Origin of the sequence: Amnibacterium endophyticum, assembly GCF_042680685.1 — a bacterium.
GTDB lineage: Bacteria > Actinomycetota > Actinomycetes > Actinomycetales > Microbacteriaceae > Amnibacterium > Amnibacterium endophyticum.
Genome location: NZ_JBHUEA010000021.1, coordinates 1 through 55936, shown reverse-complemented (window position 1 = coordinate 55936; position 55936 = coordinate 1). Strand labels below are relative to the sequence as shown.

The window sequence follows — 55936 nt, the reverse complement described above, 5'->3', positions numbered from 1 at the left end:
GAGGGCGGCACGGAGGCGCTGCTCGTCGGCACCGGGCAGGCCGCGGTCACCGTGGCGGCCCTGTCGCTGCTGCAGGCGGGCGACCACGTCGTCAGCGCGAACAGCATCTACGAGGGCACGCGCAACCTGTTCCAGCACAACTTCGCCCGCCTCGGCATCACCGTCGACTTCGTGCTCGACGCCGCCGACCCGGCGGCGTGGGCGCGCGCGATCACCCCGAGCACGCGGTTCCTGTTCGGCGAGGGCATCCCGAACCCGAAGAACGACCTGCTCGACATCCCGCTGGTCGCCGAGGTGGCGCACGCCCACGGCCTGCCGCTCATGATCGACAGCACGCTCGCCACCCCGTACCTGCAGCGGCCGCTCGAGCTCGGCGCGGACGTGGTCGTGCACTCCGCCAGCAAGTTCCTCGCCGGCCACGGCACCGCGCTCGGCGGCGCGATCGTGACCGGCGGCGGGTTCGACTGGGCCGCGTCCTCCTCCGCGCAGCTGATCGAGCCCGACCCGTTCCTCGCCGGGGCGAGCTTCGCGGAGCGCCACGGCCGTCGCGCCTTCATCGCCTACGCCCGCGACGTCGTCGCCGCACGGCTCGGCCCCGCGCCCGCGCCGTTCAACGCGCACCTGATCGGGCAGGGGATCGAGACCCTGTCACTCCGCGTCGAGCGGCAGTCCGCCACGGCGCTCGCGGTCGCGCGCTGGCTCGAGACCCGCGACGAGGTCGAGTCGGTCGACCACGCCGGCCTCGCCTCCAGCCCCTCCCACGCGCTCGCGCGGCGGCTGCTGCCGCGCGGCCAGGGCTCCGTCTTCGCGTTCACGCTGCGCGGCGGGCTCGAGGCGGCGCGCCGCTGCTCCGACGCGCTCGTGCTGTTCAGCCGGATGACGCACCTCGGCGACGTGCGCTCCCTCGTCCTGCACCCGGCGACGACGACCCATGCGCACCGCTCGCCCGAGCAGCTGCACGAGGCCGGCATCGGGCCCGGCCTGCTGCGCCTCTCCATCGGCGTGGAGGACCCCGACGACCTGCTCGCCGACCTCGAGCAGGCGCTCGCCACGATCCCGGCGCGGGGCGCGGCGGTGACGCCGTGAGCCGGCCGCAGCACTTCGGCTGGTTCTTCTCCCGCGGCTTCGGACCGCAGGGCTGGGCGCGGCCGTACTGGGAGTGGGACTGGGCCTGGACCGAGCCGCAGCTGTACCAGCAGTCGGCGCGCGAGCTCGAGCAGGCGGGCTTCGAGCTGCTGATCATCGAGGACGCCCTGTCGCTCGGGAACCCGGAGACGCTCGACCTCCGCACCCGGAAGGCGTACGGCGGCCCGAAGCACGACCCGCTGATGCTCGTGCCGTACCTGTTCGACGTCACCCGCCACCTCGGCATCACCCCGACGATCAACGCCGGGGCCACGCCGCCCTACCTCGCGGCGCGGCAGGCCGCGACGCTGCAGGGGCTGTCCCGGGGCCGCTTCGGGCTGAACGTCGTGACCGACACCGGCAGCGCCCGCCACTTCGGCGCCGAGCAGATCGGCCACGACGCCGCCTACGACCGCGCCGACGAGTGGACGCACCTGCTGCACGACCTCTGGCACGGCTGGGACGACGACGTGCTCGTCGAGGACGCGGCCACCGGGCACTACGCGCGCGGCGACCGGCTGCGCACCCTTCAGCACGAGGGGGAGTGGTTCCGCGTGACCGGGCCGCTGAACGCCGTGCCGACGCGGTGGGGCGACCCGGTGATCGTGTCGCCGGGCGGCAGCCCGCCCGGGCTCGCCTTCGCGGGCACGCACTCCGACGTGCAGCTGGCGCTCGCGCCGCTCGACGTGGCCAGCGTGCGCGACTACCGCGCGAAGGTCCTCGGCGCGCCCGGCGTCACCCGGCGCGCGCCCGGCGACATCCGCATCCTCTTCGTCATCAAGCCGGAGCTGGTGTCGAGCCCGGAGGAGGCGGATCGGGTCGTCGCCGCGTCGCAGCACCCGGACGACGCGGCGCTGCGCGAGGTCGCCGAGGCCTGGTCGAGCGACCTCGAGACCGACCTCACGACCCAGGACCTCGACCGGCCGCTGGACCGCAGGATCTTCGCCGAGCACGTCTCCGCCGGCACGATCCGCGGCCTGTACGGCAAGGCGGCGGACGCCGAGGAGGTGCCGCTGCGCGAGCTGCTCGCCAGGAAGGCGCGCAAGGGCCGCATCCTCGACCGCACCGGTCTCGTCGGCACCGCGGACGAGTTCGCGGACCTGATCGAGGAGTTCGGGGACGACGCCGACAACGACGGCTTCATCCTCTCCGGCGACCTGCACCCGGTGACGCTGCACCGCATGCTCGACGACCTCGTGCCGATCCTCCGGCGCCGCGGCATCCTGCGCCGCGGCTTCGGCGACGGCGGCCTCCGCGACCACCTGCTCGAGTTCTAGACGCGGATCCGCGGGGCCCGCACGTCCGCACGAGCGCGCGGAGGACGTGCGCCGTTCACCCGCCGGCCACCCGCGCGGTCCAAGGTCCGCGGGTGCTCGCGCGCCCCGCCTCCCGGCCGCGCGGCGCCGCGCTGCCCGTGGCGGTCGTGCTGCTGACCGCGGCCTTCCGGCTCGCCGTCGACCTGCGGTCAGGAGGGCTGCTCGGCGCGGGCAGCATCGACGACGGCGTGCACTACGCCGCCTCCGCGGCGCTGCTCGCGGGCCGGGCGCCCTACCGCGACCTCCTCTTCCTGCATCCGCCCGGCGTGCTGCTCGCGCTGCTGCCGTTCACCGCCGCGGCCCGCGTCGTCGGCGACCCGGCCGCGTTCGCGGCGGCGCGGCTCGCCGGCATCCTGCTCGGCGCGGTGAACGCCGGGTTCGTCGCGGTCGTCCTGCGCCGCCGGGGCGCCGCCGCGCAGCTCGCCGGCGCGGCCGTGTACGCCTGCTCCTGGCCGGTGGTCTTCGCGGAGCGCACCGCGCTGCTCGAGCCGGTCGGCTGCGCGCTGCTGCTCGCCGCCCTGGCGCTGGTCGTCGACCCGCCGTCGCGGCGCCGGGCGGCCGTCGCCGGCGCGCTGCTCGGCGCCGCGTGCGCCGTGAAGCTCACCTTCGTGCTCCCGGCGCTCGTGGTCGTGCTCGCGCTGCGTCGGCGGGCGCCCGTCGCGGCCCTGGCGGCGACGGCGGTCGCCGCGGCCGTCTGCCTGCCCTTCCTGCTCGCGGCGCCGGAGGCGATGCCGCGGATGCTCGTCGCCGACCAGCTCGGCCGCCGCCGCATCGTCCCGCTGCTCGGGGTGCGGCTCGCCGCGATCACGGTCCCGCCCCCGATTCCCGGCGTCCCGCAGCGTGCCGTGCTCGGCGCCGTGCTGCTGCTCGCGACGGCCGCCGTGATCGTGGGCCTCGCGACGCCCGGCGCGCGCCGATTCGCGGTGATGGCCGTCGCCGAGATCGCCGCCCTGCTGGCGGCGCCGTCCTTCTACGGGCACTACGCCGTGCTCGCGCTGCTGCCCCTGTCGGTGCTGGTCGGCACCGCGGTCGGCCGGACGCGCCGCGGGCTGCCCCGCGCCGCACCGAGGGCCGTCGCGACCACCTGGGTCGCGGTCCTGGTCGCGGCGGTCGTGCTCGGCGCCTGGACGCCCGCACGTCTGGCGAAGCTGTCCGATCCGCCGCTCGAGGCGGGCATCGCCGACGCCCTCCGCGCAACGGACGGGTGCGCGACCGCCGACGCCGCCACGACGCTCGTGCTCGCCGACGTGCTCACGCGGGACCTGCAGCGCGGGTGCGCGGTGCGGCCCGACGTCACCGGCTGGCAGTACGACCCGGCCGGCCGCACGCCGGGCGACCCGCCGCTCTGGCCCGTGGACGACCCGGTCTACCAGCGCGTGACCGCGGACTGGCTCCGGTCGGGTTCCGTGCTCGCGCTCACGCACGACTCCGACGGGCTCTCCGCCGCGACCCGGGAGCGCCTGCTCAGCGGCCCCGTGCTCCACCGCGGCGAGCAGGTCGTGGTCGCGCGGACCCCCTGAGCGGACGGACTCAGGCCGAGGTCGGGCAGAGCCGGTCCGCCTCGCCCGCCTGCTCCCGCACCGCTCGTGCCGCCTCGTCCCAGAACGACCAGGGCCGCTTCACACCCCCGATGTCGCGGTACTCCGTGCGCCCCGTCCCCGCCCAGAGGACGGTGCCGCCGACGCCCGCCGCATGGATCGCGACCCGTACGGCCTCCGCCGGGTCCGGGACGTCGTGCACGACCGCGCCCGCACCACGGGCGCCGCCGACCACCATCGCCCGGATCAGGTCCGGGTCCTCGAAGCGGCTGTGGTGGTCGTGCACGACCACCACGTCGGCGAGCGCCGCCGCGACCGCGCCCATCGGGGCCCGCTTCGACGGGTCCCGGTCGCCGTCCGCGCCGAACACCGCGACCAGCGCACCGGTCGTCAGCGGCCGCAGCGCGCGCAGCGACTTCTCGATGGCGTCGGGGGTGTGGCCCACGTCGATGAAGACGGCGGGGTCGACGGAGCCCGGCACGCGCTCCATGCGGCCCGGCACCGCCGCCCGAAGCGGGCCGCGCCGGAGCACGGCCTCGATCCGGGCCGGAGCGACGCCCGCCTCCACGAGCATCGCGATCGCGAGCCCGGCGTCGACCGCCTGGTGCGCGCCGAGGGCGTCGAGCGCGGCCGGCATCCGCAGCCCGTCGGGACCCTCCAGGGAGAACGAGGTACCGACCGCGGTCACCTCCACGTCGGCCACGGTCCAATCCGCTCGCGGGCCGGGGTCGGACGCGAGGGTCCGCACGGGGATCGCCGCGGCGTCCGCGAGCCGCCGCCCGGGCTCGGTGTCGACGCACACGACGCCGCGGCCGCTGACGCCCGGCTCGAACAGACGCGCCTTCGCGGCGAGGTACGCCTCCATCGTCCCGAAGTCGTCGAGGTGGTCGTGCGTCAGGTTTGTGAAGCCCGCGACGTCGAAGCGGAGACCGCTGACGCGGGCGCGGACGAGCGCCTGCGCGCTGACCTCGAGCGCCGCGGCGCGCACGCCCCGCTCCGCCATCCGGGCCAGCATCGCGTGCAGCTCGTCGGCCTCGGGGGTCGTCAGGCGGCTCGGCACGTGCTCGTCGCCGGAGCCGCGCTCCGCCGTGCTGCTGACGCCGGCGGGGGTCCCGAGCCGCTCCAGGAGGTGCTCGAGCAGGTGGACCGTCGTGGTCTTCCCGTTGGTGCCGGTCACGCCGAGCAGCAGCGGCATGCGCTCGCGGGTGCGGTGCACCCACGCCGCGACCTCGCCGAGCACGGCGCGGGCGTCGTCCGCCACGAGCAGCGGCAGGCCGGCGCCGGCGGCGAGCTCCGCACCGCGCTCGTCGGTGAGCACGGCGACCGCGCCGACGTCCCGAGCACGCTGCACGAAGTCGGCGCCGTGCGCCGCCCCGCCGGGCAGCGCGGCGAAGAGGTCGCCGGGTCGCAGGTCCTGGGTCCGCGCGGCGAGACCGGTCACGGCGACCCCGGCGAGCACGCCGCACGCCGCCAGGCCGAGGGCATCGGCCAGCTCGCCGAGCGGGCGCGGGACGGGGCGCTCCGGTCTCAGCAGCCCCGGGGCGATGCTCACGGCTCCGGGGTCTCCGGCTCGGTGACGAAGCCGATCAGCTTGTGGGTGCCGTCGCACCAGGGCTTGATCGTCGACCTGCCGCAGCGGCACAGGGCGACCGTGCGCCGGTGCCGCTGCAGCGGTCCGCCGTCCGGGGTCTGCACCTGCACGTCGCCGCGGACGAGCAGGGGGCCGTTCGGGCAGGCGGTGATCAGCACGGGCTGCGACCGCTCAGGCACGGGCCGCCTCCTCGGCGCGCAGCGACGACTCGCCGGCGGCCCAGCACGCCAGCATGTGCTCGCCGGGCAGGCCGTCGACCAGCAGGCAGGCGGCCGCGCCGAAGAGCACGTCGTCGAGCAGCTCCGGCTCCGCCTCGACCAGGCCGCCGGCCAGGTCCCGCGCGGCGATCTGCTCGTGCACCGCGTCGGCCTCCACGTGCTCGTCGAAGTAGGCGGTCGCGTCCTCGCCGAACCCGAGGCGGCGGAAGGCGTTGGCGGTGAAGCGGTTGGGGATCGACGAGGTCATCTCGAACGCCGCGAGGTGCCCGACGATCGCGCCCCGCAGGCGGCGGTTCAGCCCGAAGAGCGACATGGCGTTCAGGGAGGCGAGCACGACCGCCGGCACGCGGTCGACGTAGGCGCCGTAGGCGTCGTCGAGGCCCGCTGCCCGCATCGTCGCCGCGAAGATCGCGGAGTGCATGCGGCCGGGGCGGCCCGCGCCGTACTCGTCGGACTGGATCTCGACGAGCGCCGCCTTCGCGCGGCCGTTCAGGCGGGGGATCGCCCAGCTGTGCGGGTCCGCCTCCTTCAGCGTGTAGATCGAGCGGTGCACGAGGAACTCGCGCAGCTGCTCCTCCGTCGCCTTCCGGGCGAGGTGCCGCGCGAGGCTCGGGCCGCCGTCCTCGGCGGTGAGGGCGAACAGGGCCTCCGCGACCGCCTCGGCCGTCGGTTCGGGCCGCTCGGGAGGGGCGACGGCCGCGCGCAGCGCCGCTTCGAAGGCGGCCTCGAGACGCCTCCGAGCCCGGTTGAGGTCCGCATCCCACTCCAGGTCGTCGTCGACCCCGGCGAGCCCGCCGTAGTGCGGCTCGTAGAGGCAGAAGAGGGCGAGCTGCAGGTCCTCGTCGCGGAGCGGATCCGCCCCGCGCCGCAGCGCGGCGTCGACGAGGGGATCGAGAGGGGCGGGAGCGCCGGTGAGGACGGCGAGCACGCCCGCGCTCAGCGGGCCTCGAGGGTGCGGCGGGGACATGGGGCGCTGGGTGACGCCGGCGTCCCCGAGCAGAGCGGCGGGCACCGCGCGACCCTATGTCGTGGACCGTGCTCCATCATGTGCGGGGGCCGACGTCTGCGCGCTACCGGCCGGATTCGCGGCGGACGGGGGCGCCGTGGACGCGCGGTGGCGCATCGCGACCCTCGTCGCCCTCCGCGCGGTCCGCCGAGCGGACGTCGCGCGCGAGTGCCGCAGCGGGCGACTCGGCGAACGCGTCCCGGTAGTGGGTCGAGAAGCGGGCGGCGTTCGCGTAGCCGAAGCCGTTCGCGATCTCCGCCACCGTCGTGCCCGGGCTCGTGCGGCGGCGCAGCTCCTCCCGCGCCGCCTCCAGCCGCAGCTGCCGGAGGTGCAGCAGCGGGGTGGTCCCGAGCTGACGCTGGAAGACGAGCTGCAGGCCGCGCACCGAGACGCCCGCCGCCTCCGCGATGTCCGGCACCGACACGGGGGCGCGCAGATGGTGCCGCATGCAGGCGACGGCGCGTCGGATCACGACGTGGTCGCGGTCCGTCGGCTGCTCCGACCGGTTCACCAGCTCGAAGGCCTCGATCACCGTGGCCGCGACGAGCTCGACGGCGGACGCGCGGATGAGGTCGCGCTGGTACACCTCCGCGACGCCGAACGCGTCCTCCCCGAGCAGGTGCACGGTCCGGTCGAGCCAGGCCGCGAGCTCCGCGCTCCTCGGCTCGAGCAGCGGTGCCCGCAGGCGGATCTCGGCGTCGCGGACGCCGAGCAGGCGCGCGAGCGGTGCCGGCGGCAGCGCCACGAGCTCCGCGCTGAGGTCGTGCGCGGTCAGCCGTGTCGTCGCGCCGAGCGGGATCAGCCCCGTCCCGCCCGGCCCGAGCCGGACCGTGCGGCCGCGCTCGACGAGTTCGAGCGCCCCGTGGCGCACGAGGACGACCACCAGCTCGGGGCAGCGCTGCATCGTGATCCCGACCGCTCCGGTCGTGACGAGCCGGGCGAGGGTGATCCCGTCGTCGACGACCGCGTCGAGGCGCCAGGCCGCGTCCCGCTCCGGGAATCGGACGGTGCCGCAGCCGAGCACGGCGTTCAGCGAGGCGCTCGCGCCGGCGCCGTCGCGCTCCTCGAAGCGCCGGCGGAGGAGGCCGTCGGGCATCGTGCTCCCTGCAGGGGGACGCGGGGGCCCGTTCGAGCCCCCGCGTCCGATCCGGATCAGCGGTCGCGGCCGGTCCGCGTCGCGCCCGTGTCGGCGCCGTCGACGTCGACCTCCTCGTGGCGGACGTCGTCGGTGACCTGCTGCTCCTCGGTGACCGTCTCGGTGCCGAGCCGGACCCGCTCGACCGGAACCGTCTCCTTCTGCACGACGGGACGCTCCTCGGTCAGGACCACCTCGTGCTCCTCGTCGCTCAGGTCCGGCCCGTCGGTCGCGCGCTCCGCGTTCTCGTCCGTGATCGGCTCGCGCTCGAGCCGGACCTCCTCGTGGCTCACCGGCACGGTCACGGTGCGCTGCTCCGTCACGACGTGCTTCCGGAGGCGGGCGCGCCCCGCCTCCCGCCGCTCCACGCCCGCGTGCAGGCGCTCCTCGGAGATCGTCATCGCGTCGTCCGTGTCCGGCCCGCTCGCGTCGTGACCGGCCGTCCTGCGGCCGCGGTCCCCGCCGAGGTCGACGCCGGCGCGGTCGTCGTCCGTCCCGGCAGCCGCGTACCCGGCGTCGGCGCCGGCCGCGGCGTCGTACCCCGCGGCGGCCTGCGTGCGGTCCTGCCGGCGGTCGTCCGCGAGGTCCCCGCGGTCGTACCCGACGTCGGTCCGGTCGTCGGTCGCACCCGTGCGGTCGCGATCGGCGGAGGTGCCGCTGCCGCGGTCGTAGTAGTCGAAGAGCGTCTGCTGCTCGGCCTCCGAGAGCGCCTCGTCCGCGTCCACCCGCGGGGCGTCCTTGATGCGGGCCTTGTCGTACCGCACGTGCAGGCCGCCGCTCTCCATGTCGGCGCCGTCGAGCGGCACGAAGGTCTGCTTGGACCCGAAGAACCCGGTCTTGACGGTGACGAAGAGGGGCTCGCCCCCCTCCTCCGCCAGGTAGACCTCGATGACGTCCCCGACCCGGTCGCCGTCGTCGTCGAGCACGGTGGTGCCCGGCAGGCTGTTGATCTGCTCGCTCGTGATCACGTTCGATTCCAATCGTCGTGGGTGGTGCGGGAGCCTCCGGCCGAAGCCGTCGCCCGCCTTCCGAGGGGCGACGCTCGTCCGGTCACCGGGGAGCCGCGCGGGCGTCCCCCCGGTGACCGCTGGGAGGTGCGCGATCGGTCCATCGGCCCTCGGCGTGTCAGCGCCGGAGGACGCCCGTCACCCGGCGGCCGGCGCTCTGCAGCCGTCCCGCCGCCGGGCGCTGCTGCTCGCCCTGCTGGGCGCCGAGCACGAGCAGGACCCCGGTGAGCAGCGGGATCGCCCACTGCGCGACCTTCTCCACGCGCTGCGCGGTCGCGAGCTCGTCGGACTGCCCGCCGGAGGGCTCGGTCACCCCGCTCGAGCCCTCCTCCGCGTGGCGGCCGATCACGCCGCCGGCCAGCCCGGCGACGACGCTCGCCGCCCCCGCTGCGACGGTCAGGACGGTCTTCACCGCCGTGTTGCTCCTCGCCTCGCCCTGGACGGCGAGACGGCCCGTGTTCGCGCGGATCAGGCCGATCCCGCCGACGCCGTGCACCGCGATCGCGGCCAGCTGCACCGGGGTCCACCGGCCCCAGCCGATGGTGGAGATGCGGAGGCGCTCGCTCGGGTCCTTCGCCTTCGCCGCCCCGCCGTTCAACCCGACGACGCCCATCAGGCTGCCACCGAACCAGGCGGCGAGGCCGACGTCGTGCATGCTGCGGGTGAGGGTGCTGCGTCCGGACATGGGTTCCTCCCGTTCGTCGGCCGCCGTGATGCGGCGGCCACGGCATCAGGCAACGCCCGGCGCATCCGAGCGGCATGGGCGGGACCCGCGGCCCGGATGCGAGCCGGATCGGGGAGACCTGGGAGCGCCCGGAATCAATCCCTTGCGGATCCGCGCAGGGCGTGCGATCGCGCGGGAGGGACCTGCGGCGCGGGGCCGGGCGCGCCGGGCCTCCTCGCCACTAGGCTTCGGCGCGCGAAGGGGAGTATCCCGCCACCGCACGCCTCGTCAGCACGATCCGCACCGTGAGCGGATCCGGGGGTGCGGCGCCCGTGTCCTGGGCGAGGGAGAGACGTTCGAGGCCCAGTCCTGCCCGCGAGGAGCCCCGTGCCCGAAGTGCCCGTCCTGTTCCAGATCGTCTCGCTGTCGGTGATCGTCCTGATCCTGATCGGCGACATCGTGCTCGCGTACCGGCGGCCGCACGTGCCGTCGACCCGCGAGTCGACGCTCTGGGTGGTCTTCTACGTCGTGCTCGCGCTGATCTTCGCGGGCGTCATGTTCTTCGTCGCCGGCGGGACCGCCGCGACCGAGTTCGTCGCCGGCTGGCTCACCGAGTACTCGCTGTCGATCGACAACCTGTTCGTCTTCATCGTGATCATGACCGGGTTCGCCGTGCCGAAGACGCGGCAGCAGGAGGTCCTGATGATCGGGATCATCCTCGCGCTGGTCTTCCGCGGGATCTTCATCCTGGTCGGCGCCTCGCTGATCGAGAACTTCAGCTGGATCTTCTACCTCTTCGGCGCCTTCCTCATCTACACCGCGATCACGCAGGCGTTCGGGTCGGAGCACGGCGACGCGACCGACACGGCGCTCGTGCGCTTCGCCCGCCGGCACCTGTCGGTCACCGACGAGTACGACGGCGGCAAGCTGCGCACCGTCGTGGACGGCAGGAAGATGTTCACGCCGATCCTGATCGTGCTGATCGCGATCGGGGCGACGGACGTGCTCTTCGCGCTCGACTCGATCCCGGCGATCTTCGGCATCACGAACAGCCCGTTCATCGTCTACACCGCGAACATCTTCGCCCTGATGGGCCTCCGGCAGCTCTACTTCCTGCTCGGCGACCTGGTGGAGCGCCTGAAGTACCTGAAGTACGGGATCGCCTTCATCCTCGCCTTCATCGGCGTGAAGCTGATCCTCCACGCCCTGCACGAGAACGAGCTGCCCTTCATCAACGGCGGCGAGCACCTCGACGTCTTCGAGATCGGCACCGGCCTGTCGCTCGCGGTGATCGTCGTCTCGATGGCGGTGGCGACGATCGCGAGCCTGATCAGCATCCGCCGCGACCCGGACGCCTCGATCAAGGACGCGGTCGCGCCCCACGGCCCGGTCGACGAGACCCCGGACGGCCGGGAGGTCCCCGCGGACGAGGCGGCGGCCGCGGTCGCCGAGGGCGGCAAGCCCCCGCGCGGCGCCGACGACCGCTGACCCCGGTCGCCCGCGAGCAGGCACCGCGAGCCCTTGAGCAGGAACTGCGAGCGTCGGCAGGAACGAGACGGCCGCTGGTTCCTGCCGATGCTCTCCGTTCCTGCTGACGCGCTCGGGACTTCCTGCTGACGGACTCCTGCGCGGGCATTCCGCCCGGACGCGGCGACGCATACCATCGACCCGTGCTGCGGCGCATCGTGGGCCGGATCGTGCGGTCCTCCGGGCTCTGGCGCGACCGACACGACGAGCACCACGTGATCGGGCGCGGTCGTCCGGTGCGCCCGGCGGCCGTGAAGCTGCCCCGGCACCCGGAGCTGCTCCTCGGCAGCGATTCGTGGCGACGGCTGTCGCAGCTGGCCGACCAGCGGATCCGCGCCCACCGCGGCGAGCACCTCTCGATCGGCGAGATGGTCGAGACGGTGAGCCACGAGGTGGAGGACGCGGTCACGGCGCAGCCGATGTCCGCCTCGCTCGACCAGTGGCGCGCCTGGGCGGCGGCGACCGAGACGCCGTGGCCCCCGGGCTTCCACGAGCACCTGGTCGGTGCGAAGCACGCCGGCGCCGACGACGTCGAGATCGCGCTCCACGTGCAGACCGACCTGGTCGCGCTCGTGCCGCAGCTCGTCGCCGCGCGGATGAGCGAGAACCGCGGCTGACCGCCGCGGAGTCCGGGCCGCGCCGGCGCCTCCGGGCCGTTCCGACCGGTCGGAACGGCCCGGCTCCGCCGATCAGGCCCGGATCGCCGCGGAGGACGGCAGGCCTGCGGCGCGCAGCTGTGCGGCGAGCGCACCGCGCTGCCGGAGCGTCGCCCAGATCCACCTGATGCAGCGGTTCCCGGTCGATCGGAGGCGGTCCTCCCGGATCTTCTCGTCGACGAGGGCGTCGGCAGGCGTGCGCCCCCGGAGCATCGACAGGTCCGAGTACTTGACGAGCCCGTCGAACTCCCCGATGAGGGAGAAGTCGGGCCAGAAGAAGTCGACGAAGCCGATCAGGCCCCGGTGGTCGTCGAACCGCTGCTGCAGCACGGGCACCGGGAAGCCGTGCTCGGCCATGAGGGCCCGGCTGTACGACTCGCCGACCGACCCCGAGCGCCCGTCGCCGAAGGCGAGGACGCGCTCGGCCTTCGCCCGCCCGCGCATCGGGTCGAGCTCCTCGAGCGCTCGATGGAGCGCGTCCTCCGACGTGTGCTCACGGAGGGCCCAGTCGAGGGCGACGACGGCGTCGACGAACGGCTCGGTCATGGCGAGGTCGAGGACGGTCCGCTCGATCGACGTGCACGGGATGCCGTGGACCAGGACCCGGTGCAGGTCGAGATCGGCGACCGCGTGCTTCCGCAGCCCGTTCTCGGTGCGGGTGCCGTCCGCCGCGGAGGTGAGCGTGTGCACGAGCCCGTCGGGAGCGCCGATGCGAGGCACCTCCCAGAGCGCGGCAGCGGAGGCGTGGGAGGCGATGAAGCGGACACGGCCCGAGTCGTGCACGGCGGCGGCCTCCAGCCGCATCCGCTGCTGCGGGTCGAGCGACTCCCAGACCGCCGTGTCGACGAAGGCGCCGCAGCGCAGCTTGGTCATCTCGCCACGCAGCGCCTGGCGTCGCAGCGTGCGGGCGTCGACCCCGTAGCGGTTCCTGTGCCCGCTGTAGCGGACGTGCTCCCTGCCGGCGATGCGCTGCATGACCCCGAGGGAAGCCTGAGGCGTCCACCGGTGGCGGCCTGATCGCGATCCGATCCGAGATCGGCGCGGAAGTCGACCTGGGGAGGAGCGGAGCGGCGCTGGCCGAGCGATCCTCTCCCGGGTTCCGCCGCGGATCGCGACGGGCAGGAACGGCGCCCGCGGGCCGTTCCGACCAGTCGTTCCGGCCCGTGAACGCCGTTCCAGCCCGAGCGCCGTCAGCGGTAGACGCGGTCGACCTTCTCGAAGGCGCCGAGCGCGTGGTCCGCGCGGTAGGCCTCGTGGTCGCGGCGGTTGCGCTCGGCGGCCTCGTGGCAGAAGCGCACGAGGTCGTCGACGAAGAGCTCCTCCCGCCCCATCGCCTCGAGCACCTCGGGCTCGATGTCGACGTCGACCACGCCGAGGTCGTCCGACAGGGCGTGCGCGTGCGCGACGACGCCGCCGCAGATCCGCGCGTACTCGCACCAGTCGTCGAAGTCGAGGTCGTCGAGGTCGATGTCGTCCCGGAACGACGACCGCTCGCGCACGAGGTAGCTGACGCCCTCGTGCTTGAGGCTGCCGTAGAAGACGTCGCCGCTGACCGTCTGCACGCGCTGGCCGTAGGCGACCCGATCCGCGGCGCCCTCGACGTCGTACGGCGAGGGCGGCACCACGCCCTCGAGCGCGGACCGCCGCGCCTGCTTCAGCTCGAGCAGCACGTCGTCCGTCGCGTCGTGGCTCGCGCCCTCGAGCATCACGTAGTAGCGCGTGAGGCCGAGGGAGGCGGTGCCCTGCCCGTGCCGCTCGGCGACGTCCTTCACCCGCATGCCGTCGACCCGGTCGGGGACGTCGAGACCGCGGTGCTCGACGTACTCGTCGATCAGGCGCTGGAACTCGGCCTTCCGGCTGCTGACCGGCGTCAGCTTCCTGCTCGCCCTGAACCCGCGCTTGTGCTCGTCGAAGTACTTCTTCTCGAGCCACCTCGCGCGACCGTCCTCCGTGGCCGAGTCGATCAGGTCCGCGATCAGCTTCGGCGCGTTGTGCCGCTGCAGGTCGCCGGCCTTCTCGTTCTGGTGCTCCTGGTAGCCGCGCATGTGCTCGATGTAGCCGCGGACGAAGGAGCGGACGACCTCCAGCCGCTGCTTCCGCTTCAGCCCGCCGATCTCGTCGGCCGCGATGACGAAGCCGGTGCCGCCGCGCTTCAGGTCCCAGGTGAAGGGCGCGTAGAAGACCTCGTCGTAGTCGTTGATGCCGAAGGTCGGCACGTTGTCGGCGCTCGGCACCACGCCGAAGTTCTCGGGGTGGATGTCGCCCGCGACGAGCACCGTGGGCATCCACGGGTCCTCGCCCACCATGTCGCGGTAGAAGAGGAGCGCGGTGCCGCGGAAGAAGGAGAAGCGCGAGCCGGCGAGCTTGTCGAACTTGCCGACGACCTCCTCGTCGTGGCGGGCGATGCGCAGCTGGTGGTCCTCGCGGATCGTCTGGCGGACGTGCACGCGGCGGTCGTCGCCGGTCAGCGTCCGGGGCAGCAGCACCATCTCGCCCGCGGCGCGCGCCTCCGCGATGCGCCGGAAGGCGTCGACCCGCGAGGCGACGCGGTCGTCGGCGTCGCCCTCCGCGCCGTGCTCGTCGTGCCCCTCGGCGGAGACCCGGCCGCCCTGGTCCGTCGCGTCGGCGTCCTCGCCGTCGCCATCGTCGTCGCCGTCGTCCTGCCGGTCCGCGCCGTCCTGCCCGCCCTGCTGCCCGTGCCCGTCGGGGACGCCGCGGCGCAGCGCGTCGAGCAGCTCCTGCTTCGTGGCGCGCGCGCCGACGTCGAGGCCCACCGCCCGAGCGGCGCGGTAGAGGTCGTCCCTGGTCGCGGTGTCGGAGGTCATGGCAGGCGACCATATTCTTGCGATCCGTCAACGGCTTGACGTCCGCTGGGCGAACGCTGGGCGAGGTGGCGCGGACGGGGCCGCGAAACACGGTGGTAACCTCGCCCGCGTGCTGCGCGGCCTGCTTCTTCGCTGCCGCGACGAGGTCTGAACCCCCTGGCTCCCTCGTCGCGGAGGCTCCCCGCGCGCCAGGACACCGCTCGTGACCTGCTGAAGGACAGCCATGACCGAGACCGCACCCGCCCCTGAGACGCCCTCCCGCCCCGGCGCCCGCACCCTCGCCGAGAAGGTGTGGGCCGACCACCTCGTCGCCCGCGGCGAGGACGGGGCCCCCGACCTGATCTACATCGACCTGCACCTGCTGCACGAGGTGACGAGCCCGCAGGCGTTCGACGGCCTGCGCGCCGAGGGCCGCCCGGTCCGCCGGCCCGACCTCACGATCGCGACCGAGGACCACAACACCCCGACGCTCGAGATCGACAAGCCCATCGCGGACCCGACGAGCCGCACCCAGATCGAGACCCTGCGCCGCAACGCGGCGGAGTTCGGCGTCCGCCTGCACTCGCTCGGCGACGTCGAGCAGGGCATCGTCCACATCGTCGGTCCGCAGCTCGGCCTCACGATGCCGGGGATCACCGTGGTCTGCGGCGACTCCCACACCTCCACCCACGGCGCGTTCGGCGCGATGGCGTTCGGCATCGGCACGAGCGAGGTGGAGCACGTGCTCGCCACGCAGACCCTGCCGCTGAAGCCGTTCAGGACGATGGCGATCACCGTGGAGGGGACGCTGAAGCCGGGCGTCACGGCGAAGGACATCATCCTCGCCGTCATCGCGAGGATCGGGACGAACGGCGGCCAGGGCTACGTGCTCGAGTACCGCGGATCCGCCATCCGGTCGCTCTCGATGGAGGGCCGGATGACGATCTGCAACATGTCGATCGAGGCGGGTGCCCGGGCCGGCATGGTCGCGCCCGACGAGACGACCTTCGACTACCTGCGCGGGCGGGCGCACGCGCCGACCGGCGCCGACTGGGACGCCGCGGTCGAGTACTGGCGCACCCTGCCGTCCGACGACGACGCCGTCTTCGACGCGGAGGTGTTCCTCGACGCCGACGAGCTCGAGCCCTTCGTCACCTGGGGCACGAACCCCGGCCAGGGCACGACGCTCGCGGGCGCGGTGCCGGACCCGGCCGCGATCGAGGACCCGCAGGAGCGCGCCTCCGCCGAGCGCGCCCTCGAGTACATGGACCTCGCGCCCGGGACGCCGATGAAGGAGATCCGGGTCGACGCCGTCTTCATGGGCTCGTGCACGAACAGCCGTGTGGAGGACCTGCGGCAGTTCGCCTCGATCGTGAAGGGGCGCAAGAAGGCCGAGGGCGTGCGCGTCATGGTCGTGCCGGGCTCCGCCCGGGTCCGGCTCGAGGCGGAGGCCGAGGGCCTCGACAAGGTCTTCACGGACTTCGGCGCCGAGTGGCGGTTCGCCGGATGCTCGATGTGCCTCGGCATGAACCCGGATCAGCTGGCGCCGGGGGAGCGGTGCGCGTCGACCTCGAACCGCAACTTCGAGGGCCGGCAGGGCAAGGGCGGTCGCACCCACCTCGTGTCGCCGCTCGTCGCGGCCGCCACGGCGATCCGCGGCACCCTGTCCTCCCCGTCCGACGTCGCCGCGGAGGTCCTGGTCTGATGGAGCCGTTCACCACGCACACGGGCGTCGCGGTGCCGCTGCGCCGCTCCGCGACCGACACGGACCAGATCATCCCGGCCGTTTACCTGAAGCGGGTCACGAAGACCGGGTTCGAGGACGCGCTCTTCGCCCATCTGAGGCAGGAGCCGTCCTTCGTGCTGAACCAGCCCGCCTACGCCCGGGGCTCGGTGCTGTTCGCGGGCCCCGACTTCGGCACGGGCTCGAGCCGCGAGCACGCGGTCTGGGCGCTGCGCGACCACGGCTTCCGCGCCGTCTTCTCCTCCCGGTTCGGCGACATCTTCCGCGGCAACTCGGGCAAGCAGGGGCTGCTCACCGGGGTGCTGCCGGAGTCGGCGATCGAGACATGCTGGTCGCTGATCGAGGCCGATCCGGGCACGGCGGCTACCGTCGACCTGCAGGCGCGGACCGTCACCCTCGCGGGGGAGTCCTTCGCGTTCGAGATCGACGACTACACCCGGTGGCGGCTCCTCGAGGGCCTCGACGACATCGGGCTGACCCTGCGCGACGAGGAGCGCATCACGCAGTTCGAGCAGGGCCGCGCCAGCTGGCGGCCCACGACCCTCCCGGTGAGGCACGCATGAGCATCAGCACAGGACCCAGCACCGCGCAGATCGCGGTCATCTCGGACGCGGCCCGCGCCGCCGCCAGCGTCGGGCTCACGTTCGACCGCCTCACGATCGAGGGCGGCAAGCCGCTCGTCGGCGAGGTCGACGTGCGCGGCGCCAAGAACCTCGTGACGAAGGCGATGGTCGCCTCGCTGCTGTCCGACGGCGTCAGCGTGCTGCGCGACGTGCCGGCCATCAGCGACGTCCGCGTCGTGCGGGGGCTGCTCGAGATCCACGGCGTCAGCGTCAAGGAGGGCGTCGAGCCCGGCGAGCTGCTGCTCGACGCGAAGAACGTGCGGCGGGCCCACATGCGCGAGATCGACGCGCACGCGGGCTCGAGCCGCATCCCGATCCTGTTCTGCGGCCCGCTGCTGCACCAGCTCGGCGAGGCCTTCATCCCGGACCTCGGCGGCTGCCGCATCGGCGACCGGCCGATCGACTTCCACCTGGACGCGCTCCGCAAGTTCGGCGCGATCGTCGAGAAGCTGCCGACCGGGATCCGGCTGTCGGCCCCGAACGGCCTGCACGGCGCGACGATCCACCTGCCGTACCCGAGCGTCGGGGCGACGGAGCAGGTGCTGCTCACCTCGGTGCGCGCCCGCGGCACGACCGAGCTGCGGAACGCCGCGATCGAGCCCGAGATCATGGACCTGATCGCGATCCTGCAGAAGATGGGCGCGATCATCTCGGTCGAGCCGAACCGCGTGATCCTGATCGAGGGCGTGAAGGACCTGCGGGGCTACACGCACCGCGCGATCTTCGACCGCAACGAGGCGGCCTCCTGGGCCTCCGCCGCGCTCGCGACGAAGGGCGACGTCTTCGTCAAGGGCGCCGTGCAGGAGCACATGATGACGTTCCTCAACATCTTCCGGAAGGTCGGCGGCGAGTTCGACGTGCTCGAGCACGGCATCCGCTTCTGGCACCCGGGCGGCACGCTGCAGCCCGTGCTGATCGAGACGGACGTGCACCCCGGCTTCATGACCGACTGGCAGCAGCCGCTCGTCGTCGCGCTGACGCAGGCCGACGGGGTCTCCACGATCCACGAGACCGTCTACGAGAACCGGTTCGGGTTCACGGACGCGCTGCAGAAGATGGGCGCGGACATCCGCGTGCACCCGCGCGGCTTCGCGGCGCCGAACCGCCGCGTGGCCCGGCGCGAGCTGGAGCAGGCCGCGGTGATCACCGGGCCGACCCCGCTGCACGGCGCGGACGTCACCGTTCCGGACCTGCGCGGCGGCTTCTCCCACCTCATCGCGGCGCTGACCGCCCAGGGCACGAGCACCGTGCGCAACGTGGGGATCATCAGCCGCGGGTACGAGGACTTCGGCGGCAAGCTGAAGGCGCTGGGGGCCCGCTTCACGGTCGATGGCTGAGCGACGGCGGCGGCGCGGCACCGAGACGCGCCGCCCGTCGCTGCTCTGGCTCTTCGCCGCCCTGCTCATCCCGCCGCTGAAGGGCGTCGCGACGATCCGGATCCGGGACGGGCACAAGGTGCCCGCGACCGGGGCGTTCATCCTGTCGCCGAACCACATGTCGAACATCGACCCCGTCGTCATGGGGTACGCGGTCTGGCACGCCGGCCGCGCTCCGCGCTTCCTCGCGAAGGCCTCGCTGTTCCGGATCCCCGTCGTCGGTTCGCTGCTGCACGGCATCGGGCAGATCCCGGTGGAGCGGGGCGGGGCCGCCCGAGGTGCGCTGCCGCTGTCCGCCGCGAAGCGGCTGATCGAGGAGGGGCAGGGCGTGATCGTCTACCCCGAGGGCTCGCTCACCCGAGATCCGGACCTCTGGCCGATGCGCGGCAAGACCGGCGCGGCGCGGCTCGCGCTGGAGCTGGGGCTGCCCGTGGTGCCGGCCGCGCACTGGGGCGTGCAGGGCCTGATGCCAGTGAACTCGACCCGCTTCACGCTGTCCCCGCGGCCGAGCATCGACGTCGTCTTCGGCGACCCGGTCGACCTCGCCGACCTCGGCCGGGTCGGCGACCGCGCCGCGCTCAACGAGGCGACGGACCGGATCATGGCGGCGATCACGCGGCTCGAGGAGGGCCTCCGCGGCGAGACCGCGCCGCCGGAGCGCTGGGACCCGTCGAAGCACGGCCAGTCCGAGACGGGCCGCTTCTGATGCCCGTCCCGCTGGTCGAGGTGCGCCCTTCGAGGGCCTCAGGGACCGCGCTGCAGCGAGCCCTCCCGCTGGTCGAGGTGCGCCCTTCGAGGGCCTCAGGAACCGCGCTGCGGCGAGCCTCGAGACCACCCGCGCCCGCGTTCCACGGCACCAAGGGGGCGCGATGACCGCCGCGGTGCTGGGCGCGGGCAGCTGGGGGACCACGTTCGCGAAGGTCCTCGGCGACGCGGGGCAGGACGTCGCGCTCTGGGCGCGTCGTCCGCAGGTCGCCGAGGCGGTGCAGCGCCGCCGCCGCAACGACGACTACCTGCCGGGCGTCACGCTGCCCGACGAGGTGCGGGCGACGAGCGACCTGCGCGACGCCCTCGCGGGCGCCGACCTCGTGTTCCTCTCCGTCCCCAGCCAGACGCTGCGGGGCCTGCTCGCCGACGTCGACGGGCTGCTCGTGCCGGACGCGGCGGTCGTCAGCCTCATGAAGGGCGTGGAGGAGGGCACCGGCCTCCGGATGAGCGAGGTGATCCGGCAGGGCCTCGGCGTGCCCGCCGAGCGCGTCGCGGTCGTGTCCGGCCCGAACCTGGCGCTCGAGATCGCGCGGGAGCAGCCGACGGCCGCGGTCGTCGCGTCCGAGTCCCTCGACTGCGCCATGCGGGTCGCGGCCGCGGCGGCGAACCGCTACTTCGGCACCTTCGTGAACACGGACGTGATCGGCACCGAGTTCGGCGGCGTGCTGAAGAACCTGATCGCGCTGGCGGTGGGGATCGTGGTCGGCGTCGGCTACGGGGACAACACGAAGGCGTCGATCCTGACGCGCGGGCTGGCTGAGATGAGCGACTTCGCGGCAGCGTTCGGCGCGCAGCCGGAGACCCTCGCCGGGCTCGCGGGGCTCGGCGACCTGATCGCGACGAGCGAGTCGCCGCGCAGCCGCAACAACCGCGCCGGGCGGCTGCTCGGGCAGGGCTACACGAAGGACGACGTGCTGCGCACGATGGACCAGGTCGCGGAGGGACTCGCGTCCCTCGACCCGGTGCTCGCGCTCGCGGCGGCGCGCGGCGTCGAGATGCCGATCTGCACGCAGGTGCAGCAGGTCGTCGCGGGCGTCCTGGACCCGCGCGAGCTCGCGCCGCACGCGGCGCAGGACCCGGCCCCGGTCGGCGAGTAGCCCCTCGCACCGGCGCGCGGCACCGCGGACTTGCCGCATCTTGCGGCGACGCGCCGCGTCCATCCGCGATTCGCGGCAAGTCCGCGTTCCCGCGCCCGCGAGGACCGGGGCGGGCGATGGGTAGCCTCGAGCCCGTGGCGGAGAAGACGCGGGTCGCGCTGGTGTTCGGCGGCAGGTCCAGCGAGCACAGCATCTCGTGCGTCACCGCGGGCGGCGTGCTCGGGGCGATCGACCGGGAGCGGTTCGAGGTGGTGCCGGTCGGCATCACCCGCGACGGCGCGTTCGTGCTGGAGCGGGACGACCCGGCCGCGTATGCGCTCGACGGCCGGGAGCTGCCCGAGGTCCGCGACGACGGCAGCCGCGTCCTGTGGCCGGAGTCCACGACGACGCGCGAGCTGCGCGTCCAGCGGCCGGACGGCGCGCTCGAGTCGCTCGGCGACGTCGACGTCGCCTTCCCGATCCTCCACGGCCCCTACGGCGAGGACGGCACGATCCAGGGCCTCTTCGAGCTGATCGGCCTGCCGTACGCCGGCAACGGCGTCCTCGCGTCGGCCCTCGGCATGGACAAGCACTTCACGAAGACCGTGCTGCAGGCGGCGGGCGTCGAGGTCGCCCCGTGGATCACGGTGACGCGCGCCGACCTCGTCGACGACGCCTTCCTGCGGCGCCGCGTCGCGGGGCTCGGGTACCCCGCGTTCGTGAAGCCCGCGCGGGCGGGCTCGTCGGTCGGCGTCTCGAAGGTGGACGACCCGTCCGGGCTGGACGCGGCGCTGCGGATCGCGTTCGAGGAGGACAGCCGGGTCCTGATCGAGCGCGGCGTGCGGGGACGGGAGCTCGAGATCGGGCTGCTCGGCAGCCGCACCGGCGGCGCGCCCCGCACCTCCGCGGTCGGCGAGATCGTGGTGACGGGCCGCGCGTTCTACGACTTCGAGGCCAAGTACCTCGGCGCGCCCGGCATCGACCTCGTCTGCCCGGCGCCGCTCGGCGACGGGGAGCGGATGGAGCTGGAGCGCATCGCGGTCCGCACGTTCGAGGCGCTCGGCGGCGCGGGCCTCGCCCGGGTCGACGTCTTCTTCACGGACGAGGGCTTCGTCGTGAACGAGGTCAACACGCTGCCCGGCTTCACGCCGATCTCGATGTACCCGCGCTGCTGGCAGGAGGCCGGGGTGAGCTATCCGGAGCTGATCACCGAGCTGATCACGCTCGCCGGATGAGGCGGCTCGCGCTCCCGCTCGCCGCGTGCCTGCTGCTCGCGGGCTGCGCGCCGACCGTCTCGCTGACGCCGGCGCCGCAGGCGACCGCGGTCGGCTGCGCGAGCCTGATCGTGGGCATCCGCGGCATCGAGACCATCGGCGACGCGCAGCGGCGGCAGACGGACGCGCAGGGCACGGCCGCGTGGGGGACCCCCGCCTCGGTCACGCTGTACTGCGGCGTCGAGACGCCGGAGGCGAGCGCGCTGCCCTGCACCACGCAGAGCGGGGTCGACTGGCTCCTGTCCGAGTCGGGGGACGAGCGGATCGCGACGACCTACGGGCGGGCGCCGGGCGTGCAGCTCATCACCACCCGGGACGCCTCGGTGAACGACGCGCTCGAGACCCTGAGCGGCGCGGTGGCCACGAGCACGCGCGGGACGGACCGCAGGTGCCTCGCCGATCCCGGTGCGTCGGCGACGCCGTCGGCGATCCCGTGAGCGACGACCTCGGAGCGGTGGGGGAGCTGGCGGCGCTCGCCCGGATCCTCCCGCGACTGGGCGGTGCCGCTGCGCTGCTCGGCCCGGGCGACGACGCGGCGCTGCTCGCCGCGCCGGACGGCCGGGTGCTGCTCAGCACCGACGTGATGGTGGAGGGGCCGGACTTCCGCCGCGCCTGGTCCACGCCGGAGGACCTCGGGCGCAAGGCGGTCGCGACGAACCTCGCCGACGTCGCCGCGATGGGCGGCGCACCGACCGGGCTGCTCGTGGCGCTGACCGCGCCCGCCGACACCCCGGTGACGCTGCTCGAGGGGATCGCGGACGGCATGGCGGCGGCCTGCTCCGTCCTCGCCCCCGGGATCGGCGTGGTCGGCGGCGACCTGACGCGCTCACCGGTGCTGACGATCGCGGTGACGGTCGCGGGCGACCTGCAGGGGCGGGCGCCGGTGACGAGGGCGGGAGCGCGCCCGGGGGACGTCCTGGGCTACGCGGGGGACCTCGGCCTCGCCGGCGCCGCCCTGCGGCTGCTGTTCGCAGCGGGGGAGCAGGACCCGGCCGCGGTGGCCGCGCTGCGGCGCGATCGCCCGGGCCTGCTCGCCGCGCAGCTCGCCCCGACGCCGCCGATCGCGGCGGGGCCAGCCGCGGCGCTCGCCGGGGCGACCGCGATGCTCGACGTCTCCGACGGGCTGCTGCGGGACGGCGCCCGCATCGCCCGGGCGAGCGGCGTCGACCTCGACCTCGACGCGTCGGCGGTCGAGCGGGAGGCGGACGTCGTGGCCGCGGCCGCCGGCTGCTCGGCGGAGGAGGCGCTCGCCGCGGTGCTCGGCGGCGGCGAGGACCACGGCCTGCTCGCGACCTTCTCCGGCGCGCTCCCGACCGGCTTCCGCCGCCTCGGCCGCGTCCTCGAGGGCACCGGGGAGGTGCGCCTGGGCGGCGCCGTCGCTTCCGACGCCGGCTGGGACAGCTTCGCCGGCTGAGCCTCCGCTGGTCGAGGTGCGAGCGCAGCGAGTCTTTTCCGCTGGTCGAGGTGCGAGCGCAGCGAGCCTTCTCCGCCGGTCGAGGTGCGAGCGCAGCGAGCCTCGAGACCACCCGCGCCCGCGGGCCGGGCCCGGCGCTCAGCCCCGCACGAGCAGGTGCACCGCCGTGTCGCCGTAGGTCCGCGTGCGCTCCAGCACCAGCCCGTCCGGCAGCACCGGAGCGGGGGAGCGGACCGACCGCTCCAGCAGCACCAGCGGTTCCGCCGTCAGGTGCGGCAGCAGCGCGACGAGGTCCGCGGCGACGTCCGCCTCGGCCAGGTCGTACGGCGGGTCCGAGAGCACGAGGTCGAACGCGCCGCCGGGAGCCGCGAGGAACGCCCGCGCCGCCTGCTGCGCCACCCGGACGTCGAGGGGGGCGGGCGCGGCGCGGCGCAGCCGCGCGACGTTCTCCCGGATCACGCGCGCGGCGCGCGGCGCCCGTTCGACCAGCACCGCGGAGGCGGCCCCGCGGCTGAGCGACTCGAGCCCGAGCGCCCCCGAGCCCGCGTAGAGGTCGAGGACCGCCGCTCCGTCGACGGCGTCGCGGGCCTCGAGCATCGAGAACAGCGCCTCGCGGGTGCGGTCGCTCGTCGGTCGCGTGCCGTCGGGCGGCACGGCGAGCTGCAGCGAGCCGGCCCACCCGGCGACGATCCTCGGCACGCCACCAGCCTCCCGCACCGCTCGACCGGTGTCGGACCGACTTCGTACGATGGCGCCATGGCAGGGCCGCTCGACCAGCGACTCGCCTTCGTGGTGGGCGAGCGGACGGCGAAGACCCTCGAGAAGCAGCTGGAGCTGCGCACCGTCGGCGACCTGCTGGCGCACTACCCGCGCCGGTACGTCAAGCGCGGCGAGCTCAGCCGGCTCGACGCCCTGCCGCTCGACACCGACGTCACGATCGTCGCCGAGGTGCTGCGCGCGCAGTCGCGCACCCTGCGGCAGCGCCGCGGCTCGATGCAGGAGGTGCTGATCAGCGACGGCACCGGCACGCTGTCGCTCGTCTTCTTCAACCAGCCGTTCGTGACGGACGAGAAGAACGCGAACGCGCTCGTGCCCGGCAGGCGCGGCCTCTTCAGCGGCAAGGTCAAGCTGTACAAGGGCATGCGGCAGCTCGCGCACCCGCAGCACCGGCTGTTCGGCGAGGAGGACGACGCGCCGCCCGATCCGGAGACGGACCCGGAGGGCGCCGCCCGCTGGCTGGAGCAGCCCCTGCCGATCTACCCGGCGACGGCGGCGCTGCCCTCCTGGAAGCTCGAGAAGGCGGTGCAGCTGGCGCTCGACGCGCTCGGCGAGCCGGACGATCCGATGCCGCTCGAGGTCTGCCGGGTGGCGCGGCTGATGGGCTACGGCGCGGCGCTGAAGCGCATCCACCGGCCCGCGCACGACGGCGACTGGATCCAGGCGAAGCGCACGCTGCGCTTCCACGAGGCGTTCCTGCTGCAGACCTCGCTGCTGCAGCGGCGGGCGGTGCGCGCGATGTTCGCCGCGACCCCCAGGGCGCCGCGGCCCGGCGGCCTCCTCGAGCGGTTCGACGCGGCCCTGCCGTTCGAGCTGACCGCGGATCAGCGGCTCGTCGGTGCCGAGATCGCCGCGGACCTCGCGGGCGAGGAGCCGATGCACCGGCTGCTGCAGGGCGAGGTGGCGTCCGGCAAGACGCTCGTCGCGCTGCGCGCGATGCTCGCGGTGGCCGAGTCCGGCGGCCAGTCGGCCCTGCTCGTGCCGACGGAGGTGCTCGCCGCGCAGCACCTCCGCTCGATCGTCCGCTCCCTGGGGCCGGATCTCGCCGCCGAGCTGATGCCGACGCTCGTCACAGGGCAGATGCCGGTCGCCGAGCGCCGGCGGGCGGCCCTCCGGCTCGTCACGGGCCAGTCCCGGATCGTGGTCGGCACCCACGCGCTGCTGTCCGACTCGACCGAGTTCTTCGACCTGGGGCTCGTCGTCGTCGACGAGCAGCACCGGTTCGGGGTGGAGCAGCGGGAGCTGCTGCGGCGCAAGGGGACGGCGCCCCACACGCTCGTGATGACCGCGACCCCGATCCCGCGGACCGTCGCGATGACGGTGTTCGGCGACCTCGAGACCTCCACGATCCGCACGCTGCCCGCCGGCCGCGCGCCGATCGAGTCGCACGTCGTGCCGCTGGCCGAGAAGCCGCGCTGGCTGCCGAACGTCTGGCGGCGGGCGGGGCAGGAGGTCGCGGCCGGTCGGCAGGGCTACGTGATCTGCCCCGCGATCGGCGACGAGGGCGACGGCGGCGCGCCGCCCGCCGGCACGGACGACGAGGGGCCGCCGCTCTCGACCGTGACGGGGGTGCTCGCGGACCTGCGCGGGCAGCCCGCCCTGCAGGGCGCCCGCATCGAGGCGCTGACGGGCCGGATGAGCGGCGAGGAGAAGGACGCCGTGATGACGGCCTTCGCCGAGGGTCGCATCGACGTGCTCGTCGCCACCACCGTCGTCGAGGTCGGCGTGGACGTCGCGAACGCGACCTTCATGGTGGTGCTCGACGCGGACCGCTTCGGGGTGTCGCAGCTGCACCAGCTGCGCGGCCGCGTCGGGCGCGGCGGCCTGCCCGGGCTGTGCCTGCTCGTCACGCACGCCGAGCCGCAGACGCCGGCGCTCGAGCGGGTGGAGGCGGTCGCCGCGACGACCGACGGGTTCGAACTGGCGCAGGTCGACCTCGAGCAGCGGCGCGAGGGCGACGTGCTGGGCGCGAGCCAGTCCGGCGCCCGCTCGCAGCTGCGGCTGCTGCGGGTCACGCGCGACGGCGACCTGATCGAGCTGGCGCGGGAGACCGCCACGGCGCTGCTCGCCGAGGACCCGGCGCTCGACGCCCACCCGGCGCTGCGGCACGCGATCGAGCGCTCGTCCGACGAGGAGACGCGGGCCTTCCTCGACAAGAGCTGATCCGCTTCTTCGCCCGCGGGTGACGTCCTCGGCCCGCAGCAGCGCCGAATCCGTCACTGCGCGGCGAAGAAGCGGGCGCGCGGGCCGTCGAACCGGGAGGATGCCTCCGTGCGCATCGCCGTCGTCCCGGGCTCGTTCGACCCGGTCACCCTCGGGCACCTCGACGTCATCGCCCGCGCGGCGCGGCTGTTCGACCGCCTGCACGTGCTGGTGACCCACAACCCGGCGAAGCAGGCGCGCTTCACGCCGGAGGAGCGGATCGCGCTGATCCGCGAGTCCCTGGCCGAGGCGGGCGTCGACGGCGTCGAGGTGGACTCGTGGTCCGAGGGGCTGCTCGTCGACTACTGCCGGCAGGTCGGCGCCGAGGTGCTGGTCAAGGGGCTGCGCTCGGCGACGGACGCCGCCTACGAGACCCCGATGGCGCTCGTGAACCGGGACCTCGCCGGGGTCGAGACGCTGTTCCTCGTCGCGCAGCCCGCGACGAGCCACGTGAGCAGCTCGCTCGTGCGCCAGGTCTCCGCGCTGGGCGGGGACGTCGCGCCGTACGTGCCGGGCCCGGTCGCCCGCGCGCTGCAGCCGCAGGGGCCGGGTCGTGGCTGAGGTCCTCGCGGTGTGCGCGGTCCACGCGCTGCTGCCCGATCGCGGCGTCGGGGTGACCGCGATCGACAAGCGCCCGCTGACGAAGGCGGTGCGCGTCCGGCCGCTCGGGCTGCACGGGGACGTGCAGGCGGATCGACGGCACCACGGCGGAGAGGACCAGGCCGTGTACGCGTACGCGCAGGAGGACGCGGACCGCTGGTCCGACGAGCTCGGCCGCGACGTGGTGCCCGGCCTGTTCGGGGAGAACCTCCGCACCGCGGGCGTCGACGTGACGGGCGCGGTGATCGGGGAGCGCTGGCGCGTCGGCGAGCGGCTGCTGCTCGAGGTCACGAGCCCCAGGCGGCCGTGCGGCACCTTCGAGCGGCGCATGGGCGTGACCGGCTGGGTCGCCCGTTTCGAGCGGCGGGGAGCGCCCGGCGCCTACCTCCGGGTCGTGCGGGCCGGGGACGTGCGGGCCGGCGACCCGATCGAGGTCGTGGACCGGCCGGGCCACGGCGTGACGATCGGCCGGTGGTTCCGGCCGGGCGCGGCCGACGCCCGCACGCTGCTCGACGCGGCGGACTCGGGCGCCGTGCGGCTGCAGCCCGAGGTGCGCGAGCACGCCGAGAAGGCGCTCGCCGCAGGGAGCGGATCGGGGCGGACGGACTCTCCGGGCGTCCGCTGAGCCGCGGCTCAGCGTGTGATGGGAGCATGCCGGGGACATGAGCACGCTGCAGATCGGCTACGCCGCGATGCTCGAGCAGTTCCACCCCTCGCAGGTCGTCGAGTACTCGGCGTACGCGGAGTCGAAGGGCTTCTCGGGCGTCATGGCCGCGGACCACTTCCAGCCCTGGGTCCCCGACCAGGGCAGCAGCGCCTTCGTGTGGAACGTGCTCGCCGCGCTCGGCGAGCGCACCACCGGCGACATCGGGCCGGGCGTGACCGCGCCGACCTTCCGCTGGCACCCGGCGATGGTCGCGCAGGCGTCCGCGACCCTCGCGGCGATGTACCCGGGGCGGCACTGGCTCGGCCTCGGCAGCGGTGAGGCCCTGAACGAGCACGTCGTCGCCGGCTACTGGCCCGAGACGCCCGAGCGGATCAACCGCATGTTCGAGGCGATCGAGCTGATCGACGGCCTGTTCACGGCGTCGCTGAACGGCAAGGACGTCAAGTTCGACGGCCGCTGGTACAAGCACGAGTCGACCAGGCTGTGGACGATGGACGAGCGGCCGCCGATCCTCGTCGCGACCGCCGGGCCCGTCACGGCCAAGCGCGCCGGTCGCGCCGTCGACGGCCTGATCACGGTGGGGGCCCCGCTCGAGAAGATCGGCGGCCTGTTCGAGCGGTTCGACGCGGGGCAGCGGGAGGCCGGGAAGGACCCCGCCCAGGCGCTGAGGGTGCTGCAGGTGCACCTCTCGTGGGCGCCGACGGACGAGGAGGCGCTCGCCAACGCGATGCGCGAGTGGCCGAACGGCGGCATGAAGTTCCCGAAGGCCGACATCCGCAGCCCCCACGACTTCGCGCAGATGGCGAAGCTGGTCCGGCCGGAGGACTTCGAGGGACGCCTCGTGATCTCGAGCGACCCCGACGAGCACCTGCGCAGCCTGCAGCGCTACGCCGACCTCGGCTTCGACCGCATCTACCTGCACAACGTCGGGCGGAACCAGCGGGAGTGGATCGACGTGTTCGCCCGCGACGTGCTGCCGAAGCTGGTCCGATGAGCGCGACGCTCACCGCCTGGGCGCCGGACGGCGTGCCGGAGGTCCGCGCGGGCGACGACCTCGCCGCGCTGCTGCTCGGCGTCGTCGGCGCGCTCGAGCCGGGCGACGTCGTCGTGGTGTCGAGCAAGGTCGTGTCGAAGGCGGAGGGGCGCACGGTGGTCGCCGACGACCGCGAGCAGGCGATCACCGACGAGACCGTCCGCGTCGTCGCCACCCGGCGGCAGCGCGGCGGCGGTCTGACGCGCATCGTCGAGAACCGCCTCGGCGTCGTCGGCGCCGCGGCCGGGGTCGACGCGAGCAACGTGGAGCCGGGCACGGTCCTGCTGCTGCCGGTCGATCCGGACGCGAGCGCCCGCGCGCTGCGCGAGCCGCTCTCGGCCGCCGCGGGCGGTCCGGTCGGCGTCGTGGTCTCCGACACCCTGGGGCGTCCGTGGCGCACGGGGCAGACCGACGTCGCGATCGGCGCGGCGGGCCTCGACGTCGTCGACGACCTGCGTGGGCGCCCGGACGGCTCGGGCCGCACGATGGACGTGACGGTGGTCGCGGTGGCCGACGAGATCGCGGCGCTCGCCGACCTCGTCAAGGGGAAGGCGGAGCACCGGCCCGTGGCGGTGGTCCGCGGGCTGGGGCGCCACGTGGTCGACGGGGACGGACCCGGGGCGCGTGCGCTCGTGCGTCCCAGCGAGGACGACATGTTCCGCCAGGGGTCGGCGGAGGCGTACGCCGACGGGTACCGCGACGGCTACGCGGAGGGTTCGAAGGAGCAGTCGGGCGATCCCGACGACGGTGTTCCCGGAGGTGCATGGTGATCGACTGGGTGGTGCTGGTCCCGATCAAGCGGTTCGAGGACGGCAAGCAGCGGCTGGGCGAGCGGCCCGACCGCGCCGCGCTGGCCGAGGCGTTCGCGCGCGACACGCTCGAGGCGGTCGCCGGGTCCCCGCGCGTCAAGATGGTGCTGGTGCAGACGGACGACCCGGCGCTCGTCGGCGACCTGCGCCTGCCCGTCGCGGTGACGGTGCGCACGCAGCGGTCCGTCGGGCTCAACAACGCGATCGGCGAGGGGCTGCGGTACGCGCAGGACTCGTGGCCGGACTACGGCATCGCGGTGCTGCTCGGCGACGTGCCGGCGCTCTCGGCCGAGGACCTCGACCGCACGCTCGAGCTCGCCGAGGAGGTGCCGCTCGGCATGGTCCCCGACGCGGCCGGGACCGGCACGGTCATGATCACCGGGCAGCCCGGCATGCCGCTGCTGCCGGCGTTCGGCCCGGGGTCGGCGGACCGGCACCGGAACCTCGGGCACCGGATGCTGCGCGCCTCCGACCGCTTGCGCCGCGACGTGGACACCCTGGAGGACCTGGAGATCGCGGCGAGGCTCGGGGTCGGCACCAGGACGGCCGCGCTGCTGCGCCGCCCGGCCGACACGATCCCGCCCGTGCGCGCCGCCCGGTCCGCCTGACGCGTCGGCCCGGCGGCCGGGTCGGGCTCAGCGGTCGCCGACGCCCTCGAAGCGCTGCAGCAGGAAGACCGGCAGCGGCAGGCAGGCCGACAGCAGCAGGATGCCGATCAGGAAGAAGATCGGCAGCCATGCGCCGCCCAGCGCGAAGGCGATGGGGAAGCAGGCGATGCTCAGCACCAGCAGCACGATGCCGATGACGGCGCCGATGACGTTGTCCATGGGGTCGATGCTCCCAGGCCGCACTGGGAGCGCGCCAGCCGTCAGCGCACCAGCTCGAGCGCGGCGCGCGCCATCGCCGCGGTCGCCGCGTCGTCGGTCATCCTGAGCGGTACGGCCCGCGCCCGGATCCCGCCCGTCTCGAGGCCCGGCACGCCGTCGGCGTCGGCCTCGTCGACCAGCCAGCCGTCGAGCAGGCCGCCGTGCGCCCGGGCGCCGTAGTGCCGGGCGACGGCGGCGGCGTCGACCGCCACCCCGATGGTCGTGAGGCAGGCGTTCGCCATCCCGCGCAGCGCGGTGCCGCGGATGATCGGCGAGAGCCCGACCACCGGTGCCGCGGTCGCGGCGAGGGCCTGCCGGATGCCCGGGATGCCGAGGATCGTGCCGATCGACACGACGGGGTTCGACGGCGCGAGCAGCACGACGTCCGCCTCCGCGATCGCCTCGACGACGCCGGGCGCGGGCACCGCCCGCTCGACCCCGCGCTGCACGAACGCGGTCGCGGGCAGCGCGGCGCGCGTGCGCACCCACCACTCCTCGAAGTGGAGCTCGCGGTCCCGCCCGTCCTCCACGACGTGCACCCAGGTCTCCACCTCCTGGTCGGTCGCGGGCAGGAGCGTCACGCCGAGCGGCCAGCGTGCGGCGAGGCGCTCGACGACCGCGGACAGCGGCAGCCCGTCCCGCAGCAGCGCGGTGCGGGCGAGGCAGGTGCCGAGGTCGAGGTCCCCGAGGGTGAACCACGGCCAGCCCACCCCGTAGGCGCGCAGCTCGTCGCTGACCCGCTCCGAGTCGCCCTCGCGGCCCCAGCCGCGCCCCTCGTCGTTGACGCCCGCCAGGGCGTAGAGCAGGGAGTCGAGGTCGGGCGTCACCCGCACGCCCGACACCCACGCGTCGTCGCCGGTGTTGCCGACGACGACGATCTCGGCGTCGAGGTCGGTGATGGCGACGAGGTGCCGGAGCCCGCGGACGAACCGGGCCCCGCCCACGCCGCCGGCGAGGACCGTGATGCGCATCCCGCCAGCCTAGGAAGACCCCGCTGAGGCGTTCTTGCCATACTCGCGTCTCGGCGCGCCCGGCGCCGGGAGGGACGGTCGCGCCGTGAAGGTCAGCGTCGTCGTGCCGGTCTACAACACCGGGCCCTACATCCGCGACCTCCTCGACTCGCTGCGCGCGCAGACGCTCGACCCGGCCGAGTTCGAGGTCGTCCTCGTCGACGACGGGTCCACCGACGGCACGCCGGCCCTGCTCGACGAGGCCGCGGCACGGACGCCGAACTTCCGCGTGATGCACACCCCGAACAGCGGCTGGCCCGGGCGGCCGCGCAACCTCGGGATCGAGGCGGCCCGGGGCGACTACGTCTTCCTGTCCGACCACGACGACCGCCTCGACCCCGAGGCGCTCGAGCGGCTGACCGCCTTCGCCGAGGAGCACGGCTCCGACGTGGTGGTCGGGAAGATCGTCGGGGTGGGGCGCAGCGCGCCCGTCCGGATCTTCCGGCGCACGGTCGTCGACGCGCAGGAGGACATGGCGCTGCTCATGGACTCGCTCACGCCGCAGAAGCTGTACCGGCGGGCCTTCCTCGACGAGCGGGGCATCCGCTTCCCCGAGGGGAAGCGGCGGCTCGAGGACCACCTCTTCGTCACGAAGGCCTACCTGCGGGCGCGGCGGGTGAGCATCTACGCCGACCGGCCGGTCTACTACTTCGTGATCCGCGACGACGGGCAGAACGCGAGCCGCGGCTCGGTCGAGTGGAACGGCTACTTCGGCAACGCCGCCGAGGCGATCCGGGTCGTCGACGAGGAGGCGCCGGACGAGCGCACCCGGGTCGCGATGCGGCGGCGATGGCTCCGCGTCGAGGCGGTGTCGCGCCTGCGGGGCCGCTCCTACCTGAGGCGCACCGACGACCGGGCCCGGCTGTTCGCGGCCGTCCGCGACCTGCTGCGCGAGCACTACCCGGTGCAGGAGGTCGACGCGCTCGCGGTCGGCGACCGGCTCGCAGGGCGGCTCGCGCTCGACGACCGCGCGGAGGACGCGCTGGCCCTCGCCGAGTGGGAGGCGACGATCCGGGTGCGGCCGCGGCTCGTCGCCGTCCGGCTGGACCCGTCGTCGGCCCGGCTGCTGCTGCGGCTGACGGCCGACCAGCGCGCGACCGCGGCGCCGCCCGCGATCGTCTCGGACCCGCCCGCCGGCTACCCGGGCCCCGCGGAGACCGCGGAGCTGGAGCGCGTCCCGGCGTCGGCGCGGGTCGCGGTGCGGCTGCGGCACGCGGACAGCGGCACGGTGGTCCAGGCGGAGGTGGAGCAGCGCGTCGAGGACGGCGTGCTGCACGTCGCCGCGGTCGTCGACGTCGCGGGAAGGCCGGAGCTGCAGCGGCCGGGTCGCTGGACCGTCGTCGTCGCCGTCCGCGGCATCGGCAAGGTCGCCGCCGATCCCCTCGTGGTGTCCGCGGAGGAGCGGGCCCTCGTGGACCGGACGGAGGTCCGGCTGGGCGCGCGCCGCTACCGGCTGGCGGTCGGCGCGGCGCGACGCGTCGTCCTCGACGTCGACGCCGCGGACCGGTCCGCGCGCGTGCGGCGCCTCGGCGGCCGGGTGCTGCGCCGCCTGGGCCTGCGCGGCTGACCGGTCGGCTCAGCCCTCGTCCCGCCCGCGCCGGACGCGACGGCGGACCCGGTCGCCGAGGCGGCGCCCGGCGGCGACGAGCAGGTCCTTCGTGCCGAGGCCCTCGATGGCGGTCAGCGCCGCCTCCCGCCGGTCCTGCGGCAGGACGGGCAGGGCGCCGTTCCCCGCCGCGAGCATCATGCCGACCAGCAGGTTCGCCCCCGCCTCGGTGCTGAAGGCGGTCGGGGTGACGACGGACGGCACGGGCGCGCGCGACGGGACCTCGAGCGCCTCCAGGTCCCCGACGATCCGCACCCCGGCGTCGCGGAGCCCCTGGTTCATCTCCCTGGTCAGCGCGGCGGCGCGGTCGGCCGCCCACTGCGGAACCTCGATGCGCGCATCCGCCTGCAGCGCCGCCGGTGCCGTGCGCAGGTGCCGGACCGCGCCGAACTCGATCAGCGCGGCCTGCAGGTCGGCGCTCGTGCCCTCCATGCCCTTGAACAGCTCGTTGAAGCGGCGCACCGTCTCTGCGACCCCGAACCCGAGCGAGACGTTGTCGCTCGCGGGGTTCGGCACCAGCGTGCCGTCGGGCAGCCCCGTGAACTGCTCGAAGGTGCGCAGCACGAAGTCGCGCGGCGCCCCGGCGAGCGACACGACCGTCACCTGCTCGGGTCCGACGAGCGCGCCCCAGCGCCGCGCGAGCGCGTCGATCCGGGTCTTCCGCCAGAACTCGGGCTGCGGGCCGTTCACGGTGTCCGGGCTGTTCAGCATCCGGTCCAGCCAGTCCTCGTACCGCTCGACGCTGCCCGTCTGCACGAACTGCTGCCAGGACGACGACAGCATGTCCACGAGCGGGCGCATCGTGATCACGACCCGCGTGCGCTCCGCCCCAAAGGCCTCGACGACCCGCTGCGCGCCGTCGTCGCCGGCACGGGCGAACGTCTCGCTGCTGATCACGACCCGCTTCGCCGTGGACTCCCGGACCTCCTCGACGAGCCTCGGCCAGGCCTCGAGCCCCGAGCGGTGGCCGGCGATGCGGCGGCCGAGCGCGACGGCGCCCGCGGCGGAGCGGGGCTGCGTGCCGCGCCCGGCGTAGTGCACCCCGTGGGGCTCGAGCGCCTCGCGGTTGTAGTGGAACCCGCTCTGCAGGCTCGTCGTCCCGGTCTTCGCCGGGCCGATGTGCAGCAGTCGGGTGCCCTCCGGCATCAGCAGCGTCATGTCGGCCTCCCTCGCGTGAGCGGTCACCACGAGTATCCCCAGAAGTGGGGGCACACGGCGGGTCCCGGGCCGGGAACCCGCGGATCCGCGCGGTGGATCGCCTCCGGGGGAGGATGGCGGCATGGAGCCCGGGACCCTGGACCTCGACCGCGCCGTCCTGCACCCGTGGAGCGCGCAGGCCTCCTGGGCGCCGCTCGCGATCGAGCGGGCGTCGGGCTGCGAGGTGGTGCTGGAGGACGGGCGCGTCCTGCTCGACTTCTCCAGCCAGCTGGTGAACACCAACCTCGGGCACGCGCACCCCGCGGTCACCCGCGCGATCCAGCAGCAGGCCGCGGTGCTGCCGACCGTGAACCCCGCGCACGCGGTGCGGGTGCGCGGCGAGGCGGCGGCGCGGATCCTCGAGGTCGCGGGCGAACCCTTCTCCAAGGTCTTCTTCACGAACGGCGGCGCGGACGCGAACGAGAACGCCATCCGGATGGCGCGGCTCGTGACGGGTCGGGACAAGGTGCTGTCGGCCTACCGGTCGTACCACGGCAACACGGGGGCGGCCATCGCCGCGACGGGGGACTGGCGGCGGGTGCCGAACGAGTACGCCCGCGGCCACGTGCACTTCTGGGGGCCGTTCCCGTACCGCAGCGAGTTCTGGTCCGACTCGCCGGAGCAGGAGGCGGAGCGCGCGCTCCACGCCCTCCGGCGCCTGGTGGAGGCGGAGGGCCCCGCCACCGTCGCCGCGATCCTGGTCGAGACGGTGCCCGGCACGGCCGGCGTGATCGTGCCGCCGCCCGGCTGGCTCGAGGGGCTGCGGGCGCTCTGCGACGAGTGGGGGATCCTGCTGATCCTCGACGAGGTGATGGCCGGGTTCGGGCGCACGGGCGACTGGTTCGCGTTCCAGGACCCGCTGCTGAACCCCGCAGGCGTCGTCCCCGACCTGATCACCTTCGCGAAGGGGGTGAACGGCGGCGCGGTGCCGGTCGGCGGCGTGGTGCTCCCGCCCGCGATCGCGTCGGTGTTCGACGAGCGGGTGTTCCCCGGCGGTCTGACGTACAGCGGCCACCCGCTCGCGATGGCGTCGATCGTCGCCACGATCGACGCGATGCGCGCCGAGGGCGTCGTGGAGCACGCGCGCGGGATCGGGGAGGACGTGCTCGGGCCCGCGCTCCGCGACCTCGCCGCCCGGCACGACTGCATCGGCGAGGTCCGCGGGCTCGGCGTGTTCTGGGCGCTCGACCTGGTGACCGACCGCGCCTCGAAGGCGCCGCTCCCGCCCGCCGAGATGGCGCGCATCAAGCGCGACCTCGTCGAGGCCGGCGTGCTGCCCTTCGTGCAGGACAACCGGGTGCACGTCGTGCCGCCCTGCACGGTGACCGCGGAGCAGGTCGGCCGCGCGATCGCCGCGCTGGACGCCGTCCTGCCCTGAGCCCGTCGTCGGGTCGCGCCGGACGAGGTCTGCGTGCGGCGTACGATCGTCCGCCGTGAACGCGCGCAGCCCCTACGTCCAGAACGTGCGCGACCTGGTCCGGCACCCCGGCGAGATGCGGGAGCGCACCGTCGACCTCGAGGTGCCGGAGCGCCTCGGCGAGGGGCTCGTCGCGGTGCAGCAGGGCTCGCCGCTGCACGTCGACCTCAGGCTCGAGTCGCTGCACGAGGGCGTCCTGGCGTCCGGGGACGTCGTCGCGACGGCCCAGGGGGAGTGCGCCCGCTGCCTCGCCCCGGTGTCGCTGCCCGTCGAGGTCGAGTTCGCCGAGCTCTTCGGGTATCCTGCCGACGAACCGTTCGACCACCAGCTCGATGGCGACCTGCTCGACCTGGAGCCCGTGGTGCGGGACGCGGTGGTGCTGGCACTGCCCTTCCAGCCCGAGTGCGTCGACGGTTGCGAGGACCTCGAACTCGGTCCCGGCATCAGCCTGATCACGGCGGATGCACGAGCGGAGGAGCCTGCGGACCCGAGATGGGCCGCCCTGCAAGGCTTCACCGCGCAGGACCCCGACAGCAGAGAAGAGAAGTAGCCATGGCGGTTCCGAAGCGCCGACAGTCCCGCGCCAACACCCGTGCGCGCCGCTCGCAGTGGAAGGCCGACGCCCCGACGCTGGTCAAGACCATCGAGAACGGCAAGGTCGTCTACTCCCTGCCCCACCGCGCCAAGGTGGTCGAGGGCTCGGACGGCGTGCCCCTGTACCTGGAGTACAAGGGCCGCCGCGTCGCCGACGCCTGAGCCGTCGGGTGCGGCCGACACGGCCGCGCTCGAAGCCGCGCTCGGGGTCGGGATCGATCCCGGGCTGCTGACCACCGCGCTCACCCACCGCTCATACGGGTACGAGCACGGCACCGCCGACAACGAGCGCCTGGAGTTCCTGGGCGACAGCGTGCTCGGCCGCGCCGTCACCGCGATGCTCTACGCGCGCTTCCCGGACGAGTCCGAGGGGTCGCTCGCGAAGCGCCGCGCCGGCCTCGTGTCGACCGTCGCGCTCGCCGTCGTGGCGCGTCGCCTCGATCTCGGACCGCACCTGCGGCTCGGCCGCGGCGAGGTGCGCACGGGCGGTGCCGGCAAGGCCTCGATCCTCGCGGACGCGGTCGAGGCGCTGATCGGCGCCGCGTTCCTCGCCGCCGGCAGCGAGGCGGCGGAGGCGCTGGTGCTGCGCCTGATCGAGCCGCTGCTCGACGACCCGGCGTCGACCGGCGCGATCACCGACCCGAAGACCGAGCTGCAGGAGCTCGCGGCGCGCCGCGGGGCGCGGCCACCCGCGTACGCGGTGACGTCGGAGGGCCCGGAGCACGCCCGCGTGTTCACGGCCGTCGTCACCGTGCCGCCGCTCGCCGAGGGGTCGGGCATCGGTACGAGCAAGAAGCAGGCGGAGATCGCGGCCGCCTGGGACGCCTACCGGCGCCTCGCCGCGGATGCCTGAGCTGCCCGAGGTCGAGGTGGTCCGCGCCGGCCTCGAGCCCGCGGTCACCGGCGCCCTCGTCGGCGCCGTGGAGGTGCGGGAGGAGCGCTCGCTGCGCCGGCACGTCGGCGACGCCCTCGACTTCGAGGGACGGCTCGTCGGCCGCCGCATCACCGGGGCGGTGCGGCGGGGCAAGTTCCTCTGGCTGCCCCTCGCCCCGCTCGCGGACGCCGAGGGCGCCGGCGAGGCGGTGCTCGCGCACCTCGGGATGAGCGGTCAGCTGCTGCTGCGCAGCCCGGACGCGCCCGACGATCGGCAGTTGCGGGTCCGGCTCCATCTCGAGCATCCCGTGCACGGGCACCTCGTCGTCGTCTTCGCGGACCAGCGCATCTTCGGCTCCCTCGCGATCGACCGCCTCGAGCCGACGCCGGACGGCGCCGTCGGCGGGCGCGGCTCGGCCGCGGCCGCCGTGCCGTCGCAGGTCGCGCACATCGCCCGCGACCCGCTCGACCCCGCCTTCGACGACGCCCGCTTCGCCGCGGCGCTCGCCCGCCGGCGCACGGGGATCAAGCGTGCGCTGCTCGATCAGACGCTGGTCAGCGGCATCGGCAACATCTACGCCGACGAGGCGCTCTGGGCCGCCCGGCTCCACTTCGACGCCCCGACCGACCGCCTGCCGCGCCGGCGGGTCCACGAGCTGCTCGCGGAGGTGCGGCTCGTGCTCGACCGCGCCCTCGCCGAGGGCGGCACGAGCTTCGACGCGCAGTACGTGAACGTGAACGGCGCCTCCGGCTACTTCTCGCACTCGCTGAACGCCTACGGGCAGCAGGGCCGGGCGTGCCCGCGCTGCGGCACCCCGATCGTGCGGGAGGCGTTCATGAACCGGTCGAGCCACCGCTGCCCCCGCTGCCAGCGCAGGCCTCGGGCGCTCACCGCGATCGCCGGCGTCGACGCGTCGTGAGCGGGGTGCTGCGTCGGTTCGCGAGGGCGCGCGCCGACGCGCAGCGGGCGACTCGCGTGCCCTGGCTGCGCGTGGTCGCGCGCTCCGGCTACATCGCCTCCGGGCTGCTGCGGCTGCTGATCGGGGTGCTGGCGCTGCTGCTGGCCGCCGGGCTCGACGACGCCCCCGAGGTGAACGCCGCCAGCGCGTTCGGCCTGCTCCGCGCGGCGCCCGCCGGCGGGGTGCTGGTGGCGATCGCCGCCGGGGCCAACGGCGCCCTCGCGCTCTGGCTGGTCGTCCAGGGCGTCCTCTACCGGCCCCCGGCGCTCCTCGAGCGATGGCGCCAGCGCATCGTCTACTGGTCGCGCAGCGCGGTGTACGTGGTGATCGGCCTCATCGCGCTGCGCGTCGCGATCGGCGCGCGGCAGAGCTCGGTCGACGCCGACCGCGCCGCGGGCCGCCGGCTGCTCGAGGTGCCGGGCGGCTCCGTCGTGCTCCTGCTGCTCGGGCTGACCGTGCTCTCCATCGGCGTCGGCATGGTGTGGGTCGCGATCGTGCGCCGGTTCGTCGGCACGATCCACCTGCCCGAGGCGCCCTGGGCCCGGCGAGCCGTGGTGGTGCTCGGCATCGTCGGCTACGCGGTGCAGGGCGTGACGATCGCCGTCGTCGGCGGCTTCCTCGCGGTCGCCGCGGTCACCTCGGACGCCGCCCGCACCGGCGGCCTGAACGACGCGCTCGTCGCGGTCGCGGGCAGCGGCCTCGGGCGGGGGTTCCTCGTCGTGGTCGCGGTCGGGTGGGCGGTGGCCGGCGCCTACGCGCTGCTGCGCGCCCGGCTCGCCCGGCTCGACTGAGGGCGGGCCGGATCAGCCGCGGCGGGACGCCGCGACCTCGAGGGCGACCAGCACCGCGGCGGTCAGGGCCTGCGCGCCGGCGGCCTTCCCGTACCGCCTCGGCTGCGCGATCGCGAGCAGCACCATCGACGAGCCGTGCAGCAGGTCGACGGAGGCGCTGAGGGCGTGCCATCCGGTGCGCCCCACGACCACGCCCTGCACGACCTGGCGGACGCCGAGGAACCGCAGCACCCCGCCCTCGACCCCGCTCGCCGGGCGGCCGAACGCCCGCGACGGCCGCTCGGTCAGCGACCGCACCCCCAGACCGATCCGGATCAGCTCCACCGGTGCCATCTCGTCTCCCTCCGACGCGTTCAGCCTGCACCCATCTCGCTGGGACCCCGGCCCCAGGCTGCGGGAGCACGCCGCGCCTACTGTGCCTCCATGAACAGGGGAGTAGCAGTCGTCACCGGTGGTTCCGCGGGGCTCGGGAGGGCGATCGTGCGCGAGCTCGCCGCTCGCGGCTTCGACGTCGCGGTGCTCGCGCGCGGCGAGGACGGGGTCGCCGGCGCGGTCAAGGACGTGGAGGCCGCGGGGCGCCGGGGTCTCGGCATCCCGACCGACGTGGCGGACCACGAGCAGGTGGACGCCGCGGCGGAGCGCGTGGAGCGGGAGCTCGGGCCGATCGAGGTCTGGGTGAACGACGCCATGGTCAGCGTCTTCGCGGAGTTCTGGCACATCGAGCCGAAGGACTTCGAGCGGGCGGTCGCGGTCGACTTCATGGGATACGCGAACGGCACCCGCGCGGCGCTGAAGCACATGCGGCCTCGGAACCGCGGCGCCATCGTCCAGGTCGGGTCCGCGCTCGGCCACCGCGGCATCCCGCTGCAGTCCGCGTACTGTTCCTCGAAGGGCGCGATCACGCGGTTCAACGAGTCGCTCGTCGTGGAGCTGCTGCACGAGAAGTCGAAGGTCACCGTCAGCCAGGTGGACATGCCCGCCATGAACACCATGCAGTTCGACTGGGTCAAGTCCGACCTGCCGAAGCACGCGCAGCCCGTGCCGCCGATCTACCAGCCGGAGATCTGCGCCAAGGCGGTCGTGGACGTCGCGATCTCGCCGCGGCGCCGCACCTGGGTGGGGGAGTCGACGGTCTTCACGATCATCGGCAACCGCCTCGCGACCCGGGTCGCCGACTGGCAGCTCATCCGCAGCGGCTACAAGAGCCAGCAGGCGGACGACGTCGACCTGACGACGCTGCCGCCGAACCTCTACGACCCGGTCCCTGGCGACCACGGCGCGCACGGCGCCTTCGACCGGCGCTCGGTCTCCATCACCCCGCAGACCTGGGCGATCACGCACCGGCCCGCCACGGTCGCGATCGGCACCGGCGCGCTCACCGCGCTCGTCGTGTCGCTGCCCCGGATCCTGCGCGGCGGCGCGCGTGCCGCCGCCCCGCTCGCGAAGCCGGCGGGCAAGAAGGCGGTGCAGATCGCGGCACGCCGGGCGGGCCGCCGGCTGACCGGAGCGGTCCGGCACTGACCGGGCGGGACGCCGGCTCCGGCGTCGTCGACCACGCCGAGCACGACGCCCGCGAGGCGCGGCGTGCGACGTCCGTCCGCGTCATGGCGCGGGCGGGCTACGGCGGGTCGGCGGTCCTGCGCCTGCTGATCGGCGTCCTCGCCCTGCTGCTCGCGCTGCGGGCGCCGGGCGCGCAGCCGGACGTGTCCGGCGCGTTCGGCGCGGTCGCGCGGGTGCCGGGCGGCGTCGTGCTGCTCGGGCTCGTCGCGATCGGCGAGGCCGCGCTCGCGGTCTGGCTCGTGGTGGCCGGCATCCTCAGCTCGTCGTCGCACACGCTCGAGCGGTGGCGTCAGCGGCTCGTCTACTGGGGCCGCGCCGTCTTCTACGGCGTCGTCGCGACCACCGCCGCCCGATTCGCGCTCGGTGCGCACGAGAACTCGGCCCGGTCGGAGCATCGGGCCGAGCGCCACCTGCTCGACGCCCCCGGCGGCCCGGTCGTGCTCGCGCTGCTCGGGGCGACCGTGCTCGTGGTCGGCGTCGGGATGGTCTGGGTCGGCGGCTCCCTGCGGTTCCGCCGCACGATCCACGTGCCCGCTTCCCGCGGACGCCGGCGGTGCGTGCTCGTCGTCGGCGCCGTCGGGTACGTCGTGCGCGGGATCACGCTCGCCGTGGTCGGGGTGCTCGTCGCCGGCGGCGCGTTCACGGACGACCCGCACCGCTCCGACGGGCTCGCCGGTGCGCTCGACTGGCTCGCCGCCGACCCGGTGGGGCGGATCGTGCTCGCCCTGCTCGGCGCCGGATGGATCGTCTCGGCCGTCTACTCGGCGCTCCGCATCCGCATCGCCCGCCTGGGCTGACACGGGCCGCGGGCCGGGGCGACCACCGCCCAGCCCGCGGCCGGCCGTGCCGGCTCAGTCGGCCAGCCGGATCGCGCTCTCGAGCAGCAGGGCGTGGACGAACGCCTGCGGCAGGTTGCCCCGCAGCTGGCGCTGGGCGACGTCGTACTCCTCGCTGATGATCCCGGGAGGGCCGCAGGCGGCGCGGTTGCGCTCGAACCAGCGCGCCGCGGCGACCCGCTCGTCGGCCTGGTGCAGCGCGAGGCTCGTGATGAAGCCGCAGAGCAGGAAGGCGCCCTCCGCCTCGCCGAGCGGGCGCTCGTCGGGCCGGAAGCGGTACATGAACTCCTCCTGCGCGAGGTCCTCGAGCACCGCGGTCCGGGTCGCGACGCTGCGCGGGTCGTCCGCGGGCAGCGCGCCGCGCACCTGGCCGAGCAGCAGCGCGGCGTCGAGCCCAGGGTCGTCCGCGGCGCGTCGCCACCGGCCGGAGGGCTCGAGCATGGTGCGCGAGGCCTCGCTCACCATGGAGTCCGCGAGGTCCGTCCACCGGGCTGCGGTGCCGCGGTCGGCGTGCGGCGCCATCGCCCGCAGCCCCGCGACGCAGGCGAGGGCGGAGTGGGTCCAGCGCTTCGGGGACAGCTCCCAGATGCCGGCGTCCTCGTCGCCCCGCCGCTGCCGGATCGCGTCCGCGGCGACCTCGGCGGCGCGTCGACCGTCGTCGGTGAGCCGCCCGTGCCGAGCGGCGGTGGCGAAGAGCAGCAGGCTCTCGCCGAGCGCGTCGAGCTGGAACTGCGCGTTCACGTGGTTGCCGAGCACGTCGTCGCCGCCCGGGTAGCCCGGCAGATCGAGGTGCCGCTGGTCCGGCACCCGCCCGCCGTCGGTCGTGTACGCGGGCTTCAGGTGCGGCCCGTCCTCCAGCAGGCGGGCGCCGACGAACCGCACGGCGTCGTCGAGCAGGGGCAGCGCCTCGCCGGCCCCGGCCGCCTGCCCGGCGTAGCACTGGTCCCGGATCCAGGCGTAGCGGTAGTCGTAGTTGCGGCCCTGCTCCGCGCGCTCGGGCAGCGACATCGTCGCCGCGGCCACCATCGCCCCGCTGGACGACGTCAAGCCGCGCAGCACCGCGTAGGCGTGCCGCGCGTCCGCGGGGGCGATCGACTCGATGCGCTCGGGGACCGCGGCGCTCCAGGCCTCCTCGGTGCGCCGCCAGAGCCCCTCGGCGGACGGGCGCTCGTCCGGCAGGGCGCGCCGGCTCAGCTCGAGCACGACGTCGTGGAACTCCCCCTCGGGGACGTCGACCTCCCAGGCCAGCACGCCGTCGCGGTCGCTCACCTCGTCCAGCCCGGTCAGCCGGACCGACAGGTCGCCGCAGCGCCCGGTCCAGACGTCCCCGTCGTGCCGGACGTGCGTGAAGCGGCCGCTGCCGAACGACTCGCGCGGGTCGAGGACGACGCGGACCCGGGCGGTGCCGCGGTGCGCCTCGATGCGGCGCAGCACCACCGCGCGGTCCTGCTCGCCGGGGAAGGCGAGCGCGTCCCGGGACTCGATCACCGCGTGGTGGTCGATCCAGCGGCTGCGCCAGATCAGCGAGCCACGCTCGTAGTGCCCGCCCCAGGTGAAGGTCCCCGCTCGCGGCACGATCGCGAACGTGCCGCCGCCCCCGATGAGCGCGGAGAACACCGCGTCGGAGTCCCAGCGCGGCACGCACAGCCACGGCACGTCGCCGTTCGGGCCGATGAGCGCACCCCGCTCGCCGTCGGCGATCAGCGCGTACTCGCGCAGGGTGTGCAGGGGGAAGCGCGCCTCGCCGCCGGTCATGGCGAGACCGTAGAAGAGGCGTCCTGCGAGGCCGCCGACCCCGTGCCCTCAGCGTCCGCTGGACGTCTTCGCAGCCGGCTCGTGCCCGTGTCTGTGACGCTGTGCACACATCCCGGAAGGAGCCCCATGGCGGACACGACGATCACGACGCCCGAGGGGCGCACCGTTGGGCTCACGGCGTACGGCGACTCGATGTCGAACCGGCTCGTCGTGCTCTGCCACCCCACCCCGGGCACGCCGCTCGACCCCGAGCCCGTGGTGACCTCCCGCTGGGGCGTGCACCTCATCGCGCTCGAGCGGCCCGGCTACGGCTCCTCCGAGCGGCTGCCGGACGGTCTGCCGAGCACGGTCGAGGACCGCGCGGCGGACATCGACGCGCTCCTGCGCCGCATCGAGCGCAACGCGAACGCGATCTCGGACGCCCGCTTCGAGAGCTACGGCGTCATCGGCTGGGGGTCCGGGGCGCTCGTGGCCGCGGCGATGGCGGCGCACGATCCCGAGCGGGTCGACCGCCTGGCGCTCGTCAGTCCGCTCGCGCCGAGGACGGCGGAGCGCGAGGCGCGCGAGGCGCTGCGGCGGCCGATCGACGCCGCCGGCATGGGCGTCTCCGACGACGACCCGGACCTGGCGCGGCACCTGGGCCTCTGGAACCGGTTCGAGCGCATGGCGGAGGAGTCGGCCGTGCAGGGGCACGCCGGCGTGCGGCACGACACCGAGCTCTTCGAGCACGCGCGGTGGGACGGCGTGCTCGACGGGATCCGCGCCGACACCGCGATCTGGCTCGGCGACCGGGACCCGGTCGCCGACCAGCACGACGTCCGCTGGTACGCCGCCCGCATCCCAGGGCTGAAGGCGTACGGCGTGCGGGACAGCGGCGCCCTCACGATCGCGTCGGCCTGGTCGTCGATCCTCGAGCACGTCGACCCGACGCACGGCTCCGTCAGGCGGGAGGAGCGCGACCACGGCCGCGTCTACCTGCCCGACGTGGACTGGGTGCACCCCGACCAGGGCTGAGCCCGGGGCAGGGCCGCCTCCCGGCGGCCCGGCCCCGCTCGTTCAGGCGGCGGAGCGCGCCAGGCGGTCCGCTGCGCGGGCGGCGACCGCCATGATCGTCAGCGCCGGGTTCGCGCTGCCCTGCGTCGGCAGGACGCTGCCGTCCGTGATCATCAGGTTCGGCACCGCGAAGCTGCGGCAGTCCGCGTCGACGACGCCCTCCTGCTCGGTGGCGCCCATCCGCGCGCCGCCGACCAGGTGCGCGTAGCGCTGGAAGGTGATCGCATCGGTGCCGCCGGCCGCGTGCAGGATGTGCGTCATCGTCGTCGCGGCCGCCTCGATGAGCTTCTTGTCGTTCTCGCACTGCGTGTAGCTGAAGTGCGCGACGGGCAGCCCGAAGCGGTCGCACTCCTCCGACAGCGTGACCCGGTTGTCGGGCTGCGGCAGCAGCTCGCAGAGCGCCCCCAGCGTCGCCCAGTGGACGTAGTCGCTCATCTTCTCCCGGAGGTCCCGGCCCCAGTGGCCCTGCGCCGAGACGTGCTCCGCCCAGGTGATCGGCAGCGGCGAGACGGTCTGGATGGAGAACCCGCGCTTGTACGGCTTCGTCGGGTCGGTCTCGTAGAACTGCTCGGTCGAGACCTCGGGCGGCGGCGCCTTGTACATGCGCACCTCCGCGTCGAACCGGGCGGCGGTCTGGGGCGCGCCCTGCACCATCAGGTACCGGCCGACGAGGTCGAAGTCGTTCAGCATCCCGTTCGGGAAGCGGGTGTCCGTCGCCGAGTTGAGCAGCAGCCGCGGCGTCTCGATCGAGTAGCCGGCCACCGCCACCATCCGGGCTTTCTGGAAGTGCTCGACGCCGTCGGCGACGTAGTGCACGCCGGTCGCGCGGCCGGTGCGCTCGTCGAAGCCGATCCGGGTCACCATCGCGTCGGCGCGGATCTCGACGCCGTGCGCGAGCGCGTCCGGCAGGTGCGTGATCAGGGGCGAGGCCTTCGCGTTCACCTTGCAGCCCTGCAGGCAGAACCCGCGGTAGATGCAGTGGGCGCGGTTGCCGAACCGCCCGTTGCTGATCGCGACGGGCCCCACCCGCGTCTCGATGCCGAGGGCCAGCGCGCCGCGCTGGAACAGCTCCCCGTCGCCGCCGACCGGGTGCGCGCTCTGCGGGTAGGAGTGGGGGCGGCCCCACGGCCAGTCCTGGCCGGCGACCGGCAGCTCCTGCTCGATCAGCCCGTAGTACGGGTCGAGGTCGTCGTACGCGATCGGCCAGTCCGCCCCCACCCCGTCGTTCGTCCTCGTGGCGAAGTCGCTCGGGTGGAAGCGCGGGGTGTAGCCGGCGTAGTGCACCATCGACCCGCCGACGCCGCGGCCCGAGTTGTTCGACCCCATCGGCACGGGATCGGCGCCGCCGATCGTGCGCGGGTCGGTCCAGTACAGGTCGTGGGAGCCCGCCTCGTCGCTGACCCAGTCCTCCTCCGGGTCCCAGAACGGCCCGGCGTCGATGCCGACGATCTTCCAGCCCTGCCGCGCCATGCGCTGCATCAGCGTCGAGCCCCCGGCGCCGCAGCCGACGACGACCAGGTCGACCTCGTCGGTCTCCGCGTACCGCCGCATGCCGCGGCGAAGCGCCTCGTTCGTGCGGCGCTGATCGGCCGGCAGCAGCCAGGCGGACTCGTTGCGCTCGCGGACGGCCTTCAAGCCGCGGTAGGTGCTCACGGCGCGCTCGAGACGGTCGGGTCCATGTGCGGCATCGTGTCCTTCACCTCGAAGGGTTCGCGGGCGTCGAGGCCCGGGTTCTTGTAGCCGCGCGGATACGCGGGGCCGGGGAAGCCCATCTCGTCCCAGGCGGACGGGTGGGCGTAGAAGGCCGTGCAGACGTAGCGGGTCCACAGGTTCCAGACGCGGGCGGGCGGCATGCCGTGCCACAGGTCCGCCTGCGACGTCCGCACGCCCTCCAGCAGGTCGTGCTGCGCGTCGTGCGGCAGCGCCGCGAACGGCGTGCCCCCCGACGCCTCGGCGTCCGCGTCGAGTCCCGCCAGCGACCGCTTCCACGCGTCGTGGTCGATCGGCATGTCGTCGTAGTGCCAGCCGTCGGTCTCGTTGTCGGCCAGTCGCGCGTCGATGGACGAGAGCAGCCCGAACGCGAACGCCTGGTCGACGTCGATCAGCTGCGCGACCAGTGCGATCCCCGCCGGCCGGAGCTCCTCGGGCAGGTAGCGGATCGGCTTCGGGGGCTCGAGCCGGCCCAGCACGACCTTGCGCGTCGCCTCGTCCCAGTGCTGCGCCTGGCCGACGGCCGAGAACCCGGGGAACCGCCGCTTCCAGGCGTCGCCCCGGTCCGCCTCGGCGCTCACTGCTCGCGCCGCAGCACGGCGGCGAGCAGGCCCATGCCGCCCACGACGGTGACGAGCAGCGGCGCCAGCAGCGGCGGCCCCATCTCCAGGTTGTAGGGGATGTTGCGCCAGCCGCCTGGCTTCTGCGCGATGCCCTTCGCGTGGAGGTAGGTCCCCTGCAGCCCGTTGCCGACGATGGCCGCGCTGGCGAGCGGCAGCGCCGTCTTCGCGGCCGTGCGGCTCACGACGCCCGCGACGCCGGCGACCGCACCGACGGGCCCCAGGATCACAGGCAGCCACATCAGCGGCTTCCCGAAGCTGGCCTTGTCGTGCTCGAAGTAGATCTCGCCGGCCGTCACCAGCGCGCCGACGGCTGTCAGCCCGGCGAGCGACCGCTCGAAGTGCCCGGTGCGGATGTTCCGCACGATCCGGTCGATGCCGTGCAGCTCCTGCCGGCCGAACCGCCCTCTCGTGGCAGACATTTGACTCCCTTCAACGATCGCACGGTAGGGACGCCCGCCTGGGAACGGCCCCCGGATCGTCCGTGGTCGCCTGTGAAGGCTGCTGCCAGGCAACGGGGGTGCCACGCCCAGAGACGCCGACGTACGGTGCCGGTCGGGACGTCCACGACGAGGAGGCGGTCGGCATGGCGACGGTGAGCGAGTTCGTGATCCAGCGGATCCGGCAGTGGGGGGTGACCCGGGTGTTCGGGTTCCCGGGCGACGGCGTCGGCGAGCTCGACGGGATGCTGGGCAAGACCTCGCGGGCCGGTGACGGCGTCGACTACATCCGCCCGACGCACGAGGAGATCTGCGCCCTGATGGCGACGGCCCATGCGAAGTTCACGGGCGAGATCGGCGTCTGCATCGCGACCTCCAGCCCCGGCGCGTTCCACATGCTGAACGGCCTGTACGACGCGAAGAGCGACAACGTGCCCGTGGTCGCGATCGTCGGGCAGCAGGGGCTCGCGTCCTTCGGCACCTTCGTGCAGCAGGAGGACAACCTGGAGCGGGTGTTCGCCGACGTCGCCTGCTACGTGCAGACGATCGTGTCGCCGGAGCAGGCGCAGGCGGTCGTCGACACCGCCTTCCGCACCGCGAAGGCGCGGCTGCAGCCCGCCGTGATCGTGCTCCCGCACGACGTGCAGGCGATGAAGGCGGTCGAGCCGCCCGTCGAGCACTGGGTGTCCCGCTCCAGCGCCGTCGCCCCGTCGACCGCGGTCGTGCCCCCGCTGGAGGAGGTCCGCCGCGCCGCGGACGTCATCAACGCGGGCGAGAAGGTCACGTTCCTCGTCGGCGCGGGGGCCCGCGGCGCCACGGACGAGGTGCTCGAGGCGGCGCGGAAGGCGGGCGCCGGCATCATCACGGCCCTGCGCGGCAAGGACGTCGTGCCCTCGGACGTGCCGTTCCACACGCAGCAGGTCGGGCTGCTCGGCACCCTGCCGAGCCTCCACCAGATCGACCGCTGCGACACCCTCGTCATCCTCGGCAGCAACTACCCCTACGGCGAGTACCTGCCGAAGACCGGGCAGGCGAGGGCGGTGCAGGTCGACCTGAAGCCCGAGCAGCTGGGGCTCCGCTACCCGACCGAGGTCAACCTCTGGGGCGACGTGCGGGCGACGCTGACCGCGATGCTGCCGATGCTGGAGCAGAAGGAGGACCTCTCCTGGCAGCGGGGGATCGCCGACGAGATGCACGACTGGGAGCAGGAGATGGAGCGCCAGGCGATGCTCGACTTCCCCGACGGCGGCAACCCGCGCCGGGTCTTCCACGAGCTGAACCGGCGCCTGCCCGAGAACGCGATCGTCACCTGCGACGCGGGGACGACCGCCGACTGGTACGGGCACCACATCCGCCTGCGCCGCGGGATGAAGGGCGACCTGTCCGGCCGCCTCGCCAGCATGCTCGCGGCGATGCCCTACGCGACGGCGGCGAAGTTCGCCTACCCGGAGCGGACCGTGATCTGCACGATCGGTGACGGGGCCTTCCAGATGCTCGGCATGAACGAGCTGATCACGGTGAAGAAGTACCTCTCCCGCTGGGGCGCGACGAAGACCTTCGTCGTGGTCGTCATGCACAACGACGACCTCGCGCAGGTGTCGTGGGAGATGCGCACCGAGGACGGCAACCCGGTCTGGGAGGGCTCGCAGGACGTGGAGTCGGTCGACTACGCGGGCTTCGCGGAGCTGCTCGGCTTCCAGGGCATCCGCACGACCGAGGACGACGAGGTCGCGGACGCGGTGGAGCGCGCCCTCGGCTTCAACGGCGTGACGGTGATCGACGCGCGGGTGACGCGCAACGCCCCGCCGCTGCCGCCGAAGATCAGCGCCGAGTACCGGAACAACACCGCGAAGGCGTTCCTCAAGGGGGACCCGCTCGGCGCGGCCGCGATGGTCGACTCCGCCGAGGGCCTGGTCGCCGAGGGCGTGGAGCGCGTCAAGGGCGCCCTGCACGTCGGGGACAAGCGGGGCTGAGCCCCGAGCACCGGTCCGCATCATGGCCATCGAGACCTCGGTCGACGTCTTCGCGGTGCCGACGCCCGAGCCGGAGACCGACGGCACCGCGCGCTGGACCGCGACCACCGTGGTGGCGGTCCGCCTCGGCGCCGACGGCGAGGAGGGGCTCGGCTGGTCCTACACCGAGGCCGCGGCCGCCGCCCTGGTGCGCGACGTGCTCGCGCCGGCGTTCGGGGACGCCGACCCGGACGACGTCCCGCTGCTGCGGCACCGCATGCGGGCGGCGGTCCGCAACGCCGGCGCGACGGGCGTCGCCGCCGCCGCGCTCTCCGCGGTCGACGTCGCGCTCTGGGACCTCAAGGCGCGCCGGGCCGGCCGCTCGGTGGCGTCCCTGTTCGGGCGGATCCGGCAGGAGGCGGTCGTCTACGGCAGCGGCGGCTTCACCGGCTACGACGACGCGACCACCGCCGCCGAGCTGGAGCACTGGCTCGCGCTCGGGATCCGTGACGCGAAGATCAAGATCGGGCAGGGGTGGGGCACCGACGTCGAGCGGGACCTCGCCCGCGCCGCGCTCGCCCGCCGCGTGCTCGGCGACGGCCACGACCTCCTCGTGGACGCGAACGGCGCGTACTCGGTCGGGCAGGCGGTCCGGACCGGCCGCGCGCTCGCCGACCTCGACGTGACCTGGTTCGAGGAGCCCGTCAGCTCGGACCGGCCCGAGCAGCTGGCCGCGGTGCGCGCGCAGGTGCCGATGGACGTCGCGGCGGGGGAGTACGTGTGGCGGCTCGCCGACGCGCAGCAGCTGCTCGAGCACGGCGCGGTCGACTGCCTGCAGCTCGACGTCACCCGCTGCGGCGGGTGGAGCGCGTGGTTCGAGTGCGCCGCCCTCGCCGAGGCCCACGGGCTGCAGGTCTCCGCGCACTGCGCGCCGCACCTCGCGGTGCACGCGGCCGTCGCGACGCCGAACGCACGGCACCTGGAGTACTTCGTCGACCACGAGCGGGTCGACGCGGCGCTGTTCGAGGGGCTCCCGCCGGTGGTCGACGGCGCGCTCCGCCCCGACGTCGCGGCACCCGGGCACGGGATGCGCGTCGCCCGCGGTGCGGAGCGCTACCGGGTCGGGTAGCGGCGCCGCCGGCGTCCGAAGCCGCCGCTAGCGTGCCGGGGTGCTCGACGGACCGCTGCAGGACGTCGGGGAGCGCGCCTTCCGGCTGACGCTGGCGGGCACCCTCGTCGCGGCGCTCGGGCAGGGGCTCACCCTGCCGTTCCTCGTGCTGTACCTGCACGAGGTGCTCGGCGCGAGCCTGCCGCTCGCCGGCGCGGTCCTCGCGGTCGCCGCCGTGGCGGGGCTCGCCGCCACCACGGTCGGCGGCCCCCTCGGCGACCGCATCGGGCTCGGGCGGCTCGCCGCGCTGGGGCTCGTCGTGCAGGCGGCCGGCACCGCCCTCCTCGCGACCGGGGCGGGCGTGGGCGTCGCGACGCTCGGCGTGCTGCTGAACAACGTCGGCAACGGGCTCGTCTGGCCGGCGCTGAACGGTCTCGTCGCCGTGCAGGTGCCGGAGGCCCGCCGCAGCCGGGCGTTCGCGCTGCGGTTCGGGCTGCTGAACGGGGGGCTCGGGGTCGGCGGCCTGCTGTCGGGCTGGGTGGTGTCGCTCGACCGCCCCGCGAGCTTCCACCTCGTCTACGGCATCGACGCCGCGTCCACCGCGGTCTTCGCCCTGCTGATCGCGCTCGGCCTGCGCCGGACGCCCGGCTTCGCCGCGCCGGACCGGCCGCTGCACCGCGACGACGTGCGGATCGGCGGCTACGGCGCCGTCCTCCGCGACCGGCCGTTCGCGGGCTACCTCGCGGTCGCGGTCGCGCTCGGCGTCTTCGGCTACGCGCAGATGAACGGGCCGTGGGCCGCGTTCGCCGTGGCCGAGGGCGGCACGTCCACGCGGGTGATCGGCTTCGCCTTCGCGGCGAACACGGCGGTGATCGTGGTGCTGCAGCTCGCGGTCGAGCGCCGCACCCGTGCCTGGCGGCGCAGCCGGCTGCTGGTCGCGGCCGCGCTGCTCTGGACGCTCGCCTGGCTGGTCACCGGGGCGGCTGCGCTCCCGGGGCTGCGCGGGATCCCGGGGGACGTCGGCTTCGTCCTCGCGCTCGCGGTGTTCGGCCTCGGCGAGACCTTCTACAGCCCGGTCGGCGGCGCGCTGCCGAACGCGCTGGCGAGCGAGCACCTCCGCGGGCGCTACAACGCGCTCGCCGGTGCGACCTGGCCGGTCGGCGGATTCGTCGGGCCGCCGCTCGCCGGCCTGCTGCTCGGCGGCGCGCGGCCCGGCGCGTGGATCGGGGTGGTCGCGGTCGGCACCGCGGTGACGGCGGCGGCCTCCGCGGTCCTCGGCAGGCGCCTGCCCGACCACGTCGAGCGCCCCGCCGCGGACCGCTGACCCTCGTCGCGATGCGCCTCATGCGGCCGGCAGCTCCAGGGCGAACCGCGCGCCGCCGCCGTCGGCGCGCGCCGCGGTCACCCGGCCGCCCATCCGGCCCGCGAGCCGCGTCACGATCGACAGGCCGAGGCCGGTGCCCACCTGCCGCGACTCGCGGTAGCGCTCACGCAGCAGCCCGCGGGTGAACGCCTCCGCCAGGTCGTCGTCCGACAGGCCCGGGCCGGTGTCCTCCACGGCGATCCCGACCCGGTCGACCACGCGGACGCTCCGCAGCGTGATCGACCCGCCCGCGGGGGTCGCGCGCAGCGCGTTCTCGACGAGGCCGTCGACGACCTGCCGCGCGCGCCGGGGGTCCGCCAGCGCCCGCACCCCCTCCGGGACCTGCTGGCGGAGGTCCACCCCGGCGGCGTCGGCCCGCGCGCGCCAGGCGACGGCGGTCTCCTCGGCGACCTCCCGCAGGTCGACCTCGGCCACCGCGACGGAGAAGTCGTCCGCCTCGAGCCGGGCGAGCTCCAGCAGGTCCGCCGTGAAGCGCTCGACGCGGGCGGTCTCCGCCATCAGCACGGCGCCGACCTCGCGCACCCGGTCGCCCGTGACGACGCCGTCCGCGAGCGCCTCGCCGTAGCCCTGCAGCGCGGTGAGCGGGGTCCGGATCTCGTGCGAGATCGACAGCAGGAACTCCCGCTGCCGCCCCTCGCTCGTCGCGAGCGCGTCGTCGAGCGCGCGCAGGGCCTCGGCGACGTCGTGCACCTCGACGGGCGCCTGCTCGGGCACCGGCACGCGGCGCTCGCCGGCCGCGAGCCGTCGCGCCGCGCCGGCGACCTCGGCGAGGGGCCGCGTGATGCGGCGGGAGAGGAGGACGGCGGCGACCGCCGCGACGGCGGACACGGTTAGCAGGACCACGAGGATGCGGGCGACGAGGTCGCGGGTCAGCCGGGTGAAGGCGTTCACCGGACGCGCGAGCACGAACGCGCCGCCCGACGCCAGCGGGCGCGCCTCGACCAGCACCTCCTGGCCGCCGAGGGTCGTCGCGGAGGACACGTCGGCACCGCGAACGGCCTGCACCGCGGCCGAGCGGGTCGCCGCGACGAGCGCGCTGCCGGGCGGGGCGCTGGACGCCACCGGAGCGGCGTCGGCGTCCACCACCGCCAGCAGCGACCCGTCCAGGCCGGCGGCGACCCGCTGCAGGCCGCGACGGGTGACGAGCCGGGCGGGCTGCAGCGCCACCAGGGAGGCCTGCGCCTTCAGCTCCGCCCGCTGCTCCGACCGCGCGGCGGCCCGCGCGAACTGCACGGTCGCGATGCCGGCGGCGAGCGTCGTCAGCAGCACGAGGGACAGCGCGAGCGCGAGCACCCGGGCGGACAGCGCGCGCATCAGCCGCCGCCGGCGGCGTACCCGACTCCGCGGAGGGTGCGGATCGGGCTCGCGTCGCCGAGCTTCGCGCGCAGCTGGGCCACGTGCACGTCGACCGTGCGGCCGGCGCCGTAGTCCGCGTGGCCCCAGACGCTCGCGAGCAGCTGCTCGCGGCTGAAGACGCGGCCCGGCTCGCCCATCAGCTTCGCCAGCAGGTCGAACTCGGTCGCGGTGAGCTCGACGCGCCGTCCCCCGGCGAGCACTGTCCGCTGCTGCGGGTCCAGCTGCACCTCGCCGACGGCGACCGGGCCGGGGGAGGAGGGGAGGGCGGCGCGACGCAGCAGCCCGCGGACGCGGGCGACGAGCTCGCGCGGGCTGAAGGGCTTCGTCAGGTAGTCGTCCCCGCCGAGCTCGAGACCGAGCACGCGGTCGACCTCCTCGTCCCGCGCCGTCACGAACACGACCGGCGTCCAGTCGCCGCCGGCGCGCAGCGCTCGGCAGACCTCCAGCCCGTCCCGGCCGGGCAGGCCGACGTCGAGCACGATCGCGACCGGCCGCAGGCGCTCCACGGCGGCGAGGACGGCGGCGCCGTCGCGCTCGACGTGCACGCCGAAGCCCGCCTCGGCCAGGTAGAGGCGCTCGAGGTCCGCGATCGAGCGCTCGTCCTCCCCGACGAGCACCAGCCCCTTCGACTCCACGAGCGTCATTCAACTGCCCGCCGCCCGTGTCCCGGCGGGATCGGGGGCGCCTTACACGGCTCGAACACGGCCCGAACGCCAGGACGCGGATCGGCGCGCATCCTCGTCGGACCGGCCCAGGAAGGGCGCGGATCGTCCAGCACGAGAGGTGCAGCATGTTCTCCTCCATCCGTTCCACCGTCCGCCGCCGCGTCGTCGTGGCGGCCGCGGGCACCGCGGTGGTGCTCGCCGCGGGCGGCGGCGCGACCGCCGCCTTCGCCGCCTCCGGCGACTCGTCCCCGACGACGGCGACCCCGACCGCGGCCTGCATGCCGCACCTGCGCGCGGTGCTCCGCGGCGGCGTGCCGGCGCAGCTGCGCGCCGACCTCAAGACGCTGCGCGGCGAGCCGAAGGCCGACCGCGCCGCCGAGCGCGCGAAGATCCGCGAGAACGCCCTGTCCGGCGAGTACGGCACCCGCGTCGAGCGGCTCGCGCACATCGTCGCCGGCTCGTCCGCGAAGGGGCACGGCTGGGCGAAGGCCCTGCCCGCCTCGCTGCGCTCCGACCTGAAGGCGCTGCGCGCGCTGCCCGCGAAGAGCGACGCCCGGAAGGAGAAGGCGCAGGAGATCGTGCAGAAGGCGATCGGCGGCGGCTACGGCGCGACGATCCAGACGCGCGCGAAGGCCGTCCAGGCGAAGGTGCAGGCGCGCTGCGACGCGAAGGCCTCGCAGAGCTGAGCCCGCTGCTCCGCCCTGGAGGTGATCCGGCCCGCCGGATCACCTCCAGAATGGGACGGTGCAGGGTGATGCGGTCGAGGTCGCCCGCCGCCTCGCCGACGAGGTCCTGCGGCCCGACGCCGAAGCCGTGGACGCGGCCGACCGGGTGCCGCGGTCGCACCTCGAGGCGCTGGACGCGGCGGGCCTGACCGGGCACAGCGTCTCCGGGGCGGGCCTCGCCGAACGCGTCGACGTGACCGCCGCCCTCGCCGGCGGCTGCCTCGCCACCGCCTTCGTCTGGATCCAGCACCAGGGTGCGCTGGCCGCGGTCGCCCGCTCCGCGGGCCCTGCGGCCCGGTTCGCGCCCGCGCTCGAGTCCGGCGCGGTGCGGGCGGGCGTCGTCGTCACCGCGGTCCGCGGCCCCTCGCCACTGCGGATCGACGCGGACCGGCGCCTCACCGGCAGCGCGCCGTGGGTGACCGGCTGGGGCGTCGTCGACGTGCTGCGGGTCGCCGCGGTCGACGACTCGGGCGACATCCGCACCGTGCTCGTCGACGTCGGCCCCGGGATGACGGCGGAGCCCGCGCGGCTCGTCGCGGCGAACGCCTCCGGCACCGTGACGCTCACCTTCGAGGGCGTGGCGGTGCCGGCTGACCGCGACCTCGACGTGGTGACCGCGGACGACTGGGCCGCCGCGGACGCCGCCGGTCTCGCGCTGAACGGCGCCCTGCCGCTCGGGCTCGCCGCCGAGGCCGCACGCCTCATCGGCTCGTCGTCCCTGGGCGCCGACGTGGCGGCCGCGCGCGACGCGCTCCTCCGCGCACCGGTGGAGGAGCTGCCCGCCGCGCGCGCCGCCTGCGCGGCGCTGGCGCTGCGGGCCGCATCCGCCCTCGCGGTGCACGACGGCGGACGGGGCGTGCTCGCGGGCTCCCGCTCCGACCGGCTGCTGCGCGAGGCGCACTTCCTGCTCGCGTTCGGCTCCCGCCCCGCGATCAAGGCGTCGCTGCTCTCCCGCCTCGCACCCTCCTGACGCGCGCGGCGATCTCCGCCCCTGCGCTCCTGCGGCGCGCTCGGTCGCGAAGCCGGGATGGACGGCGCGGCTGCCCTCCGCGAACCCCTCCGCTGATCGGATCTCGGGGCGGTCCTCGCGGACTCCTCCCGCTGATCGAGGTGCGGAGCGCAGCGGAGCCTCGAGATCACTCGACGGGCCTCGGACGGAATCGGCGTCGCACATGCAGGAGGAAGTGGCAGACGAAGGACGGAGCAGCTTCATCCGCCCTTCGTCTGCGACATCGCCCTGCATCGGCGACATCGCTGCGGCTCCCGGCTCCCGGCTCCCACATCGCGGCTCCGTCGTCCCGCTGTCCGCCCCTCCCGCTACCGTCGGACCGGGGAGGCGCCATGCACCTGAAGAGCCTGACGCTGAAGGGCTTCAAGTCCTTCGCGCAGGCGACCGTCTTCGCGTTCGAGCCCGGCGTCACCTGCATCGTCGGCCCGAACGGCAGCGGCAAGTCGAACGTCGTCGACGCGCTCGCCTGGGTGATGGGGGAGCAGGGGGCGAAGAACCTCCGCGGCGGCTCGATGGCCGACGTGATCTTCGCCGGCACGGCCACCCGCGGCCCGCTCGGGCGGGCAGAGGTCGTGCTCACGATCGACAACGCGGACGGCGCGCTGCCGATCGAGTACGCGGAGGTCGCGATCAGCCGCACCCTCTTCCGGGACGGGCGCAGCGAGTACGCGATCAACGGCGACGCCGTCCGGCTGCTCGACGTGCAGGAGCTGCTGTCGGACTCCGGGCTCGGCCGCGAGATGCACGTCATCGTCGGGCAGGGGCAGCTCGACGCCGTGCTGCGGGCGGGGCCCGACGAGCGGCGCGGGTTCATCGAGGAGGCCGCCGGCATCCTCAAGCACCGCCGCCGGCGCGAGCGGACGCTGCGCAAGCTCGAGTCGATGCAGGCGAACCTCGCCCGCCTCACCGACCTGGCGGAGGAGCTGCGGCGGCAGCTGAAGCCGCTCGGCGCGCAGGCGGAGGTCGCGCGGGAGGCGGCGGGCGTGCAGGCCGCGGTCCGGGAGGCACGGACCCGCCTGCTGGCGTTCGACGCGGACCGGCTGGCGGGCGACGCCGAGCGCGCGCGGCAGGCCCACGAGCAGGCGGAGGCCGGACGGCAGGTCGCCGCCGACTCGGTGCAGCGGCTCGGCGCGCTCGTCGAGCGGCTGGAGCGCGACGCCGGCGGCGACCTCGACGCCGCCCGCCGCACCGCGCTGCAGCTCGAGGCCGCCCAGCAGCGGTTCCGCGACCTCGCGCAGACGGCGGCGCAGCGCATCGCCGTCCTCGGTGACGAGCCGACCCCGCCGCCCGAGGACACCGGCGCCGCGGAGCGCTCGGCGGCGACCGCGCTGATCGCCGATCTCGAGCGGAGGATCGACGAGGCGGGGCCGCGCCAGCGCGAGGCCGCGGCGGACCTCGAGCGGGCGCGGGCCGCGCTCGACGAGGTGGACCGGGCGATCGCGGATGCGGCGGCCGCCGTCACGCGGCATGACCGGGCGAACGCCCACGCCGGGCGGGGCG

At 74.9% G+C, this 55936-nt stretch carries 54 protein-coding genes (1 of these 54 cut by a window edge); 35 read left to right on the top strand and 19 right to left on the bottom strand.

Translation table 11 applies throughout. From position 1 onward, the window contains the following. The 3 genes from ACFSBI_RS13190 to ACFSBI_RS13180 all read left to right on the top strand — a co-directional run. Nucleotides 1–1086 carry the 3' portion of an O-acetylhomoserine aminocarboxypropyltransferase/cysteine synthase family protein gene (locus ACFSBI_RS13190; protein WP_377935669.1) on the top strand. 219 nt of this gene lie to the left of the window's left edge, so 1086 of the gene's 1305 nt are visible here — the last part of the coding sequence; its start codon lies beyond the left edge, outside the window; the stop codon is at nt 1084–1086. Then, nucleotides 1083–2402 carry an LLM class flavin-dependent oxidoreductase gene (locus ACFSBI_RS13185; RefSeq protein WP_377935667.1) on the top strand — a complete coding sequence of 440 codons (1320 nt, stop codon included), beginning with the start codon at nt 1083–1085 and terminating at the stop codon, nt 2400–2402. The genes ACFSBI_RS13190 and ACFSBI_RS13185 overlap by 4 nt, the downstream gene beginning before the upstream one ends. A gap of 92 nt (nt 2403–2494) precedes the next feature. Continuing rightward, on the top strand, nt 2495–3961 hold the full coding sequence (locus tag ACFSBI_RS13180) for a hypothetical protein (RefSeq protein WP_377935665.1): 1467 nt from the start codon (nt 2495–2497) through the stop codon (nt 3959–3961). Between the two features lie 10 nt (nt 3962–3971). On the opposite strand, the gene ACFSBI_RS13175 is transcribed toward ACFSBI_RS13180, so the two are convergent. From ACFSBI_RS13175 to ACFSBI_RS13150, 6 genes are all read right to left on the bottom strand, one after another. Then, nucleotides 3972–5531, bottom strand: a complete 1560-nt coding sequence (locus ACFSBI_RS13175; RefSeq protein WP_377935663.1) for a Mur ligase family protein — start codon at nt 5529–5531, stop codon at nt 3972–3974. Then, the gene (locus ACFSBI_RS13170) at nt 5528–5749 is read right to left on the bottom strand and encodes a CDGSH iron-sulfur domain-containing protein (RefSeq protein ID WP_377935661.1); all 222 of its coding nucleotides are present in this window, start codon (nt 5747–5749) and stop codon (nt 5528–5530) included. Before ACFSBI_RS13170 ends, ACFSBI_RS13175 begins: the two co-directional genes overlap by 4 nt. Beyond that, entirely contained in the window at nt 5742–6755 is a 1014-nt protein-coding gene (locus ACFSBI_RS13165; protein WP_377935677.1) for an iron-containing redox enzyme family protein, read from the bottom strand. The genes ACFSBI_RS13170 and ACFSBI_RS13165 overlap by 8 nt, the downstream gene beginning before the upstream one ends. A gap of 103 nt (nt 6756–6858) precedes the next feature. Further along, entirely contained in the window at nt 6859–7890 is a 1032-nt protein-coding gene (locus tag ACFSBI_RS13160) for a helix-turn-helix domain-containing protein (protein ID WP_377935659.1), read from the bottom strand. Between the two features lie 56 nt (nt 7891–7946). Then, a complete protein-coding gene (locus ACFSBI_RS13155) occupies nt 7947–8897 on the bottom strand; it encodes a YsnF/AvaK domain-containing protein (RefSeq protein WP_377935657.1) in 951 nt (316 codons plus the stop codon). A gap of 157 nt (nt 8898–9054) precedes the next feature. Further along, the gene (locus tag ACFSBI_RS13150; RefSeq protein ID WP_377935655.1) at nt 9055–9621 is read right to left on the bottom strand and encodes a hypothetical protein; all 567 of its coding nucleotides are present in this window, start codon (nt 9619–9621) and stop codon (nt 9055–9057) included. A 366-nt stretch (nt 9622–9987) separates the two neighbouring features. Between ACFSBI_RS13150 and ACFSBI_RS13145 the strand changes: the two genes are divergently transcribed. Both ACFSBI_RS13145 and ACFSBI_RS13140 read left to right on the top strand, forming a co-directional pair. Next, the gene (locus tag ACFSBI_RS13145) at nt 9988–11088 is read left to right on the top strand and encodes a TerC family protein (RefSeq protein WP_377935653.1); all 1101 of its coding nucleotides are present in this window, start codon (nt 9988–9990) and stop codon (nt 11086–11088) included. Between the two features lie 182 nt (nt 11089–11270). Then, nucleotides 11271–11744 carry a hypothetical protein gene (locus ACFSBI_RS13140; RefSeq protein ID WP_377935651.1) on the top strand — a complete coding sequence of 158 codons (474 nt, stop codon included), beginning with the start codon at nt 11271–11273 and terminating at the stop codon, nt 11742–11744. Nucleotides 11745–11816: 72 nt separating this feature from the next. Here the strand turns inward: ACFSBI_RS13140 and ACFSBI_RS13135 are convergent, their stop codons facing one another. After that, nucleotides 11817–12758 carry a hypothetical protein gene (locus ACFSBI_RS13135; protein ID WP_377935649.1) on the bottom strand — a complete coding sequence of 314 codons (942 nt, stop codon included), beginning with the start codon at nt 12756–12758 and terminating at the stop codon, nt 11817–11819. A gap of 215 nt (nt 12759–12973) precedes the next feature. Then, nucleotides 12974–14608 carry a DUF2252 domain-containing protein gene (locus ACFSBI_RS13130; RefSeq protein WP_377935647.1) on the bottom strand — a complete coding sequence of 545 codons (1635 nt, stop codon included), beginning with the start codon at nt 14606–14608 and terminating at the stop codon, nt 12974–12976. 223 nt (nt 14609–14831) lie between these two features. Here ACFSBI_RS13130 and leuC point away from each other — a divergent pair, with 223 nt between their 5' ends. The 8 genes from leuC (at nt 14832) to ACFSBI_RS13090 (ending at nt 22862) form a co-directional block, all read left to right on the top strand. After that, complete coding sequence (gene leuC, locus ACFSBI_RS13125) at nt 14832–16292, top strand: 3-isopropylmalate dehydratase large subunit (protein ID WP_377935645.1); 1461 nt, start codon at nt 14832–14834, stop codon at nt 16290–16292. Then, entirely contained in the window at nt 16292–16894 is a 603-nt protein-coding gene (gene leuD, locus ACFSBI_RS13120; RefSeq protein ID WP_377935643.1) for a 3-isopropylmalate dehydratase small subunit, read from the top strand. Before leuC ends, leuD begins: the two co-directional genes overlap by 1 nt. Then, nucleotides 16891–18291 (top strand): UDP-N-acetylglucosamine 1-carboxyvinyltransferase, encoded by a 1401-nt coding sequence (gene murA / locus ACFSBI_RS13115; protein ID WP_377935641.1) that lies wholly within the window; start codon nt 16891–16893, stop codon nt 18289–18291. Before leuD ends, murA begins: the two co-directional genes overlap by 4 nt. Continuing rightward, on the top strand, nt 18284–19036 hold the full coding sequence (locus ACFSBI_RS13110; RefSeq protein ID WP_377935639.1) for a lysophospholipid acyltransferase family protein: 753 nt from the start codon (nt 18284–18286) through the stop codon (nt 19034–19036). The genes murA and ACFSBI_RS13110 overlap by 8 nt, the downstream gene beginning before the upstream one ends. A 163-nt stretch (nt 19037–19199) precedes the next feature. Next, on the top strand, nt 19200–20195 hold the full coding sequence (locus ACFSBI_RS13105; RefSeq protein WP_377935637.1) for an NAD(P)H-dependent glycerol-3-phosphate dehydrogenase: 996 nt from the start codon (nt 19200–19202) through the stop codon (nt 20193–20195). 134 nt (nt 20196–20329) lie between these two features. Then, entirely contained in the window at nt 20330–21409 is a 1080-nt protein-coding gene (locus ACFSBI_RS13100) for a D-alanine--D-alanine ligase family protein (RefSeq protein WP_377935635.1), read from the top strand. Continuing rightward, nucleotides 21406–21885 (top strand): DUF3515 family protein, encoded by a 480-nt coding sequence (locus ACFSBI_RS13095; protein ID WP_377935633.1) that lies wholly within the window; start codon nt 21406–21408, stop codon nt 21883–21885. The genes ACFSBI_RS13100 and ACFSBI_RS13095 overlap by 4 nt, the downstream gene beginning before the upstream one ends. Beyond that, on the top strand, nt 21882–22862 hold the full coding sequence (locus tag ACFSBI_RS13090) for a thiamine-phosphate kinase (RefSeq protein ID WP_377935631.1): 981 nt from the start codon (nt 21882–21884) through the stop codon (nt 22860–22862). The genes ACFSBI_RS13095 and ACFSBI_RS13090 overlap by 4 nt, the downstream gene beginning before the upstream one ends. A 138-nt stretch (nt 22863–23000) precedes the next feature. Here the strand turns inward: ACFSBI_RS13090 and rsmD are convergent, their stop codons facing one another. Then, nucleotides 23001–23561 (bottom strand): 16S rRNA (guanine(966)-N(2))-methyltransferase RsmD, encoded by a 561-nt coding sequence (gene rsmD / locus ACFSBI_RS13085; RefSeq protein ID WP_377935629.1) that lies wholly within the window; start codon nt 23559–23561, stop codon nt 23001–23003. 57 nt (nt 23562–23618) lie between these two features. Here rsmD and ACFSBI_RS13080 point away from each other — a divergent pair, with 57 nt between their 5' ends. The 6 genes from ACFSBI_RS13080 (at nt 23619) to cofC (ending at nt 29558) form a co-directional block, all read left to right on the top strand. Then, nucleotides 23619–25802, top strand: coding sequence for an ATP-dependent DNA helicase RecG (locus ACFSBI_RS13080; RefSeq protein ID WP_377935627.1), 2184 nt, complete (start codon nt 23619–23621; stop codon nt 25800–25802). A 108-nt stretch (nt 25803–25910) separates the two neighbouring features. Next, on the top strand, nt 25911–26402 hold the full coding sequence (gene coaD / locus ACFSBI_RS13075) for a pantetheine-phosphate adenylyltransferase (protein ID WP_377935625.1): 492 nt from the start codon (nt 25911–25913) through the stop codon (nt 26400–26402). After that, the gene (locus tag ACFSBI_RS13070) at nt 26395–27066 is read left to right on the top strand and encodes an MOSC domain-containing protein (RefSeq protein WP_377935623.1); all 672 of its coding nucleotides are present in this window, start codon (nt 26395–26397) and stop codon (nt 27064–27066) included. The genes coaD and ACFSBI_RS13070 overlap by 8 nt, the downstream gene beginning before the upstream one ends. 37 nt (nt 27067–27103) lie before the next feature. After that, the gene (locus ACFSBI_RS13065; RefSeq protein ID WP_377935621.1) at nt 27104–28102 is read left to right on the top strand and encodes a TIGR03557 family F420-dependent LLM class oxidoreductase; all 999 of its coding nucleotides are present in this window, start codon (nt 27104–27106) and stop codon (nt 28100–28102) included. After that, complete coding sequence (gene cofE / locus ACFSBI_RS13060; protein WP_377935619.1) at nt 28099–28911, top strand: coenzyme F420-0:L-glutamate ligase; 813 nt, start codon at nt 28099–28101, stop codon at nt 28909–28911. The genes ACFSBI_RS13065 and cofE overlap by 4 nt, the downstream gene beginning before the upstream one ends. Further along, complete coding sequence (cofC, locus tag ACFSBI_RS13055) at nt 28905–29558, top strand: 2-phospho-L-lactate guanylyltransferase (protein ID WP_377935617.1); 654 nt, start codon at nt 28905–28907, stop codon at nt 29556–29558. The genes cofE and cofC overlap by 7 nt, the downstream gene beginning before the upstream one ends. A 27-nt stretch (nt 29559–29585) precedes the next feature. Here the strand turns inward: cofC and ACFSBI_RS13050 are convergent, their stop codons facing one another. Continuing rightward, the gene (locus ACFSBI_RS13050; protein WP_377935615.1) at nt 29586–29777 is read right to left on the bottom strand and encodes a hypothetical protein; all 192 of its coding nucleotides are present in this window, start codon (nt 29775–29777) and stop codon (nt 29586–29588) included. Nucleotides 29778–29818: 41 nt separating this feature from the next. Next, nucleotides 29819–30787: a 2-phospho-L-lactate transferase gene (gene cofD / locus ACFSBI_RS13045; protein ID WP_377935613.1), complete on the bottom strand. Its 969-nt coding sequence runs from the start codon at nt 30785–30787 to the stop codon at nt 29819–29821. 85 nt (nt 30788–30872) lie between these two features. On the opposite strand from cofD, the gene ACFSBI_RS13040 reads away from it, so the two are divergent. Beyond that, a complete protein-coding gene (locus tag ACFSBI_RS13040) occupies nt 30873–32393 on the top strand; it encodes a glycosyltransferase family 2 protein (protein ID WP_377935611.1) in 1521 nt (506 codons plus the stop codon). 9 nt (nt 32394–32402) lie between these two features. Here the strand turns inward: ACFSBI_RS13040 and ACFSBI_RS13035 are convergent, their stop codons facing one another. Further along, the gene (locus ACFSBI_RS13035) at nt 32403–33590 is read right to left on the bottom strand and encodes a hypothetical protein (protein ID WP_377935609.1); all 1188 of its coding nucleotides are present in this window, start codon (nt 33588–33590) and stop codon (nt 32403–32405) included. Nucleotides 33591–33711: 121 nt separating this feature from the next. Here ACFSBI_RS13035 and ACFSBI_RS13030 point away from each other — a divergent pair, with 121 nt between their 5' ends. Genes ACFSBI_RS13030 through ACFSBI_RS13005 form a run of 6 tightly spaced genes read left to right on the top strand, consistent with a single transcriptional unit; the run spans nt 33712 to nt 38263 of the window. Continuing rightward, the gene (locus ACFSBI_RS13030; RefSeq protein ID WP_377935607.1) at nt 33712–35007 is read left to right on the top strand and encodes an aminotransferase class III-fold pyridoxal phosphate-dependent enzyme; all 1296 of its coding nucleotides are present in this window, start codon (nt 33712–33714) and stop codon (nt 35005–35007) included. A 55-nt stretch (nt 35008–35062) separates the two neighbouring features. After that, the gene (locus ACFSBI_RS13025; protein ID WP_377935605.1) at nt 35063–35596 is read left to right on the top strand and encodes a YceD family protein; all 534 of its coding nucleotides are present in this window, start codon (nt 35063–35065) and stop codon (nt 35594–35596) included. A gap of 2 nt (nt 35597–35598) precedes the next feature. Beyond that, on the top strand, nt 35599–35802 hold the full coding sequence (gene rpmF / locus ACFSBI_RS13020; RefSeq protein WP_377935604.1) for a 50S ribosomal protein L32: 204 nt from the start codon (nt 35599–35601) through the stop codon (nt 35800–35802). 52 nt (nt 35803–35854) lie between these two features. Continuing rightward, nucleotides 35855–36493 carry a ribonuclease III gene (gene rnc, locus ACFSBI_RS13015; RefSeq protein WP_377935675.1) on the top strand — a complete coding sequence of 213 codons (639 nt, stop codon included), beginning with the start codon at nt 35855–35857 and terminating at the stop codon, nt 36491–36493. Next, complete coding sequence (gene mutM, locus ACFSBI_RS13010) at nt 36486–37433, top strand: bifunctional DNA-formamidopyrimidine glycosylase/DNA-(apurinic or apyrimidinic site) lyase (protein ID WP_377935602.1); 948 nt, start codon at nt 36486–36488, stop codon at nt 37431–37433. Before rnc ends, mutM begins: the two co-directional genes overlap by 8 nt. 56 nt (nt 37434–37489) lie before the next feature. Then, entirely contained in the window at nt 37490–38263 is a 774-nt protein-coding gene (locus ACFSBI_RS13005; RefSeq protein WP_377935600.1) for a DUF1206 domain-containing protein, read from the top strand. A gap of 12 nt (nt 38264–38275) precedes the next feature. On the opposite strand, the gene ACFSBI_RS13000 is transcribed toward ACFSBI_RS13005, so the two are convergent. Then, nucleotides 38276–38596, bottom strand: coding sequence for a hypothetical protein (locus ACFSBI_RS13000; protein ID WP_377935598.1), 321 nt, complete (start codon nt 38594–38596; stop codon nt 38276–38278). Nucleotides 38597–38686: 90 nt separating this feature from the next. Here ACFSBI_RS13000 and ACFSBI_RS12995 point away from each other — a divergent pair, with 90 nt between their 5' ends. Then, nucleotides 38687–39784, top strand: coding sequence for an SDR family oxidoreductase (locus ACFSBI_RS12995; RefSeq protein WP_377935596.1), 1098 nt, complete (start codon nt 38687–38689; stop codon nt 39782–39784). A gap of 83 nt (nt 39785–39867) precedes the next feature. Further along, nucleotides 39868–40620, top strand: coding sequence for a DUF1206 domain-containing protein (locus ACFSBI_RS12990; protein ID WP_377935594.1), 753 nt, complete (start codon nt 39868–39870; stop codon nt 40618–40620). 54 nt (nt 40621–40674) lie between these two features. Here the strand turns inward: ACFSBI_RS12990 and ACFSBI_RS12985 are convergent, their stop codons facing one another. Then, nucleotides 40675–42414: a glycoside hydrolase family 15 protein gene (locus tag ACFSBI_RS12985; RefSeq protein ID WP_377935592.1), complete on the bottom strand. Its 1740-nt coding sequence runs from the start codon at nt 42412–42414 to the stop codon at nt 40675–40677. A gap of 126 nt (nt 42415–42540) precedes the next feature. Between ACFSBI_RS12985 and ACFSBI_RS12980 the strand changes: the two genes are divergently transcribed. Next, entirely contained in the window at nt 42541–43428 is an 888-nt protein-coding gene (locus ACFSBI_RS12980; RefSeq protein WP_377935590.1) for an alpha/beta fold hydrolase, read from the top strand. A gap of 42 nt (nt 43429–43470) precedes the next feature. Here the strand turns inward: ACFSBI_RS12980 and ACFSBI_RS12975 are convergent, their stop codons facing one another. From ACFSBI_RS12975 to ACFSBI_RS12965, 3 genes are read right to left on the bottom strand one after another with little or no spacing between them, the layout of a single operon-like run. Continuing rightward, nucleotides 43471–45120 (bottom strand): GMC family oxidoreductase, encoded by a 1650-nt coding sequence (locus tag ACFSBI_RS12975; RefSeq protein ID WP_377935588.1) that lies wholly within the window; start codon nt 45118–45120, stop codon nt 43471–43473. Further along, nucleotides 45117–45758: a gluconate 2-dehydrogenase subunit 3 family protein gene (locus ACFSBI_RS12970; RefSeq protein WP_377935586.1), complete on the bottom strand. Its 642-nt coding sequence runs from the start codon at nt 45756–45758 to the stop codon at nt 45117–45119. Before ACFSBI_RS12970 ends, ACFSBI_RS12975 begins: the two co-directional genes overlap by 4 nt. Next, nucleotides 45755–46219 carry a hypothetical protein gene (locus ACFSBI_RS12965; protein WP_377935584.1) on the bottom strand — a complete coding sequence of 155 codons (465 nt, stop codon included), beginning with the start codon at nt 46217–46219 and terminating at the stop codon, nt 45755–45757. The genes ACFSBI_RS12970 and ACFSBI_RS12965 overlap by 4 nt, the downstream gene beginning before the upstream one ends. Nucleotides 46220–46383: 164 nt before the next feature. Between ACFSBI_RS12965 and ACFSBI_RS12960 the strand changes: the two genes are divergently transcribed. The 3 genes from ACFSBI_RS12960 to ACFSBI_RS12950 are packed head-to-tail and all read left to right on the top strand — an operon-like array spanning nt 46384 to nt 50621. Next, nucleotides 46384–48210: a thiamine pyrophosphate-requiring protein gene (locus ACFSBI_RS12960; protein ID WP_377935582.1), complete on the top strand. Its 1827-nt coding sequence runs from the start codon at nt 46384–46386 to the stop codon at nt 48208–48210. A 22-nt stretch (nt 48211–48232) separates the two neighbouring features. Continuing rightward, nucleotides 48233–49318, top strand: a complete 1086-nt coding sequence (locus tag ACFSBI_RS12955; RefSeq protein WP_377935580.1) for an enolase C-terminal domain-like protein — start codon at nt 48233–48235, stop codon at nt 49316–49318. A 40-nt stretch (nt 49319–49358) separates the two neighbouring features. Further along, entirely contained in the window at nt 49359–50621 is a 1263-nt protein-coding gene (locus ACFSBI_RS12950; RefSeq protein ID WP_377935578.1) for an MFS transporter, read from the top strand. 18 nt (nt 50622–50639) lie between these two features. On the opposite strand, the gene ACFSBI_RS12945 is transcribed toward ACFSBI_RS12950, so the two are convergent. Beyond that, a complete protein-coding gene (locus ACFSBI_RS12945) occupies nt 50640–51995 on the bottom strand; it encodes a sensor histidine kinase (RefSeq protein ID WP_377935576.1) in 1356 nt (451 codons plus the stop codon). Further along, the gene (locus tag ACFSBI_RS12940) at nt 51995–52672 is read right to left on the bottom strand and encodes a response regulator transcription factor (RefSeq protein ID WP_377935574.1); all 678 of its coding nucleotides are present in this window, start codon (nt 52670–52672) and stop codon (nt 51995–51997) included. Before ACFSBI_RS12940 ends, ACFSBI_RS12945 begins: the two co-directional genes overlap by 1 nt. A gap of 155 nt (nt 52673–52827) precedes the next feature. On the opposite strand from ACFSBI_RS12940, the gene ACFSBI_RS12935 reads away from it, so the two are divergent. The 3 genes from ACFSBI_RS12935 to ACFSBI_RS12925 form a co-directional block, all read left to right on the top strand. After that, on the top strand, nt 52828–53388 hold the full coding sequence (locus ACFSBI_RS12935) for a hypothetical protein (RefSeq protein WP_377935572.1): 561 nt from the start codon (nt 52828–52830) through the stop codon (nt 53386–53388). A gap of 58 nt (nt 53389–53446) precedes the next feature. Beyond that, complete coding sequence (locus tag ACFSBI_RS12930) at nt 53447–54397, top strand: acyl-CoA dehydrogenase family protein (RefSeq protein WP_377935570.1); 951 nt, start codon at nt 53447–53449, stop codon at nt 54395–54397. Between the two features lie 371 nt (nt 54398–54768). After that, on the top strand, nt 54769–55936 hold a 1168-nt coding region (locus ACFSBI_RS12925; RefSeq protein ID WP_377935568.1), incomplete at its 3' end, for an AAA family ATPase.

Excerpts from the sequence above, each read along its gene's own strand:
- ACFSBI_RS13165 (WP_377935677.1), bottom strand. The coding sequence starts at position 6,755 with ATGTCCCCGCCGCACCCTCGAGGCCCGCTGAGCGCGGGCGTGCTCGCC.
- ACFSBI_RS13160 (WP_377935659.1), bottom strand. The coding sequence starts at position 7,890 with ATGCCCGACGGCCTCCTCCGCCGGCGCTTCGAGGAGCGCGACGGCGCC.
- ACFSBI_RS13150 (WP_377935655.1), bottom strand. The coding sequence starts at position 9,621 with ATGTCCGGACGCAGCACCCTCACCCGCAGCATGCACGACGTCGGCCTC.
- ACFSBI_RS13135 (WP_377935649.1), bottom strand. The coding sequence starts at position 12,758 with ATGCAGCGCATCGCCGGCAGGGAGCACGTCCGCTACAGCGGGCACAGG.
- ACFSBI_RS13130 (WP_377935647.1), bottom strand. The coding sequence starts at position 14,608 with ATGACCTCCGACACCGCGACCAGGGACGACCTCTACCGCGCCGCTCGG.
- leuC (WP_377935645.1), top strand. The coding sequence starts at position 14,832 with ATGACCGAGACCGCACCCGCCCCTGAGACGCCCTCCCGCCCCGGCGCC.
- leuD (WP_377935643.1), top strand. The coding sequence starts at position 16,292 with ATGGAGCCGTTCACCACGCACACGGGCGTCGCGGTGCCGCTGCGCCGC.
- murA (WP_377935641.1), top strand. The coding sequence starts at position 16,891 with ATGAGCATCAGCACAGGACCCAGCACCGCGCAGATCGCGGTCATCTCG.
- ACFSBI_RS13110 (WP_377935639.1), top strand. The coding sequence starts at position 18,284 with ATGGCTGAGCGACGGCGGCGGCGCGGCACCGAGACGCGCCGCCCGTCG.
- ACFSBI_RS13105 (WP_377935637.1), top strand. The coding sequence starts at position 19,200 with ATGACCGCCGCGGTGCTGGGCGCGGGCAGCTGGGGGACCACGTTCGCG.
- ACFSBI_RS13095 (WP_377935633.1), top strand. The coding sequence starts at position 21,406 with ATGAGGCGGCTCGCGCTCCCGCTCGCCGCGTGCCTGCTGCTCGCGGGC.
- ACFSBI_RS13080 (WP_377935627.1), top strand. The coding sequence starts at position 23,619 with ATGGCAGGGCCGCTCGACCAGCGACTCGCCTTCGTGGTGGGCGAGCGG.
- ACFSBI_RS13065 (WP_377935621.1), top strand. The coding sequence starts at position 27,104 with ATGAGCACGCTGCAGATCGGCTACGCCGCGATGCTCGAGCAGTTCCAC.
- cofE (WP_377935619.1), top strand. The coding sequence starts at position 28,099 with ATGAGCGCGACGCTCACCGCCTGGGCGCCGGACGGCGTGCCGGAGGTC.
- cofC (WP_377935617.1), top strand. The coding sequence starts at position 28,905 with ATGGTGATCGACTGGGTGGTGCTGGTCCCGATCAAGCGGTTCGAGGAC.
- ACFSBI_RS13050 (WP_377935615.1), bottom strand. The coding sequence starts at position 29,777 with ATGGACAACGTCATCGGCGCCGTCATCGGCATCGTGCTGCTGGTGCTG.
- cofD (WP_377935613.1), bottom strand. The coding sequence starts at position 30,787 with ATGCGCATCACGGTCCTCGCCGGCGGCGTGGGCGGGGCCCGGTTCGTC.
- ACFSBI_RS13035 (WP_377935609.1), bottom strand. The coding sequence starts at position 33,590 with ATGACGCTGCTGATGCCGGAGGGCACCCGACTGCTGCACATCGGCCCG.
- ACFSBI_RS13030 (WP_377935607.1), top strand. The coding sequence starts at position 33,712 with ATGGAGCCCGGGACCCTGGACCTCGACCGCGCCGTCCTGCACCCGTGG.
- rpmF (WP_377935604.1), top strand. The coding sequence starts at position 35,599 with ATGGCGGTTCCGAAGCGCCGACAGTCCCGCGCCAACACCCGTGCGCGC.
- mutM (WP_377935602.1), top strand. The coding sequence starts at position 36,486 with ATGCCTGAGCTGCCCGAGGTCGAGGTGGTCCGCGCCGGCCTCGAGCCC.
- ACFSBI_RS13000 (WP_377935598.1), bottom strand. The coding sequence starts at position 38,596 with ATGGCACCGGTGGAGCTGATCCGGATCGGTCTGGGGGTGCGGTCGCTG.
- ACFSBI_RS12995 (WP_377935596.1), top strand. The coding sequence starts at position 38,687 with ATGAACAGGGGAGTAGCAGTCGTCACCGGTGGTTCCGCGGGGCTCGGG.
- ACFSBI_RS12990 (WP_377935594.1), top strand. The coding sequence starts at position 39,868 with ATGGCGCGGGCGGGCTACGGCGGGTCGGCGGTCCTGCGCCTGCTGATC.
- ACFSBI_RS12985 (WP_377935592.1), bottom strand. The coding sequence starts at position 42,414 with ATGACCGGCGGCGAGGCGCGCTTCCCCCTGCACACCCTGCGCGAGTAC.
- ACFSBI_RS12980 (WP_377935590.1), top strand. The coding sequence starts at position 42,541 with ATGGCGGACACGACGATCACGACGCCCGAGGGGCGCACCGTTGGGCTC.
- ACFSBI_RS12965 (WP_377935584.1), bottom strand. The coding sequence starts at position 46,219 with ATGTCTGCCACGAGAGGGCGGTTCGGCCGGCAGGAGCTGCACGGCATC.
- ACFSBI_RS12960 (WP_377935582.1), top strand. The coding sequence starts at position 46,384 with ATGGCGACGGTGAGCGAGTTCGTGATCCAGCGGATCCGGCAGTGGGGG.
- ACFSBI_RS12955 (WP_377935580.1), top strand. The coding sequence starts at position 48,233 with ATGGCCATCGAGACCTCGGTCGACGTCTTCGCGGTGCCGACGCCCGAG.
- ACFSBI_RS12945 (WP_377935576.1), bottom strand. The coding sequence starts at position 51,995 with ATGCGCGCGCTGTCCGCCCGGGTGCTCGCGCTCGCGCTGTCCCTCGTG.
- ACFSBI_RS12935 (WP_377935572.1), top strand. The coding sequence starts at position 52,828 with ATGTTCTCCTCCATCCGTTCCACCGTCCGCCGCCGCGTCGTCGTGGCG.